Annotated in this window: 48 protein-coding genes, 9 tRNA genes and 1 pseudogene (1 of these 58 running past the window's edge); 19 read left to right on the top strand and 39 right to left on the bottom strand. The window is 55.6% G+C overall.

From position 1 onward, the window contains the following. Window positions 1-40: 40 nt before the first annotated feature. From EQV93_RS00005 to EQV93_RS00025, 5 genes are all read right to left on the bottom strand, one after another. Window positions 41-116: transfer RNA gene (locus tag EQV93_RS00005), tRNA-Glu, on the bottom strand. A gap of 102 nt (window positions 117-218) precedes the next feature. Continuing rightward, a tRNA-Gly gene (locus tag EQV93_RS00010) sits at window positions 219-294 on the bottom strand. A gap of 5 nt (window positions 295-299) precedes the next feature. Beyond that, window positions 300-375 (bottom strand) — tRNA-Glu (locus EQV93_RS00015). Between the two features lie 101 nt (window positions 376-476). Continuing rightward, window positions 477-552: transfer RNA gene (locus EQV93_RS00020), tRNA-Gly, on the bottom strand. Between the two features lie 2 nt (window positions 553-554). Beyond that, a tRNA-Glu gene (locus EQV93_RS00025) sits at window positions 555-630 on the bottom strand. A gap of 390 nt (window positions 631-1,020) precedes the next feature. On the opposite strand from EQV93_RS00025, the gene EQV93_RS00030 reads away from it, so the two are divergent. Next, window positions 1,021-1,776, top strand: coding sequence for a hypothetical protein (locus tag EQV93_RS00030; RefSeq protein WP_240890682.1), 756 nt, complete (start codon window positions 1,021-1,023; stop codon window positions 1,774-1,776). A gap of 144 nt (window positions 1,777-1,920) precedes the next feature. On the opposite strand, the gene EQV93_RS00035 is transcribed toward EQV93_RS00030, so the two are convergent. Continuing rightward, complete coding sequence (locus tag EQV93_RS00035; protein ID WP_146383925.1) at window positions 1,921-2,265, bottom strand: YggL family protein; 345 nt, start codon at window positions 2,263-2,265, stop codon at window positions 1,921-1,923. 232 nt (window positions 2,266-2,497) lie between these two features. Between EQV93_RS00035 and dacB the strand changes: the two genes are divergently transcribed. Continuing rightward, the gene (dacB, locus tag EQV93_RS00040; protein ID WP_122784579.1) at window positions 2,498-3,964 is read left to right on the top strand and encodes a D-alanyl-D-alanine carboxypeptidase/D-alanyl-D-alanine endopeptidase; all 1,467 of its coding nucleotides are present in this window, start codon (window positions 2,498-2,500) and stop codon (window positions 3,962-3,964) included. Between the two features lie 71 nt (window positions 3,965-4,035). On the opposite strand, the gene rlmKL is transcribed toward dacB, so the two are convergent. Beyond that, window positions 4,036-6,306 (bottom strand): bifunctional 23S rRNA (guanine(2069)-N(7))-methyltransferase RlmK/23S rRNA (guanine(2445)-N(2))-methyltransferase RlmL, encoded by a 2,271-nt coding sequence (gene rlmKL, locus EQV93_RS00045; protein WP_122784580.1) that lies wholly within the window; start codon window positions 6,304-6,306, stop codon window positions 4,036-4,038. A gap of 539 nt (window positions 6,307-6,845) precedes the next feature. Between rlmKL and rmf the strand changes: the two genes are divergently transcribed. After that, on the top strand, window positions 6,846-7,061 hold the full coding sequence (rmf, locus tag EQV93_RS00050) for a ribosome modulation factor (protein WP_019827662.1): 216 nt from the start codon (window positions 6,846-6,848) through the stop codon (window positions 7,059-7,061). Between the two features lie 131 nt (window positions 7,062-7,192). On the opposite strand, the gene EQV93_RS00055 is transcribed toward rmf, so the two are convergent. The 10 genes and pseudogenes from EQV93_RS00055 to ppsA form a co-directional block, all read right to left on the bottom strand. After that, window positions 7,193-8,218 carry a quinone-dependent dihydroorotate dehydrogenase gene (locus EQV93_RS00055; RefSeq protein WP_240890888.1) on the bottom strand — a complete coding sequence of 342 codons (1,026 nt, stop codon included), beginning with the start codon at window positions 8,216-8,218 and terminating at the stop codon, window positions 7,193-7,195. Window positions 8,219-8,338: 120 nt separating this feature from the next. Next, on the bottom strand, window positions 8,339-8,782 hold the full coding sequence (locus EQV93_RS22485; RefSeq protein ID WP_425281165.1) for an OmpA family protein: 444 nt from the start codon (window positions 8,780-8,782) through the stop codon (window positions 8,339-8,341). Beyond that, window positions 8,777-9,316 (bottom strand): annotated as a pseudogene (locus EQV93_RS22490) (OmpA family protein); the annotation flags it as partial. The gene EQV93_RS22485 and the pseudogene EQV93_RS22490, both read right to left, overlap by 6 nt. A gap of 106 nt (window positions 9,317-9,422) precedes the next feature. Further along, window positions 9,423-10,013, bottom strand: coding sequence for an RNA polymerase sigma factor SigX (gene sigX / locus EQV93_RS00065; RefSeq protein WP_122784583.1), 591 nt, complete (start codon window positions 10,011-10,013; stop codon window positions 9,423-9,425). A gap of 90 nt (window positions 10,014-10,103) precedes the next feature. Next, a complete protein-coding gene (locus tag EQV93_RS00070) occupies window positions 10,104-10,928 on the bottom strand; it encodes a mechanosensitive ion channel family protein (RefSeq protein WP_122784584.1) in 825 nt (274 codons plus the stop codon). 2 nt (window positions 10,929-10,930) lie between these two features. Beyond that, window positions 10,931-11,176: a CrfX protein gene (locus EQV93_RS00075; protein WP_122784585.1), complete on the bottom strand. Its 246-nt coding sequence runs from the start codon at window positions 11,174-11,176 to the stop codon at window positions 10,931-10,933. Window positions 11,177-11,239: 63 nt separating this feature from the next. Continuing rightward, window positions 11,240-12,235: a CorA family divalent cation transporter gene (locus EQV93_RS00080; protein ID WP_122784586.1), complete on the bottom strand. Its 996-nt coding sequence runs from the start codon at window positions 12,233-12,235 to the stop codon at window positions 11,240-11,242. 24 nt (window positions 12,236-12,259) lie between these two features. Then, window positions 12,260-12,751, bottom strand: coding sequence for a ribonuclease E activity regulator RraA (gene rraA, locus EQV93_RS00085; RefSeq protein ID WP_122784587.1), 492 nt, complete (start codon window positions 12,749-12,751; stop codon window positions 12,260-12,262). Window positions 12,752-13,005: 254 nt separating this feature from the next. Next, window positions 13,006-13,950: an alpha/beta fold hydrolase gene (locus tag EQV93_RS00090; protein ID WP_240890683.1), complete on the bottom strand. Its 945-nt coding sequence runs from the start codon at window positions 13,948-13,950 to the stop codon at window positions 13,006-13,008. 104 nt (window positions 13,951-14,054) lie between these two features. Beyond that, complete coding sequence (gene ppsA, locus EQV93_RS00095; RefSeq protein WP_122784589.1) at window positions 14,055-16,430, bottom strand: phosphoenolpyruvate synthase; 2,376 nt, start codon at window positions 16,428-16,430, stop codon at window positions 14,055-14,057. Between the two features lie 176 nt (window positions 16,431-16,606). Between ppsA and ppsR the strand changes: the two genes are divergently transcribed. Further along, window positions 16,607-17,425 (top strand): posphoenolpyruvate synthetase regulatory kinase/phosphorylase PpsR, encoded by an 819-nt coding sequence (gene ppsR / locus EQV93_RS00100; protein WP_122784590.1) that lies wholly within the window; start codon window positions 16,607-16,609, stop codon window positions 17,423-17,425. An 84-nt stretch (window positions 17,426-17,509) separates the two neighbouring features. Here the strand turns inward: ppsR and prpD are convergent, their stop codons facing one another. The 6 genes from prpD to EQV93_RS00130 form a co-directional block, all read right to left on the bottom strand. Beyond that, window positions 17,510-18,994 carry a 2-methylcitrate dehydratase gene (prpD, locus tag EQV93_RS00105; RefSeq protein WP_240890684.1) on the bottom strand — a complete coding sequence of 495 codons (1,485 nt, stop codon included), beginning with the start codon at window positions 18,992-18,994 and terminating at the stop codon, window positions 17,510-17,512. 285 nt (window positions 18,995-19,279) lie between these two features. Continuing rightward, window positions 19,280-20,470: a 2-methylaconitate cis-trans isomerase PrpF gene (gene prpF, locus EQV93_RS00110; protein ID WP_240890685.1), complete on the bottom strand. Its 1,191-nt coding sequence runs from the start codon at window positions 20,468-20,470 to the stop codon at window positions 19,280-19,282. A gap of 46 nt (window positions 20,471-20,516) precedes the next feature. Continuing rightward, a complete protein-coding gene (gene acnD / locus EQV93_RS00115) occupies window positions 20,517-23,108 on the bottom strand; it encodes a Fe/S-dependent 2-methylisocitrate dehydratase AcnD (RefSeq protein WP_122784593.1) in 2,592 nt (863 codons plus the stop codon). A gap of 70 nt (window positions 23,109-23,178) precedes the next feature. Beyond that, on the bottom strand, window positions 23,179-24,306 hold the full coding sequence (gene prpC, locus EQV93_RS00120) for a bifunctional 2-methylcitrate synthase/citrate synthase (RefSeq protein WP_146383932.1): 1,128 nt from the start codon (window positions 24,304-24,306) through the stop codon (window positions 23,179-23,181). A gap of 211 nt (window positions 24,307-24,517) precedes the next feature. Then, the gene (gene prpB / locus EQV93_RS00125) at window positions 24,518-25,405 is read right to left on the bottom strand and encodes a methylisocitrate lyase (RefSeq protein WP_122784595.1); all 888 of its coding nucleotides are present in this window, start codon (window positions 25,403-25,405) and stop codon (window positions 24,518-24,520) included. After that, on the bottom strand, window positions 25,402-26,124 hold the full coding sequence (locus EQV93_RS00130) for a GntR family transcriptional regulator (protein WP_122784596.1): 723 nt from the start codon (window positions 26,122-26,124) through the stop codon (window positions 25,402-25,404). The genes prpB and EQV93_RS00130 overlap by 4 nt, the downstream gene beginning before the upstream one ends. Before the next feature lie 283 nt (window positions 26,125-26,407). On the opposite strand from EQV93_RS00130, the gene rloA reads away from it, so the two are divergent. The 8 genes from rloA to EQV93_RS00170 all read left to right on the top strand — a co-directional run bounded on the left by rloA (window position 26,408) and on the right by EQV93_RS00170 (window position 35,924). After that, the gene (rloA, locus tag EQV93_RS00135; protein ID WP_122784597.1) at window positions 26,408-26,944 is read left to right on the top strand and encodes a retropepsin-like aspartic peptidase RloA; all 537 of its coding nucleotides are present in this window, start codon (window positions 26,408-26,410) and stop codon (window positions 26,942-26,944) included. A 5-nt stretch (window positions 26,945-26,949) separates the two neighbouring features. Further along, window positions 26,950-28,482, top strand: a complete 1,533-nt coding sequence (rloB, locus tag EQV93_RS00140; RefSeq protein WP_122784598.1) for an osmotic stress tolerance membrane protein RloB — start codon at window positions 26,950-26,952, stop codon at window positions 28,480-28,482. Next, window positions 28,482-29,465, top strand: a complete 984-nt coding sequence (locus EQV93_RS00145) for an alpha-L-glutamate ligase-like protein (protein ID WP_122784599.1) — start codon at window positions 28,482-28,484, stop codon at window positions 29,463-29,465. The genes rloB and EQV93_RS00145 overlap by 1 nt, the downstream gene beginning before the upstream one ends. 210 nt (window positions 29,466-29,675) lie before the next feature. Continuing rightward, window positions 29,676-31,019 (top strand): aminodeoxychorismate synthase component I, encoded by a 1,344-nt coding sequence (gene pabB / locus EQV93_RS00150; protein WP_146426736.1) that lies wholly within the window; start codon window positions 29,676-29,678, stop codon window positions 31,017-31,019. 69 nt (window positions 31,020-31,088) lie between these two features. Then, the gene (locus tag EQV93_RS00155; protein WP_122784600.1) at window positions 31,089-31,823 is read left to right on the top strand and encodes a phosphoadenylyl-sulfate reductase; all 735 of its coding nucleotides are present in this window, start codon (window positions 31,089-31,091) and stop codon (window positions 31,821-31,823) included. 90 nt (window positions 31,824-31,913) lie between these two features. Further along, window positions 31,914-32,432: a sigma-70 family RNA polymerase sigma factor gene (locus EQV93_RS00160; RefSeq protein WP_240890686.1), complete on the top strand. Its 519-nt coding sequence runs from the start codon at window positions 31,914-31,916 to the stop codon at window positions 32,430-32,432. Continuing rightward, on the top strand, window positions 32,432-33,409 hold the full coding sequence (locus tag EQV93_RS00165) for a FecR family protein (RefSeq protein WP_240890687.1): 978 nt from the start codon (window positions 32,432-32,434) through the stop codon (window positions 33,407-33,409). Before EQV93_RS00160 ends, EQV93_RS00165 begins: the two co-directional genes overlap by 1 nt. Window positions 33,410-33,485: 76 nt before the next feature. After that, complete coding sequence (locus EQV93_RS00170; RefSeq protein WP_240890688.1) at window positions 33,486-35,924, top strand: TonB-dependent siderophore receptor; 2,439 nt, start codon at window positions 33,486-33,488, stop codon at window positions 35,922-35,924. A 175-nt stretch (window positions 35,925-36,099) separates the two neighbouring features. On the opposite strand, the gene EQV93_RS00175 is transcribed toward EQV93_RS00170, so the two are convergent. The 4 genes from EQV93_RS00175 to EQV93_RS00190 all read right to left on the bottom strand — a co-directional run bounded on the left by EQV93_RS00175 (window position 36,100) and on the right by EQV93_RS00190 (window position 36,660). Next, window positions 36,100-36,176 (bottom strand) — tRNA-Asp (locus EQV93_RS00175). 19 nt (window positions 36,177-36,195) lie between these two features. Continuing rightward, window positions 36,196-36,271, bottom strand: a tRNA-Val gene (locus EQV93_RS00180). A gap of 217 nt (window positions 36,272-36,488) precedes the next feature. Next, window positions 36,489-36,565: transfer RNA gene (locus EQV93_RS00185), tRNA-Asp, on the bottom strand. Window positions 36,566-36,584: 19 nt separating this feature from the next. Then, window positions 36,585-36,660, bottom strand: a tRNA-Val gene (locus EQV93_RS00190). 160 nt (window positions 36,661-36,820) lie between these two features. Between EQV93_RS00190 and rdgC the strand changes: the two genes are divergently transcribed. The 3 genes from rdgC to sugE all read left to right on the top strand — a co-directional run bounded on the left by rdgC (window position 36,821) and on the right by sugE (window position 39,284). Then, the gene (gene rdgC, locus EQV93_RS00195; protein ID WP_122784604.1) at window positions 36,821-37,741 is read left to right on the top strand and encodes a recombination-associated protein RdgC; all 921 of its coding nucleotides are present in this window, start codon (window positions 36,821-36,823) and stop codon (window positions 37,739-37,741) included. Between the two features lie 146 nt (window positions 37,742-37,887). Further along, window positions 37,888-38,853, top strand: coding sequence for a bile acid:sodium symporter family protein (locus EQV93_RS00200; RefSeq protein ID WP_146426732.1), 966 nt, complete (start codon window positions 37,888-37,890; stop codon window positions 38,851-38,853). A gap of 116 nt (window positions 38,854-38,969) precedes the next feature. Next, window positions 38,970-39,284 (top strand): quaternary ammonium compound efflux SMR transporter SugE, encoded by a 315-nt coding sequence (sugE, locus tag EQV93_RS00205; RefSeq protein ID WP_122784606.1) that lies wholly within the window; start codon window positions 38,970-38,972, stop codon window positions 39,282-39,284. 96 nt (window positions 39,285-39,380) lie between these two features. On the opposite strand, the gene EQV93_RS00210 is transcribed toward sugE, so the two are convergent. The 3 genes from EQV93_RS00210 to EQV93_RS00220 all read right to left on the bottom strand — a co-directional run bounded on the left by EQV93_RS00210 (window position 39,381) and on the right by EQV93_RS00220 (window position 44,712). Next, window positions 39,381-41,255: an MFS transporter gene (locus EQV93_RS00210; protein WP_240890889.1), complete on the bottom strand. Its 1,875-nt coding sequence runs from the start codon at window positions 41,253-41,255 to the stop codon at window positions 39,381-39,383. 133 nt (window positions 41,256-41,388) lie between these two features. Beyond that, window positions 41,389-42,540, bottom strand: a complete 1,152-nt coding sequence (locus tag EQV93_RS00215; RefSeq protein WP_122784607.1) for a TDT family transporter — start codon at window positions 42,538-42,540, stop codon at window positions 41,389-41,391. Window positions 42,541-42,681: 141 nt separating this feature from the next. Then, window positions 42,682-44,712 (bottom strand): membrane-associated oxidoreductase, encoded by a 2,031-nt coding sequence (locus tag EQV93_RS00220; RefSeq protein ID WP_240890689.1) that lies wholly within the window; start codon window positions 44,710-44,712, stop codon window positions 42,682-42,684. 206 nt (window positions 44,713-44,918) lie between these two features. Between EQV93_RS00220 and EQV93_RS00225 the strand changes: the two genes are divergently transcribed. After that, the gene (locus EQV93_RS00225) at window positions 44,919-48,389 is read left to right on the top strand and encodes a hybrid sensor histidine kinase/response regulator (RefSeq protein ID WP_240890690.1); all 3,471 of its coding nucleotides are present in this window, start codon (window positions 44,919-44,921) and stop codon (window positions 48,387-48,389) included. Window positions 48,390-48,450: 61 nt separating this feature from the next. On the opposite strand, the gene rmuC is transcribed toward EQV93_RS00225, so the two are convergent. Further along, window positions 48,451-49,815 carry a DNA recombination protein RmuC gene (gene rmuC / locus EQV93_RS00230; RefSeq protein ID WP_199751011.1) on the bottom strand — a complete coding sequence of 455 codons (1,365 nt, stop codon included), beginning with the start codon at window positions 49,813-49,815 and terminating at the stop codon, window positions 48,451-48,453. Window positions 49,816-49,987: 172 nt separating this feature from the next. Continuing rightward, a complete protein-coding gene (locus tag EQV93_RS00235; RefSeq protein ID WP_122784610.1) occupies window positions 49,988-50,311 on the bottom strand; it encodes a sel1 repeat family protein in 324 nt (107 codons plus the stop codon). 976 nt (window positions 50,312-51,287) lie between these two features. On the opposite strand from EQV93_RS00235, the gene EQV93_RS00240 reads away from it, so the two are divergent. The 3 genes from EQV93_RS00240 to EQV93_RS00250 all read left to right on the top strand — a co-directional run bounded on the left by EQV93_RS00240 (window position 51,288) and on the right by EQV93_RS00250 (window position 53,685). Continuing rightward, window positions 51,288-51,512: a hypothetical protein gene (locus tag EQV93_RS00240; protein ID WP_003214941.1), complete on the top strand. Its 225-nt coding sequence runs from the start codon at window positions 51,288-51,290 to the stop codon at window positions 51,510-51,512. A gap of 266 nt (window positions 51,513-51,778) precedes the next feature. Continuing rightward, the gene (locus EQV93_RS00245) at window positions 51,779-52,258 is read left to right on the top strand and encodes a hypothetical protein (protein ID WP_122784611.1); all 480 of its coding nucleotides are present in this window, start codon (window positions 51,779-51,781) and stop codon (window positions 52,256-52,258) included. A 146-nt stretch (window positions 52,259-52,404) separates the two neighbouring features. After that, window positions 52,405-53,685: an OmpP1/FadL family transporter gene (locus EQV93_RS00250; RefSeq protein ID WP_122784612.1), complete on the top strand. Its 1,281-nt coding sequence runs from the start codon at window positions 52,405-52,407 to the stop codon at window positions 53,683-53,685. An 83-nt stretch (window positions 53,686-53,768) separates the two neighbouring features. Here the strand turns inward: EQV93_RS00250 and EQV93_RS00255 are convergent, their stop codons facing one another. The 7 genes from EQV93_RS00255 to cobT form a co-directional block, all read right to left on the bottom strand. After that, complete coding sequence (locus EQV93_RS00255; RefSeq protein ID WP_240890691.1) at window positions 53,769-54,320, bottom strand: glutathione peroxidase; 552 nt, start codon at window positions 54,318-54,320, stop codon at window positions 53,769-53,771. Between the two features lie 153 nt (window positions 54,321-54,473). Then, window positions 54,474-54,596 carry a hypothetical protein gene (locus EQV93_RS22385; protein WP_267904032.1) on the bottom strand — a complete coding sequence of 41 codons (123 nt, stop codon included), beginning with the start codon at window positions 54,594-54,596 and terminating at the stop codon, window positions 54,474-54,476. After that, on the bottom strand, window positions 54,593-55,801 hold the full coding sequence (locus EQV93_RS00260; RefSeq protein WP_122784614.1) for an MFS transporter: 1,209 nt from the start codon (window positions 55,799-55,801) through the stop codon (window positions 54,593-54,595). The genes EQV93_RS22385 and EQV93_RS00260 overlap by 4 nt, the downstream gene beginning before the upstream one ends. 53 nt (window positions 55,802-55,854) lie before the next feature. Continuing rightward, window positions 55,855-56,268, bottom strand: a complete 414-nt coding sequence (locus tag EQV93_RS00265; RefSeq protein ID WP_122784615.1) for a MarR family winged helix-turn-helix transcriptional regulator — start codon at window positions 56,266-56,268, stop codon at window positions 55,855-55,857. A 58-nt stretch (window positions 56,269-56,326) separates the two neighbouring features. Further along, entirely contained in the window at window positions 56,327-57,055 is a 729-nt protein-coding gene (locus EQV93_RS00270) for an adenosylcobinamide-GDP ribazoletransferase (protein WP_122784616.1), read from the bottom strand. A gap of 1 nt (window position 57,056) precedes the next feature. After that, window positions 57,057-57,632, bottom strand: coding sequence for an alpha-ribazole phosphatase family protein (gene cobC / locus EQV93_RS00275; protein ID WP_240890692.1), 576 nt, complete (start codon window positions 57,630-57,632; stop codon window positions 57,057-57,059). After that, a protein-coding gene (cobT, locus tag EQV93_RS00280; protein ID WP_146383951.1) for a nicotinate-nucleotide--dimethylbenzimidazole phosphoribosyltransferase crosses the window boundary here: on the bottom strand, window positions 57,629-57,671 show its end. Its footprint extends 1,013 nt past the window's final position; the window shows 43 of its 1,056 coding nt (coding positions 1,014-1,056); its start codon lies beyond the right edge, outside the window — the gene reads right to left on this strand; it ends in the stop codon at window positions 57,629-57,631. The genes cobC and cobT overlap by 4 nt, the downstream gene beginning before the upstream one ends.

Consider the following 57,671-nt stretch of genomic DNA (forward strand, 5'->3'; position numbering starts at 1 on the left):
GCAAGGTCGTGCTCTACCAACTGAGCTATTCCCGCAATAATGGCGTCCCCTAGGGGACTCGAACCCCTGTTACCGCCGTGAAAGGGCGGTGTCCTAGGCCACTAGACGAAGGGGACGTTGCCCGAAACATACACTGTACATTTCAGTGCCAGGTCATTAACCGAAGTTAGTAACTTGGCTTTCACTCAACCCCGTCCGAAAACGAAGCTGCTTAAAAATGGAGCGGGAAACGAGACTCGAACTCGCGACCCCGACCTTGGCAAGGTCGTGCTCTACCAACTGAGCTATTCCCGCAATAATGGCGTCCCCTAGGGGACTCGAACCCCTGTTACCGCCGTGAAAGGGCGGTGTCCTAGGCCACTAGACGAAGGGGACGTTGCCCGAAATGTACACGTACATTTCAGTGCCAATCACATAACCTGAGTCAATGATCTGGCTTTCACTCAACCCCGTCCGAAAACGAAGCTGCTTAAAAATGGAGCGGGAAACGAGACTCGAACTCGCGACCCCGACCTTGGCAAGGTCGTGCTCTACCAACTGAGCTATTCCCGCAATGGCGTCCCCTAGGGGACTCGAACCCCTGTTACCGCCGTGAAAGGGCGGTGTCCTAGGCCACTAGACGAAGGGGACACGCTACAACTTCACTGGTTGCTGGCGTTTAGCTATTCGCTTTACGCTGCAATTGGCGCGCATTCTAGGGATGGATTTGAAAGGCGTCAACCCCATTCTGAAAATATATTGAAATCAATGACTTCCCTCTTCTACGCAAGCTTTCCTGCGCAGTACGTCGCTGAACTTGCGACGCGTGTATTCCGTCTCACTCCAAGGGGTTATGATTGCTTGGATTGAGTGATGGCACATTGCAGTCATTGCTCTTCAAGCTCCAGGTAGATAGTCCATAATCGAGAACACACTGCGCTTCCTTAATCTGCATCCAGAATACGTCCAACAGGCAATACTGCCTTGGCCCTGCATTCACCAGCAGACCACTTTGAAGAGGTTTTAACGTTGACTCCTTCCATGATCGCCCTGCTTGTCGTAGCCGGGATCGTACTGTTGATTGTCATTGCCTACCTGAACCATATGGTGGAGAACAACAAGCTGGAAAAAAAACGTCAGAAGGTCGAACTCAATGACCGTATTCGTCGGTGCAGCGAGGTCAACGAGACATTCCCGGGCCAATTGATGTCTGGGGCGCTCAAGCTTTTACTGACTCGTCTTGAGCTCAACGCGACACAACGGTTATTGCAACTGCAAAAAAACAGTGCCGCAACAAAAGCACGGGTTGCCGAACTCACCGCGTTGGTCGGGCAAGGCGAGTCAATTGCGGTCAATAACCCTCCACGCCCTATCCTTGCGGAGGCCACGGCCAAAGATGTTCGCTTTGCGCTGGAAACTCTACACGGCCAAATCACGCGCGCGGCCAAAGATCACGTGCTGAGCAACGGCGAAGCCAAGGAGTGGCTAAAAGAGGTGCATCACCTGCTGGTGGTTCTGCATATCGAGTTCTTCAACAATCTCGGCCAGCTTTCGCTCCAGCAAAACCAGCCTGGTCAAGCACGTCTGGCTTTTGAACGTGGGGTGCAGTACTTGCGCCAACAGCCAGACACACGATACAGCACCCAGCTCGACGCTTTTGAAGTGCAATTGGCTCGCGCGAACACTCTTCTGCTGAACAAGTTTGAACCCGCAAAAGACGAGGCCAATGAGCTGGCCGAAGGGCTCAAAAGTGACGAGGTAGAAGGCGACTGGAAGAAAAAGGCGATTTACGATTAAACGCCGCGCAGCCTTAATGCAGGAGCCGTGCGGGAAATTGCACAGGACATTGCAGGCTATAAAAGCAAAGGTGTGATGAGTACCCAGAACGGGTCAGAGGGCAAAACACAAAAAGGCAGTCCAGGACTGCCTTTTTGTTTGACGTCAGGCTACCGGATTGATTGGCTTTTCCGGGTACCACACGTCCAACAGCGGGCTAACTTCAGCGCTGGTCAGCTCTGGGCGAGCTTTCAACCAGGCTTCAACAGCAGCACGCTGCTCTTCGGTGACCGAACCACGTTTCTGCAGGCAAACAAGACCGAAGTCGTCGCCGCCAACATAGCCAAGGCCGTTAGCTTCCATGGCTTCTTTCAAAAAGGCTTCCAGGAAAGCGTCGACAGCTTCATCCGACAGGTCTTCTTTGAAATCCAGGTTCAGCTCAAAACCCAGCTCCTGAAATTCATCAACGCACAATTTTTTGCGCAGACGCTGGGAACGATTAGTAGCCATTGAACAATCCTCTTAAGTAATAACGGCGGCACTTTACCAGCTTAAGCTCGCGTCTGCCCGGTTCCGTGCGAACGGTTCATCGTTTTCTGCTTATATTAAGCACGTGTCTTTGGCATGCCGATGCACAAGCTCACAAACCTTGGGGCATAATGCCGATACTTTTATGACCATCGAGGGCGTTTTTCGTCGTGCCCTCTTATTTTTCCCCCTCGCGTGCAGGGTTTTACTTCTTATGATCAAATCTTTACGACCACTGCTTCTCGCGGGCCTTTTTTTACCGCTCGCCTTCGGCGCTAACGCCGCCCCCGTCAACACCACGCTTTCGCCTAAAGTTCAGCAAGCGCTCAAAACCAATAAACTGCAAAACGATGCGCTGTCGCTGGTCATGATCCCGCTCAATGGCCCCGGTGTGCCTACCGTGTTCAATGCCGATGTGTCCATGAACCCCGCCTCCACCATGAAACTGGTGACCACGTACGCGGCACTTGAAATGCTCGGCCCGACTCATCAGTGGAAAACTGAGTTCTACACCGACGGCACCCTGAACAACGGCACGCTGCAGGGCAATCTGTACCTCAAGGGCGGCGGTGACCCCAAACTCAACATGGAAAAACTCTGGCTGCTGATGCGTGACCTGCGCGCCAATGGCGTCCAGCATGTCACCGGCGACCTGATACTGGATCGCAGCTTCTTTGAACAACCTCAACTTCCGGCGTTCAACGACGACGGCAACGATAAAAACAAGCCGTTCCTGGTCAAACCCGATGCGCTGATGGTCAACCTCAAGGCGTTGCGCTTTATCGCCCGTAATGATGCGGGCAAGGTGTTGATCTCGGTCGAGCCGCCGATTGCCAGCATCCGGGTCGACAATCAGGTGAAGGCCCTCAACAGCAAGCAATGCACCGGCGATGTCCGCTACAACCCCGTGCAACAAGCCGACGGTACTGTTCTGGTCACGGTCAGCGGCCAGCTGGCCGATGGCTGCAACTCTCAGACCTACCTGTCCCTGCTTGATCACGCGACCTACACCGCAGGCGCCGTACGGGCCATTTGGAAAGAGTTGGGCGGCACCATTCAAGGCCAGGACCGTCAGGCCAGCGTGCCCAAAAATGCCAAATTGCTCGCTCGCGCCTACTCGCCGGACTTGGCCGAGATCATTCGCGACATCAACAAATACAGCAACAACACCATGGCTCAGCAGCTGTTCCTGAGCCTCGGCGCTCAGTTCCGCAATGATGCGGACGGCGACGACGCCAAAGCAGCTCAACGTGTCATTCGCCAGTGGCTGGCCAAAAAAGGCATCACGGCACCGCATCTGATCATGGAAAACGGCTCAGGCCTTTCACGTGCCGAGCGAGTCAGCGCACGTGAGATGGCACAAATGCTTCAGGCAGCCTGGAACAGCCCGTACGCCGCTGAGTTCATCAGCTCCATGCCGATTGCAGGCAAGGACGGCACCATGCGCAAACGCCTCAAAACGACAGCCATGAACGGTCAAGCCCATATCAAAACCGGCACCCTGAACACCGTACGGGCTATTTCCGGCTTTAGCCGTGACAGCAATGGCAACACCTGGGCGGTCGTCGCGATTCTTAACGACCCTCGCCCTTGGGGCGCCTCATCGATTCTCGATCAAGTCCTGCTCGATCTGTATCGCCAGCCAGCGCTGACCAACAACGCAGTCTCCATCGCCCAGTAAGGTTTTACAGACAATAAAAAACGCCCTTGATCTTGCGACCAAGGGCGTTTTTTTATCGCCTTAACCCAGAATCATCGAGCCATGATTTTCCAGGCACGGTGGATTTTGCTGTTGCGGGCAAAGTCCGGATCAATAGTGCTGGCGGTAATTTCTTCAACCGCATAACGCGATTCCAGATGCTCATCCAGGATGAACTTGCGGAAGTTATTCGAGAAATACAGCACGCCGCCCGGCGCCAGACGCGCCATGGCCAGATCCAGCAGTTGCACGTGATCGCGCTGGACATCAAAGATGCCTTCCATGCGCTTGGAGTTCGAGAAGGTCGGTGGATCGATAAAGATCAGGTCGTACTCTTCACGGCAGGCGTCCAGCCACACCATCACATCGCCCTGCTCCAGACGGTTCTTGTCAGAAAAACCATTCAGGGACAAGTTGCGACGCGCCCAGTCCAGATAGGTCTTGGATAAGTCAACGCTGGTGGTGCTGCGAGCCCCGCCTTTAGCCGCATGCACACTGGCCGTCGCGGTGTAGCAATACAGATTGAGGAAGCGCTTGCCACTGGCTTCTTTCTGGATACGCATGCGCATAGGCCGGTGATCGAGAAACAAACCGGTGTCCAGGTAGTCAGTCAAGTTAACCAGCAGCTTCACGCCGCCTTCATTGACCTCGGTGAACTTGCCCTGTGCGCTTTGACGCTCGTACTGCTTGGTGCCGCTCTGGCGCTCACGACGCTTGACGATCACGCGGCTCTTGTCGATGTTCAGCGCTTGAGGAATAGCCGCCAGTGCATCGAACATACGGGCCGAGGCTTTTTCCGGATCAATGGATTTGGGTGCCGCATATTCCTGCACGTGAACCCAATCGTGATACAGGTCGATGGCCATTGAGTATTCAGGCATATCGGCATCGTAAACCCGGTAGCAATCGATGCCTTCACGCTTGACCCACTTGCTCAGCGCCTTGAGGTTCTTTTGCAAGCGGTTGGCAAACATCTGCCCGCCTTCACTCAAGCGCGGCTGTTCGATCACTACCGGAGCGGGCTTGATCGGGTTACCGTTCTTGTTGAACTTCTCGTACTTGGTCGGCGCTTCGATGTTGGACGGCAGGTCGGACTCGGCCTGCTCTCGCTCGGCTTGACGCTGTTCAGGAGTGCGACGCTCGCCTGTGACGAACTGATCCGGCACGACTTTGATCAACAACAGCTTGCACGGTAACGCACCGTTCCAGAACGAATACTGTTTATGGCTGCGAATACCCATGCGCTTGCCCAAATCCGGGGCACCCGTGAAAACCGCTGCCTCCCAGTTCAGACAGGCCTGACGCAGGCGCTCACCCAGATTCTGGTAGAGGTAAAGCAGGCTTGCCTCGTCCCCCAGACGCTCGCCGTACGGAGGGTTACAGATAACCAGACCTTTCTGGTTCTGATCCGGACGCGGCTCAAAAGTGGCCACTTCGCCCTGATAGATTTTGATCCAGTGGCTTAAACCGGCACGTTCAATGTTGTTACGTGCAGGCTGGATAAGACGCGGGTCGGCTTCATAACCACGGATCCACAGAGGCGGTTTGGCCATGCCAATTTCGGCACGCTCGGTGGCCTCTTCGTGGAGTTTTTTCCAGATCGCCGGAATATGCCCCAACCAGGCATCAAAACCCCAATGGATACGGTTGAGGTTGGGCGCCATATCGGCAGCAATCATCGCGCCTTCGACCAGGAATGTACCCACGCCACACATCGGGTCAGCCAACGCAGCGCCTTCAGCTGCCATGCGTGGCCAGCCAGCACGAATCAGGATAGCGGCCGCAAGGTTCTCTTTGAGCGGTGCCGCACCTTGCTGCAGACGGTAGCCACGCTGGTGCAGGCTGCTGCCTGACAGATCCAGGGACAGAATCGCCTCGCCGCGGTCCAGACGCAGGTGAATGCGCAAGTCCGGGCTGAATTTATCAATGGATGGGCGCTCACCGGACGGCGTGCGCAGTTTGTCGACGATGGCATCCTTGACCTTCAACGCACCGAAGTGCGTGTTGTCGATGCCCGAACCGTGGCCACTGAACTCAACAGCCAGCGTACCGTCCGGCACCATATGGTCATGCCATTCAACATCCAGTACGCCGTGATACAGGTCCTCAGCGTCTTTCATAGGGAAGCGCTTGAGCACCAACAAGACACGGTTGGCCAGGCGCGACCAAAGGCAGAGGCGATAGGCGGTTTCCATATCCGCGACACCTCGAATGGCCGAGGTATGCTCGCGGGCTTCCTCAAGACCAAGGCCGGTAGCCTCCTCAAGGAGAAGGCCTTCAAGACCTTTGGGGCAAGTAAGGAAGAGTTCGTAACGATCCGACATGGAATTCCTGAGCTTTAAGCTATCAGTGAGAAGGCAACGCATCGCCTGCTCCGTTTTCAATCAAGCGCTTTTCTTGAAGAGCGCTCGTGTGGCACGAAACTGTGCCGTTCCACCCCGGCGACCACCCGGCCCGAAGGCACAAGGAGTTTAGACGCAGAGACAGTTCATTCATTCAGAAACAATGTGACATGTTCAGACCCTTCGTCGAATAGTACCCGATCATTGTGGGTGGCTATTCACTGCAGAGAATGACACGCATCCTCTTTGCAAGGGCTCGCCCTGTCAGGCTTTAGTCGCTTTTGGGCCAGCAAAACAGGCCTTTCTTATGGCCTTAACACCATTATCGTTACGTCCTTATGACAAAACGATCATTCACACACCTTGGCTCATTGGTTAGAAATGAACACAGGTTGTCACCGCACAGGCGGCAACAAAATGCTCGCCACGCCGGCAGCGAGCACACCAACGGCAGAACACTCTGCCCCGACCTCTGGTAGGTCGACGCTATACAAACAGTCAACAAGTGAGGGCAACACCCTATGAGAAGACTTAAGCGTGATCCGTTGGAAAAAGCATTTTTACGCGGATATCAATATGGCGTTCATGGAAAATCCCGTGAGCTTTGCCCTTTTACTCTACCGTCGGTACGCCAAGCCTGGATTAACGGCTGGCGAGAAGGACGCGGCGACAACTGGGACGGTATGACAGGCACTGCGGGCATCCACAGACTTAACGAACTTCACGCCGTCGGCTAACTCTGGGCACACTCCGACATCACCTTTAAGACGCACCGACTTAACCATGCCGTCCTATCCAGGCGGCGGGCTGCGGCCCAAGGGCTCCTTGATGGAGCCCTTTTTATTGCCCGACTATAGGGTCTGGTCGATTACTTGCGGGCAAGTGCCGTAATAGCGTCGACAGATTCTCTGATCAGGGCCGGGCCTTTATAAATAAAGCCAGAGTAGATTTGCACAAGACTGGCACCAGCAGCGATTTTCTCAGCTGCGTGCTTGCCTTCAGTAATACCGCCCGCAGCGATGATAGGCATACGACCAGCCAGCTCGGCTGCCAGTACTTTAACCGTGTGGGTGCTCTTTTCACGCACGGGCGCACCCGATAAACCACCGGCTTCATCACCGTGCTCCATGCCTTCAACACCCACGCGGCTTAACGTCGTGTTGGTGGCGATTACGGCGTCCATACCCGTTTCAAGCAATGCCTGAGCCACGAGAACGGTCTCTTCATCAGTCATGTCCGGCGCGATTTTAATGGCCAGCGGTACACGCTTGCCGTGTCGCTCGGTCAGTTCTTTCTGACGGATTTGCAAGGCTTCAAGTAACTGCTTGAGCGAATCACCAAACTGCAAACTGCGCAGCCCGGGGGTATTCGGCGAGCTGACGTTGACGGTCACGTAGCTGGCGTGGGTATACACTTTGTCCAGGCAGATCAAATAGTCATCGACTGCGCGCTCAACCGGCGTGTCAAAATTTTTGCCGATATTAATGCCCAAAATGCCGTTGTATTTAGCCGCTTGAACCCGCGCCAGCAGATGATCAACCCCAAGGTTGTTGAACCCCATACGGTTGATGATGGCTTGCGCTTGCGGCAACCGGAAGATGCGTGGCTTGGGGTTTCCTGGCTGAGGGCGTGGCGTCACGGTGCCCACCTCTACAAAACCGAAACCCAATTGAGCAAAGCCATCGATGGCCGAGCCGTTTTTGTCCAGACCCGCAGCCAGGCCGACCGGGTTTGGAAAGTCGAGCCCCATTACATTAACCGGCAGTCTGGCCGGGGCCTTGCACAACAAACCATTAAGCCCCAGCCGGCCACCCGCACCGATCAAGTCCAGAGACAGGTCGTGAGAGGTTTCGGGGGACAGTTTGAAGAGCAACTGGCGGGCCAGGTTATACATGGGTTCAATGGTCTCGAGGCTGACAGAAAGAGGGCGCAATTATAGCTGCGCTGTACGGCAAATCACAGGCAAAGAAAAACCCGGCCTGAGCCGGGTTTTTCTGAACAGCCTAGCTAAAAATTACTTAGCTTCAGCTTGAACGGTAGCTTCTACGCGACGGTTCAGAGCACGGCCTTCAGCAGTTGCGTTAGTAGCAACTGGGTTTGCTTTACCGTGACCAACAGCGTCTACACGGTTAGAAGCAACACCTTGGTTAACCAGAGCTGTACGAACGGCGTCTGCACGACGTTGCGACAGTTTCAGGTTGTAGGCATCGGTACCAACGCTGTCGGTGTAACCAGCAACAGTCGTGGTGGTCGATGGGTACTGCTTCATGAAATCAGCAACGTTGTTGATGTCAGGCATGTACTGCGACTTAACGTTAGCCTTGTCGAAGTCGAATTTCACGTCCAGTTCAACGCGAACAACTTCAGCAATCGGAGCTTCTGGTTCTGGCTCAGCGATTGGTGCTGGAGCTGGAACTGGAGCCGGTGCAACTTTACCGCCGTTGCCGCCGAAGTTCACACCCAGGCCAACGGTAGGAGCGTAGTCCCACTTGCCGTTGTCCAGTTTGTAGTCAGCTTCAACGCCTGCACGAGCGAAGATGTTGTTAGTGATGTACCACTTAACACCAGCGCCAGCAGTCAGGAAAGTCGACTTGTCACGACCGCTGTGACCGTCATCTTCTACGTTGGTCATGCTCTTGTGAGCAACACCACCGGAAACGTATGGACGCAGAGCGTCGCCAACGTCACGGAAGTGGTACTGAGCGTTCAGACCAAAGTTGTCGCCTTTGATTTTCTGGTGGCCAGTGCCGTCATTCGAACGGGTGTGGTTGGTCTTGTCGTAGGTCAGGTTCAACGAGACGTCGTCGGTAATGAAGTAACCGATCGATGCGCCTGGGTTGTAACCGTCTTCAACGTGGTCGACGCTGTCGTTGTACTGTTTTTTGTAGAACAGTTCACCCTCGACCGCGCCTTGGCCTTGTGCCAGGGCACCGAACGAAGTTGCGGCTACAAAGGAACCAATGGCAATGCCCAAGGTGTTTTTCAGTTTCATCCGTTAAATCCCCATCTGGTGATTGTAAAGCAGTCCCACATACCGGGGGACAACTCGGCGACAAGTCTATCAGACCTTGCCTACACGTAGATCCATTTGCACTGAACTAAGTTTCAGCATTATCCGCAAATTTCTCACGTAATTTGTCAAGAGCACGCTTGTACCGCATCTTCGTCGCGCTCAAACCCATATGCATTATGTCTGCGATTTCCTGAAATTCCAGTTCTGCGACGAAACGCAGCACTAAAATTTCGCGATCAATCGGATTCACGTGCACCAGCCAGCGATCAAGTCCGCCCTTTTCCTCAGGTTTCGGCGCCTTTTCTTCAGACGCTTCCTCGAGGGGATCAATACTTAATGCGTCCATCAAGCGACGCTTTCGCCGTTCCTTTCGATACTGTGTAATGCATTCGTTGTAAGTGATGCTATAGAGCCATGTCTTGAATTTCGATTTGCCTTCGAAATTCTTTAGACCATACAGCACCTTGAGCATGACTTCCTGACAGACATCATCTGCGTCTCTATCGTTCCCTAAATACCTTGAACATACGTTGAACAAAGTGCGTTGATAACGCCGCATCAGCTCTTCGTAGGCCCGCGTGACGTGGAACAACTCATCATGCGCGCGCGCCACCAACTCCTCATCAGAGAGCTCGCGGGGATCGTAGCGCATGGACAGCGGTTGTGCTTTATTCAAAACGAGTCGTGCCGACAGTCAGGTCAATGTCCGCCGCAGCCTGACAAGCAGGCAGTAACGCGGCGGCATACAGTATCAGGGTTTACCGCATTAGCGGCGCGTCACGTGCTGCTCAAGCAAAGTCCGATTAGAGAGGGAGACTAGCTCACCCTCATCAGTCAGCAACGTGGTTTTAACCGTACCGATTTCCTCTATCTGACCTTCAACCGCCCCCACTCGAATGTCCTGCCCAACCTGATACAGCTCACGCACATAGATCCCGGCAAGAATCTGCCCGGCAATTTCTCGACTACCCAGCCCCATGGCCAATGCAACTGCCAGGCCTACCGTGATCAATACAATCACAATCACGTGGTTCAGAAGGTCGGTTTTGACCTCCAACTGACTGATCGCCACCGAAATACTGATGATGATCACAAGCCCTTGGGCAACCCGCCCCAAGCCTGCAGCGTAATCAAAACCGACACTCTCGGCAGCGCCGCGTACCAGGCCATTAAGCAGTTGCGCCAACAATACGCCAGCCAGCAACACTAAAATGGCACCGAATACTTTTGGCAAATACAGCGTAAAGATATCCAGCGTAGCTGAAACTCGTTCGAGCCCCAGAGACTGAGCCGCCGAAACAAGAAATATCAGAAGTATGAACCAGTAGACAATTTTGCCAATCAAAGTGGAAATAGGCACTTTGATACCGGCACGGCCGAGAATTTTAGTCAGTCCTGTTCCGCCCATCAAGCGATCAAGACCCAACTTGGCAAGCAATTTGGACAACAGGGCATCAAGCAGTTTGGCAACCACGAAACCCAGCAGTACGACCACCAACGCCCCGAAAAGGTTCGGAATAAAGTTGGCAATTTTGGTCCACAAGGCAGTCATTGCCGTGACCAGGCTCTGGGTCCAGAGATCAAGTTCCATGTTCAATCAGCCTTATCAGCAGGGCGAGCAGCAGGTTTGCGCCGCGAAACGGGCGCAATATGAGCTGAACCGCTATTCAAAGCAATCATCAGTGCCTGTACCCAACGCCCCAGCAAGCTGAAAAGATCACCCGCACCGACCTGGCGGTTAGCGGTTTTCAGTACTCGACCCAGGCAAGCGTCATCGTCACGGGTAGACGCCGGCGCCTTGAGCATGTCACGTAGCGATTGTTCAAACGGATCGTGCATAAGCACCTCTCGATATGTCAGTAAAAGACGCGAGCAACTTTGACGGCGTCACATTTGCCCCGCTCATAGCCACTGCAACCGACGGTAAAACCACCATTGGCCCACACCAATCACCAGCATTAACAGACAGGTCACCGCGAACCCGTAGGAATCATTTGAGAACGGCACCCCGCCCACGTTAATGCCCAGCAAACCGGTGATAAAGGTGATCGGCAAGAAGATTCCGGTCAGCACGCCAAAGCGGTACATGATGCGACTCATGCGCACATTCAAGCGCCGGTCCTCGGCCTCCAGAACCAGCCCCACGCGCTCGCGCGTGAGTTCCAGCTCCTCAAGATAGCGGGTGAGGCTGTTGTTCAGTTCGTTCCAGTAATCGGCATCATCCGGACTGAACCACGGTAATTTGGTACGGGTCAGCTGGCCGAAAATATCCCGTTGCGGAGCTAGAAATCGACGCAAGGCAGCCGCCCTGCGACGGATCTGCAAAATGGAGCCGTGCTCAGGCGTATACCGTTCGTCGGCATCTATTTTATCTTCTTCGTCATCGACGATTTCTGATAGCTCGCCGATCAAGTCCTGCACTTTTAATGTCAGGTGCTGGGCCAGATAAAGAATCAATTCAGAGGGATTATTCGGCCCTTCACCCTGGGAAAACTCCCCGAGCAGTTCATCGGTGGCGCGTAACGGACGCATACGCAGCGATATAACCCGCTGCGCACTGCCAAAAATACGCAGCGAGACCATGTCTTCAGGTTCTGCACCGGGGTTCAGATTGACCCCGCGCAAAAACAACAGGAATTCGTTGTTGGGCAGCGTCAACAACCGAGGACGGGTATTTTCCTCGAGGAGCAAATCACAGCTGAAATCGCTAAGGCCGCTGGAATCGCGCAACCAGCTCTGGGTCTGCGGGTGGCTGCGATCCCAATGCAACCAGATACTCTCGTGAGGTTGCAGTTGCAGATCGTCCAGCTCGGTGCGGGCAATAGAGCGCGCCCCACCTTCACCGTCCAGCACCAGGGCGTGCACCAGGCCCCATTGCGCGTTTTCGTCCTCGAACATCCGTGATCCTTAGTGGAAATGCGTTTAGCCCGGCATCTTCAAGGCTGATGGCGAAACGATAATGCCATTGTTATCGGCATAAATGAATTCACCGGGGCGAAATGTAACGCCCGCAAAGGTCACGACCACATTCAAATCACCGATGCCGCGCTTGTCGGTTTTCATAGGGTGGCTAGCCAATGCCTGCACGCCTAGATCGGTTTGGGCAATCACATCCACGTCGCGAATACAGCCGTAGATCACCATCCCTTCCCAACCATTTTTCGCCGCTTTCTCTGCGATCATGTCGCCCAATAACGCCCTGCGTAGTGAGCCGCCACCATCTACTACCAATACTTTCCCTGCGCCATTGAGCTCAGCCTGCTCTTTGACCAGGGAATTATCTTCAAAGCATTTGACGGTTACGATCTCTCCGCCGAAAGAATCATGACCGCCAAAGTTGCTGAACATGGGCTCAAGTACTTGCACCAGCTCAGGGTAGGCATCACACAGATCGGGAGTGCAATAGTGATTCACGGGAAAGCTCCTGTTGGGAAGGACAGCAAGCAACACACTAGGGTTAAGGTATAGACGGTCTGGTGAAGACAGGTTTTACCCGTCGCGGCTATTCCTTGTCGAGAACTCATTAACCCCTTGCACGCTGAAAATGACCAAAAGCGCGCGCCGCGTCACATCCTAGCCACTAATGCGTACTTTGAAGGCAGCCCATATTGCACCTGTAGCCGCTGTCGAGGTACGAGGTTGCGATGGGCTGCGCGCAGGCCCAGCTTTTAGCAATCACGCAACCAATCGCGCACCAGCGGCCACACCTCTTTTTGAGCAGGCTGACTGACGAGCATTTCAACGTGACTGAAATCGGTACTAAAACCGTGCTCGCGCCCCAGCGCCACGAAGGTGCGCTGCGAGGAGCCCAACTGATCGTAGAGTTTTCGGCACGCCCACTCGGGCGTCAGCTTGTCACCTGTCGCGGCGACCGCCAGCACCGGCACCTGAACTTCGGCCAGGCCTGCCCACCAGTCACGCTCGGTGTCCTTGAAACGCCCCAAAAAGCCATTCCAGCGCAAGGCTTCCAGCGCGATACTGACAGGCTCATCCTCTGGCCCGCGATTTAGACGCACGCCCGACAGATACCTGAAGCGCTTGAGCAGCAAATAAGCACACCACTGCACCGGCGGGATTTTCAGCCAGCCGTAACGGCGATTGATCTGGGTACCAAAAAACGCCGCCGATGCCACCAGGTCATCGTTGAGATACTGACCGCCAAGCGCTGCCGCAAGGCTGATGCCACCCTGAGAATGGCCGATCCAGTGTGGCGTTTGCCCACTTATCTCTCTGACAAAAGCACCTATTGCGGGCAAATCGTAACGGGCATAGTCAGTCACACGGTTCTTGTTCCAGTGAATATTGCGAGCCGACAAACCATGACCGCGCATCTCGGGTAGCCACACATCAAAACCGGCACGCGCCAAAAAAGCGCCAAGCCCCACCCCTTTGGGCGAATACCAGAAGCGTCGGTTGGAAAAACCGCCATGCAACAAAATGACCGGTACGCCGCGCGCGCTATCGCCGTCTGCCAGCCCAAGACGCGTGGCCACCAGCTCAACGGAAATATCGGGGCTGTTGGCGGGTTTCAAGCGATAAACGTCTTCGCTCAGATCGCCCCGACGCTCAGCGCTGATCAGGGCAACGGGAAAAAGATGACTGCTGCTTTGCATAATGCTCTTGCACAAAAAAGGGCGACTCCACACAGGAACTCGCCCTAGAACTGCTTATAAAGAGCAGGGAACGCCATCAGCGCCCCCGCCCTTCTCTCAACGACTCAAGCTTGCGCCTGACCTTCTGCCAGGAAGAACCAGGTTTCCAGCACGGTATCGGGGTTCAACGACACGCTTTCAATGCCCTGATCCATCAGCCAGCGCGCCAGATCCGGGTGATCGGAAGGGCCCTGACCGCAAATACCGATGTACTTGCCAGCTTTGTTGCACGCCTGAATAGCATTGGACAGCAGCTTTTTAACCGCTGGGTTACGCTCATCAAACAAGTGCGCAATCACACCGGAGTCACGATCCAGGCCTAGCGTCAGCTGAGTCAGGTCGTTGGAGCCGATGGAGAAACCGTCGAAGAACTCCAGGAACTCTTCGGCCAGAATCGCGTTGGACGGCAGTTCACACATCATGATGATGCGCAGACCATTCTCGCCGCGCTTGAGGCCGTTTTCGGCCAGCAAGTCGATCACCTGGCTCGCCTCACCCAACGTGCGCACGAACGGCACCATGATCTCGACGTTGGTGAAGCCCATCTCTTCACGCACGCGCTTGAGCGCGCGGCATTCAAGTTCGAAGCAATCACGGAAGTTTTCGCTGATGTAACGCGAAGCACCGCGGAAGCCCAACATCGGGTTTTCCTCTTCCGGCTCGTACAACTTGCCGCCGATCAAGTTGGCGTACTCGTTGGACTTGAAGTCCGACAGGCGCACGATCACTTTTTTCGGGGTAAACGCAGCCGCCAGAGTGCTGATGCCTTCAACCAGTTTTTCGACGTAGAAACCAACCGGATCGTCGTAGCCCGCGATACGTTTGTCGACGCTGTTCTTGATTTCCGGCGGCAGACCGTCGTAGTTCAGCAGCGCTTTAGGGTGCACACCGATCATGCGGTTGATGATGAATTCCAGACGAGCCAGGCCCACACCCGCGTTCGGTAGCTGCGCGAAGTCAAAGGCACGGTCTGGGTTGCCAACGTTCATCATGATTTTGAACGGCAGTTCCGGCATGGCGTCGACGGAGTTTTTCTTGATATCGAAGCCCAGTTCGCCTTCGAAGATAAACCCGGTGTCGCCTTCAGCGCAGGACACAGTCACACCCTGACCGTCTTTCAACAGTTGGGTGGCGTTGCCGCAACCGACAACGGCCGGAATACCCAGTTCACGGGCGATGATCGCCGCATGACAAGTACGCCCGCCACGGTTGGTGACAATGGCACTGGCGCGCTTCATCACCGGTTCCCAGTCCGGGTCGGTCATGTCGGAAACCAGTACATCGCCCGGCTGCACTTTGTCCATTTCGGACACGTCTTTAATGATGCGCACTTTGCCCGCACCAATACGCTGGCCAATGGCGCGACCTTCAACCAGCACAGTGCCGGTTTCTTTGAGCAGGTAGCGCTCCATCACATTGCCGGCACTGCGGCTTTTCACGGTTTCAGGGCGCGCTTGAACGATGTACAGCTTGCCGTCATCGCCATCTTTGGCCCACTCGATGTCCATCGGGCACTTGTAGTGCTTTTCGATGATCATGGCTTGCTTGGCCAGTTCGCTGACTTCGGCGTCAGTGAGGCAGAAGCGCGCACGATCGGCCTGATCAACGTCGATCACCTTGACTGACTTGCCGGCGCTGGCTTCGGCGCCGTAAATCATCTTGATCGCTTTGCTGCCCAGGTTGCGGCGCAAAATGGCAGGACGACCCGCTTCCAGGGTTTGCTTGTGAACGTAGAACTCGTCCGGGTTTACCGCGCCTTGTACGACGGTTTCGCCCAGTCCGTAGGCGCCGGTGATGAACACTACATCACGAAAGCCCGACTCGGTGTCCAGGGTGAACATTACGCCGGCGGTGCCGGTTTCGGAGCGCACCATGCGCTGCACACCCGCCGACAGGGCGACCAGTTTGTGGTCAAAGCCCTGATGCACACGGTAGGAAATCGCCCGATCGTTGAACAAGGAGGCAAACACCTCTTTGGTCGCACGAATCACGTTTTCAACGCCACGGATGTTCAGAAAGGTTTCTTGCTGACCGGCGAAGGACGCGTCCGGCAAGTCTTCGGCCGTTGCCGACGAGCGTACAGCCACCGCCATATCAGGGTTGCCGTTGGACAAGGTAGCGAACGCCGTACGAATGGCTTCGTTAAGTTGCTCGGGGAACTCGGCTTCCATGATCCATTGACGGATCTGCGCGCCGGTTTTGGCCAATGCGTTGACGTCATCGACATCCAGCGCGTCGAGCGCCGCATGGATCTGATCGTTCAAGCCGCTCAGTTCAAGAAAATCACGGTAGGCCTGGGAGGTTGTGGCAAAACCACCGGGAACCGAAACACCAGCGCCTGCAAGATTGCTGATCATCTCGCCGAGGGATGCGTTCTTGCCCCCTACGTGCTCTACGTCATGGGCGCCGAGCTTATCGAGGGAAACTACGTACTCTACCAAGGTGATCTCTCCACTAACTGTGTTGGAAAAGCTCAGGGCGCTGAATACTCATCTAGGGAGCATCGCAGCGATTGTGGCCTGGACCTGGAAAATAAGTGAAACTGCCTGTTATGTAGTGCAACAAAATCTTACCTATCATATCCAAGATTCGTCACCAGCTTAAGGCCCAAGCGCAAATGAAACGATCTGCTTTCTTTATCTCCGATGGAACCGGCATTACCGCCGAGACCTTGGGCCAGAGTTTGTTGGCACAATTCGAAAATGTGACCTTCAGCAAGTTCACCCGTCCGTACATCGACAACGCTGAAAAAGCGCGGGCAATGGTACAACAAATCAACAATGCCGCCGAAAAAGACGGGCTTCGGCCTATCATTTTCGACACGATCGTCAATCAGGACATCCGTGAGATCCTCGCAACTTCCAATGGTTTCATGATTGATATTTTCTCCAGCTTCCTTGCCCCGCTGGAGCAAGAACTGGCAGAACATTCTTCCTATTCAGTAGGCAAATCGCACTCCATCGGCCATAACTCCAACTACATGGAGCGTATCGAGGCGGTTAACTTTGCCCTCGACAATGACGACGGGGCACGTACGCATAAATACGACAAGGCCGATCTGATCCTGGTAGGTGTCTCACGCTGCGGTAAAACGCCAACCTGCCTTTATATGGCCATGCAATTCGGTATACGCGCGGCCAACTATCCGCTGACTGATGACGATATGGAAAGTCTCAAGCTTCCTCCGGCATTAAAGGCGCACAAGCACAAGTTGTTTGGCCTGACCATCGACCCTGATCGCTTGACCGCCATTCGCAACGAGCGCAAGCCCAATAGCCAATACTCCAGCTACGCCCAGTGCGAGTTTGAAGTGCGCGAAGTTGAGCGCTTGTTCCAGCGTGAAAACATCCCGCATATCAACTCCACTCATTTCTCGGTCGAAGAAATCTCGGCCAAGATTCTGGTCGAAAAAGGTGTAGAGCGGCGTTTCAAATAAAGCGAGCTGCCAGCTTTTAGCCACAAGTTGGCAGTTGAAAACCAGATTGCGCACGCCTGTTTGACGTGTCGCTTGCCGCTGTTTTCACTGCTCAAAGAGCCCGACAAACGTATGAACAGGCATCGCCTCAAGCCTTGCCTGATCCTTGCACAGCTCAAAAATCTCGGTGCAACGCTGCCCGACAAATCGTGTCGCCAGGTTGGCCTTGAACTTGTCCTCCAGCAATGGAATGCCTTGTGCCCGACGACGGCGATGGCCTATTGGGTATTGCACGACTACTTGCCCGGTGCAGGTGCCATCGGTGAAAAACACCTGAATGGCGTTGGCTATCGAGCGTTTATCCGCCTCCAGGTATTCACGGGTAAACCGCGGGTCTTCAACGATCTCCATCTTCTCGCGCAGCTCATCAATGATTGGATGTGCCGCATGAAACTCATCTTCGTAGTGTTCCGCCACCAGATTGCCAAACGCCAGTGGCACGGCAGCCATGTATTGAAGACAGTGATCACGGTCTGCCGCGTTGGCCAATTTGCCTTGCTTGGAAATGATTCGAATCGCTGATTCGTGGGTTGTAATTACGATTTTGGCGATTTCGTGCAGGCGATCCTTGACCTCCGGATGTAAGGTCACGGCCGCCTCGCAGGCAGTTTGCGCATGAAACTCGGCCGGGAAGCTGATCTTGAACAGCACGTTTTCCATTACATAGGTGCCGTAAGGCTGCGACAAACTGAAGTGGCGCTGGTTTTCAGGCTTGAGCGCCAAATCCTTGTTGGTGTGACTGAACAGCACATCGTAAAAGCCCCACTGCGGTGCGGTGAGCACACCCGGCACGCCCATTTCGCCACGCATGGCAATGTCTGCCAGGCGCACGCCACGACTTGAAGCATCCCCTGCTGCCCAGGATTTACGCGACCCCGCATTCGGCGCATGGCGGTAGGTGCGCAGGGCTTGGCCATCAACAAATGCATGGGACAACGCCGACAATAACTGCTCGCGGTTCGCGCCCATCAACTTGGCACAGACCGCGGTGGACGCGACTTTGACCAACAGCACATGATCAAGGCCTACACGGTTGAAAGAGTTTTCGAGGGCAATTACCCCCTGAATCTCATGGGCCATGATCATCGCGTCAAGGACTGTCCGCACGGTCAGTGGTTTTTCGCCATTCGCCACACGTTTTTGTGACAGGTGATCGGCCACCGCCAAAATACCGCCCAGATTGTCCGAGGGATGGCCCCACTCCGCCGCCAGCCACGTGTCGTTGTAATCCAGCCAGCGCACGATGCAGCCGATGTCCCACGCGGCTTTGACCGGGTCGAGGCGAAAGGAGGTACCGGGGACACGCGCCCCGAACGGCACCACGGTATCTGCCACAATGGGCCCCAAGTGCTTGGTGCATTCAGGAAAACGTAGCGCCAGCAAACCGCATCCCAATGTATCCATCAGGCAGTTACGGGCGGTGTCGAGGGCTTCGGGGGAAGTGATGGTGTAAGTCAGAACATAGTCGGCAATGTCCTGCAAAACCTGGTCATAGTCAGGACGGTTGTTAAGGTCGACGTTGGCGCTCATGGGGCAGTCTCCAGCAAGCATTATTGAAACGTGGGTTAATCCTCAGGCAGGTCGTTAGCAGGCGGGTCTGGAGTGCCCGCTTAATATCAGTGTTGAAGCATTCCCTCACCCTAGCCCTCTCCCAGAGGGAGAGGGGACTAAAGGCAAAAGCAAATCGGCGCAAAACCACCAAGCAATCCCCTCTCCTTCTGGGAGAGGGGACTAAAGGCAAGAGCGAATCGGCGCAACACCACCCATCAGCCCCCTCTCCCTTTGGGAGAGGGTTGGGGTGAGGGTTTTACGCCATCAAAACGAATCGCCAGGCACCCGCACCCAACCTTCCATCAAGACCCGCGCACTGCGGCTCATGATCGCTTTAGTGACCGTCCATTCATCGTTCACACGCTGCGCTTGTGCACCCACGCGCAATGTTCCTGACGGATGCCCGAAACGCACGGCGCTGCGCGGTTCACCGCCCGCAGCAAGGTTGACCAGCGTGCCGGGAATCGCCGCCGCCGTACCAATGGCCACCGCCGCCGTGCCCATCATCGCGTGGTGCAACTTGCCCATCGACAATGCACGCACCAACAGGTCAATACTCTGCGCACTGACTGGCTTGCCGCTGGATGACACGTAATCCAAAGGCCCGGCAACAAACGCCACTTTCGGGGTGTGCTGACGCTTGGCGGCATCTTCAAGCCGGTCAATCAAACCCATGCGCAACGCACCGTGGGCGCGAATGGTTTCGAACATGGCCAGCGCTTTCGGGTCGCTGTTGATGTCGTTTTGCAGTTCAGCTCCGGTGTACCCCACATCCCGTGCATTGACGAAGATGGTTGGAATACCCGCATTGATCAGGGTCACGTTCAGGGTGCCCACGCCTGGCACTTCGAGGTCATCCACCAGATTGCCGGTCGGAAACATCGAACCGCCTGCCCCCTCTTCGTCCGCCGCCGGATTCAGAAACTCAAGCTGCACTTCAGCGGCCGGAAAAGTCACGCCATCAAGCTCAAAGTCACCGGTTTCCTGAACCGCGCCATCGGTAATCGGCACATGAGCAATAATGGTTTTACTGATGTTGGCTTGCCAGATTCGCACCACAGCCGTGCCGTTATGCGGGATACGCGCCGGGTCCACCAGACCGCTGCTAATGGCAAACGAACCGACCGCTGCCGAGAGGTTTCCGCAGTTGCCGCTCCAGTCCACAAATGGCTTGTCGATGGCGACCTGGCCAAACAGGTAGTCCACATCGTGATCCGCATGGGCACTTTTGCTAACGATCACGGTTTTGCTGGTGCTGGAGGTCGCCGCACCCATGCCGTCGATCTGCTTTTCATACGGGTCAGGGCTGCCGATGACGCGCATCAGCAAGGCATCGCGGGCGGCACCCGGCACCTGAGCAACAGCCGGCAAATCGAGCAGGCTGAAAAAAACGCCTTTGCTGGTGCCGCCACGCATATAGGTGGCGGGGATTTTAATTTGTGCTGCGTAGGCCATAAAAAAAATCCTTTATAGGCCGGGGCACTTGGCCCCGGCACTGCAATTAAGCCGTGGCCGATTCCAGGAAGTCCTGAGCAAAGCGTTGCAACACGCCACCGGCTTCATAGATCGACACTTCTTCAGCTGTATCCAGGCGGCACGTCACCGGCACCTCGACGCGTTCACCGTTTTTACGGGTAATCACCAGCGTCAGCGTGGCACGTGGCGTGCGCTCACCAATAACATCGTAGGTTTCGCTGCCGTCTATTTGCAGCGTTTTACGGTCAGTGCCCGGCATGAACTCCAGCGGCAACACACCCATGCCCACCAGGTTGGTGCGGTGAATGCGCTCGAAACCTTCGGCCGCGATAGCTTCCACACCGGCCAGTCGCACGCCTTTGGCTGCCCAGTCGCGGGACGAGCCTTGCCCATAGTCGGCACCGGCAATGATGATCAGCGGCTGCTTGCGATCCATGTAGGTCTCGATGGCCTCCCACATACGCACCACTTGGCCTTCCGGCTCCAGGCGGGTCAGAGAACCCTGCTTGACCTTGCCGTCTTCGATGACCATTTCATTGAACAACTTGGGGTTGGCAAAGGTCGCACGCTGGGCCGTCAGGTGATCGCCCCGATGCGTCGCGTATGAGTTGAAGTCGACCTCGGGCAGGCCCATTTTCGCCAGGTACTCACCTGCCGCACTGTCGAGCATGATCGCGTTGGACGGCGACAAATGGTCAGTGGTGATGTTGTCCGGCAACACCGCCAGCGGGCGCATGCCTTTGAGCGGACGCGCACCGGCCAAGGCGCCTTCCCAATAAGGCGGACGACGGATATAGGTACTTTGTGGGCGCCAGTCGTACAGCGGCTCAACTTTGGGGCCGGTGTCTTCGTGAATCGCGAACATCGGGATATAGACCTGACGGAACTGCTCAGGCTTAACGGCTGCCTTAACCACGGCGTCGATTTCTTCGTCGCTCGGCCAGATGTCCTTCAGACGGATTTCATTGCCATGAGCATCGAGTCCCAACACGTCTTTTTCGATATCGAAACGGATGGTGCCGGCAATCGCATAGGCCACGACCAATGGCGGCGAAGCCAAAAAGGCTTGTTTGGCATAAGGGTGGATACGGCCGTCAAAGTTGCGATTACCCGACAGCACCGCAGTGGCGTAAAGGTCGCGGTCGATGATTTCCTGCTGAATCTTCGGGTCCAGTGCCCCCGACATGCCATTGCAAGTGGTGCAGGCAAACCCGACGACACCAAAGCCTAACTGCTCCAGTTCATCGGTCAGCCCCGCCTCGTCCAGGTACAGGGCCACGGTTTTCGAACCCGGCGCCAGCGACGATTTAACCCACGGCTTGCGGGCTAACCCCAGTTTGTTGGCGTTACGGGCGATCAAACCGGCGGCAATCACGTTACGCGGGTTACTGGTGTTGGTGCAGCTGGTGATGGCCGCGATGATCACGGCGCCATCCGGCATTTGCCCCGGCACATTGTCCCACTGACCGGCAATGCCCTTGGCTGCCAGATCGCTGGTGGCTACACGGGCGTGCGGGTTGCTCGGACCGGCCATGTTGCGCACCACGGATGACAGATCAAAGCTCAGGTTGCGCTCGTATTGCGCGCCCTTGAGGCTGTCGCCCCACAGGCCGCTGACCTTGGCATAATTTTCGACCAGTTGAACTTGCTGGTCTTCGCGGCCCGTGAGCTTGAGGTAATCGATGGTTTGCTGGTCGATATAGAACATTGCCGCTGTGGCGCCGTATTCCGGGGCCATGTTGGAAATGGTCGCACGGTCGCCCAATGTCAGGGCCGCAGCGCCTTCGCCATAGAACTCGAGCCAGGCACCGACAACTTTTTGTTTGCGCAGAAACTCGGTCAGCGCCAGGACCATGTCCGTCGCGGTAATACCCGGTTGCAGCTTGCCTGTCAGCTCTACGCCAACAATTTCTGGCAGGCGCATCCATGAGGCCCGACCGAGCATCACGCTTTCGGCCTCAAGACCACCGACGCCAATGGCGATCACACCCAGCGAATCGACGTGGGGGGTGTGACTGTCGGTGCCCACGCAGGTGTCGGGGAAGGCCACACCGTCACGCACTTGAATCACCGGGGACATTTTCTCTAGGTTGATCTGGTGCATTATGCCGTTGCCGGGCGGGATCACGTCGACGTTTTTAAAGGCCTTTTTGGTCCACTCGATAAAGTGAAAGCGGTCTTCGTTGCGACGGTCTTCGATGGCGCGGTTTTTTTCAAACGCCTCGGGATCATTGCCGCCACATTCCACAGCCAGCGAGTGATCGACGATCAGTTGGGTCGGTACCACCGGGTTCACTTGTGCCGGGTCGCCGCCTTGCTGCGCGATGGCATCGCGCAGACCCGCGAGGTCAACCAGCGCGGTTTGCCCAAGAATGTCGTGACACACCACGCGGGCCGGAAACCACGGAAAGTCGAGGTCGCGCTTGCGTTCAATCAACTGGCTCAACGAGGCATTCAGGGTCGCGGGGTCACAGCGCCGCACCAGGTTTTCGGCCAGCACGCGGGAGGTATAAGGAAGCGTGTCATAAGCCCCGGGCTTGATCGCATCGACTGCCGCGCGGGTGTCGAAATAATCCAGGCGGGTGCCCGGTAGTGTTTTGCGAAATTCAGTGTTCATGGCGTAGGGCTCGATCACGGTTAGGTCTGAGGGCGCACCGCCGTTGAGGCGTGACGAGGCGCCCTGCTGGTCAGCGACGTTCGATTAGTACGAACTTGCGCTGTTCGACGCCGGTGTATTCGGCGCTCGGGCGGATGATGCGATTGTTGGCTCGTTGCTCGAACACGTGGGCAGCCCAACCTGTCAGGCGTGAGCACACGAATATAGGGGTGAACAACTTGGTCGGAATGCCCATGAAGTGGTACGCCGAGGCATGGTAGAAGTCGGCATTCGGGAACAATTTTTTCTGTTCCCACATGGTTTTATCAATGGCCTCGGACACCGGAAACAACACCGTGTCACCGACTTGATCAGCCAGCTTTTTCGACCATTGCTTGATCACTTCATTACGCGGGTCACTGTCCTTATAGATGGCATGACCAAAGCCCATGATCTTGTCTTTGCGCGCCAGCATGCCGAGGGTGCCCTGAACGGCGTCTTCTGCCGAACCGAAACGCTCGATCATTTCCATCGCCGCTTCGTTGGCACCACCATGCAGCGGGCCGCGCAGCGAGCCGATCGCCGCCGTAATGCATGAGTACAGGTCAGACAGGGTCGAAGCACAGACACGCGCAGTGAACGTGGAGGCGTTGAACTCATGCTCTGCATAAAGGATGAGTGACACGTTCATCACTTTGACGTGCAACTCACTCGGCTTTTTACCGTGCAGCAAGTGCAGGAAGTGGCCACCAATCGAGTCTTCGTCGCTCAAGCAGCTAATGCGCTTGCCATCGTGGCTGAAGCGATACCAGTAGCACATGATCGCCGGGAAGGTAGCCAGCAGGCGGTTGGTCTTGTCCAGTTGCTCGGAGAAGTCTTTCTCTGGCTCCAGGTTGCCCAGGAACGAACAACCGGTACGCATCACATCCATCGGATGCGCGTCAGCAGGAATGCGCTCCAGTACTTCTTTCAACGCCTGGGGCAAATCACGCAGGGTTTTGAGCTTGGCCGTGTAGTCAGCCAGCTCGGCCTTGGTAGGCAGTTCGCCGTACAGCAGCAGGTAAGCCACTTCTTCAAACTGGGCATCGGCTGCCAGCTCACGGACGTCATACCCTCGATAAGTGAGCCCGGCGCCTTCCTGACCTACGGTCGACAGCGCCGTTTGACCGGCCACCTGGCCGCGTAATCCGGCACCACTCAATACTTTTGCTTCGGCCATTGCGCTCTCCAATCTTGAATTTGTTAGGGATAAGGCAAATTTTTGTAGCCGCTGTCGAGCGAAGCGAAGGCTGCGATCGGCTGCGAAGCGGCCGCACACCAAGCGACTCAACCGTTCAGACAGACCACACCTTGCGATCTTGCGACCGCTTCGCGCTCGAACGCAGCCTTCGCTTCGCTCGACAGCGGCTACAGGTATTACGGGCGTTTAATTATTTCTTCCCGGCAAATACCGCGTCGAGCTTCTGCTCGAAAGCGTGGTAGTTGATGGCGTCGTACAGTTCCATGCGGGTTTGCATGGTGTCGATGACGTTTTGCTGAGTGCCGTCGCGTCGGATCGCGCCGTAGACGTTTTCCGCCGCTTTGTTCATGGCACGGAACGCCGACAACGGGTACAGCGCCAACGATACGTCGGCGCTGGCCAATTGCTCGGTGGTGTACAACGGCGTCGCGCCGAACTCGGTGATATTGGCCAGAATTGGCGCCTTCACCCGGTTGGCGAACAGTTTGTACATCTCAAGCTCAGTGATGGCTTCAGGGAACACCATGTCTGCGCCCGCTTCCACACACGCCGCCGCACGCTCAAGCGCCGACTCCAGACCTTCCACCGCCAGCGCATCGGTGCGCGCCATGATCACAAAGCTGTCATCAGTGCGTGCATCCACCGCAGCCTTGATGCGGTCGACCATTTCTTGCAGCGAGACGATTTCTTTATTCGGACGATGACCGCAGCGCTTGGCGCCCACCTGGTCTTCAATGTGAATCGCCGCCGCACCGAACTTGATCATCGATTTGACGGTGCGCGACACGTTGAAAAACGAGGAGCCAAAACCAGTGTCCACGTCGACCAGCAGTGGCAGGTCGCACACGTCGGTAATGCGTCGAACATCGGTCAATACATCATCAAGACCGGTGATGCCCAGATCCGGCACGCCCAAAGACCCCGCCGCCACCCCGCCACCCGACAGGTAAATCGCCTTGAAGCCGGCGCGCTTGGCTAACAGCGCATGGTTGGCGTTGATCGCGCCGACCACTTGAAGGGGATGTTCACTGGCGACTGCATCACGGAAACGTTGGCCTGGACTGTTTTTATTACTCATGACTCACCTCGTGGAGTGGCTGTCTGCTGGGCGCTGTCTTGGTAATGACGCGCAATATTGCGTTTAGAAGCACCTATGTGGCGGCGCATCAATAACTCGGCCAGTTCACCGTCGCGATCGGCAATGGCATCGAGAATGCGGTGATGCTCGGCAAACGCCTGATGCGGGCGGTTGGGCGTGGTCGAGAACTGGATGCGGTACATGCGCACCAGTTGATACAACTCGCCGCAGAGCATTTGGGTCAGCGTGCGGTTGCCGCTGCCTTGAATAATCTTGTAATGAAAATCGAAGTCGCCTTCCTGCTGGTAGTAACCGACACCCGCTCGAAACGCCTCATCGCGCTCATGGGTTTCGAGCACGCGGCGCAACTCGGCAATGTCTTCGTCGCTCATGCGCTCGGCGGCCAGGCGGCACGCCATGCCTTCAAGGGACTCACGGATTTCGTACAGTTCTATCAGCTCGGCGTGGCTCAAGGACACGACTCGCGCGCCAACGTGGGGGACGCGAACCAGCAGGCGCTGCCCTTCTAGCCGGTGAATGGCTTCGCGTAGCGGGCCTCGGCTGATGCCATAGGTACGCGCCAGTTCGGGTTCTGAGATTTTGCTGCCGGGGGCAATTTCGCCTTTGACAATAGCGGCCTGAATACGCCGAAAGACGTTCTCGGAGAGGGTTTCCGAATCGTCCTGAACGTTCAGCTCAGAATCCAGTGCTTGCAGCATATTGTCGACACCTTGAAAATCAATAACGCCAAAACTAGCGATTAAGGCGGTAATAGTCAAAGCATAAATAGATATTGTCGACAATCCGATTGTTCGACCTTAGTTGTATCGACAAGCCACACGTGCCCCGCAAGCCGCCTCAACGCTGGCGCCATAAAACCATCATGCTAGAATGCCGGCCGCATCCGCCCTGACCTTCTTTATAGAGGGCAGCCGCACGAGGACACTTGCGCTCCTGCCAGTCGCCTTGAACTGAAGATTGCAAGAGACCACGCCCCGATTTATGAAATTTCTCACCCTGCCGACCCTTCTTTCCCTGCTGTGCGTATCGGGCTTGAGCCTAGGTGGCGAAAAGACCGTATACGGCCTCAACGAATACGCCGAACTGGCGGGCATCGACCTGCAAGTAGCCGCCAAACTCGACACAGGCGCTAAAACCGCCTCACTCAGCGCACGCGACATCAAACGCTTCAAGCGCGATGGCGAGAGCTGGGTACGCTTTTATCTGGCCATCGATGACGCCCACTCGCACCCCATAGAACGCCCGCTGGCCCGCGTCAGCAAGATCAAGCGCCGCTCAGGTGACTATGACCCGCAAGCCGACAAAAACTACACGTCGCGCCCTGTGATCAATCTGGAAATTTGTATGGGCAAAGCTTTACGTACGATAGAAGTGAACTTGACTGACAGAAGTGCGTTCCAATACCCGCTGCTGATCGGCTCCGAGGCGCTTAAACGCTTTGATGCGCTGGTCGACCCAAGTCTTAAATATGCTGCTGGCAAACCTGCCTGTGTCGCCAACGCTCAAACCGCAGAGTAATTGAAATGCGTGCGCTAACCCTTCACTTGAAAATCTTGATCACCATCCTGGTGGTACTCGGGATTTCGATCACTGCTTACCAGATTTTCGCCCTCGGCATTCCTGTGACCGAAGACGCTACCGACGACCTGTGGAACATCGATGCCAAGGTCGAGTTCGTCGCCAGCTCAAAAGATCCGGTCAAGGTTCAAATGTTCGTGCCGCCGCTTAACCGCGACTATGTGAGCCTCAATGAAAGCTTCATCTCCAATAATTACGGAGTGAGCGTTAACCGGGTAGATGGCAACCGCAAAGTCACCTGGTCCGCTCGCCGGGTCAGCGGCAAGCAAACCCTGTATTACCGCTTGGTGCTGACTAAGCGCTACTCGGGCGACAAAACCAAGGTCAAAGGTCCCGTCTTCCGTGACAGCATCGCTGTCGAGGGGCCTGAAAAAATCGCCGCCGAAGCGTTGTTGGCACCGATTCGCCAACACTCGGCCGATGTTGAAACCTTTATCAGCGAGACCATCAAACGGGTCAACAACCCCAGCGATGACAACGTAAAACTGCTGCTGGCGGGCGACCCTTCCACCGCACATAAAGCTCAAGTCATTGAGTTGCTGCTGTCGATTGCCCACGTGCCGATGGAAAAAGTGCACACCATCCGCCTGGTCGCCGATCAGCCTCAAACCCCAGAGCTGTGGCTGCGCAGCTTCAACGGTAACGACTGGCTGTATTTCAACCCGGAAACCGGCGAACAAGGCCTGCCGGCTGACCGCTTGCTGTGGTGGACAGGCGATGAGCCAATGGTCACTGTGGATGGCGGCAAGAAAGCCAACGTGACGTTCAGCCTGAGCAACAGCGAAATGAACGCCATTCGCCTGGCCAAGCTGACCGACGAGAACACGGACGCCAACTTCCTTGAATACTCGCTGTATGGCTTGCCGCTGCAAACCCAGCAAACATTCATGATCATGGTCATGATCCCGATCGGCGTGTTGGTGATTCTGGTGTTGCGTAACCTGATCGGCCTGCAAACCCTGGGCACCTTCACCCCGGTGCTGATTGCATTGGCGTTCCGCGAAACCCAACTGGAGTTTGGCATCATCCTGTTTACGGTGATAACGGCGCTCGGGTTGATGTTGCGGTCTTATCTTGAGCACTTGAAGCTGCAGATGCTGCCTCGACTTTCAGTCGTGCTGACCTTCGTGGTGATACTGATCGCCGCCATCAGCCTGTTCAGCCACAAGCTGGGCCTTGAACGCGGGCTCTCTGTCGCTCTGTTCCCAATGGTGATTTTGACCATGACCATTGAGCGTCTGTCGATCACGTGGGAAGAGCGCGGTGGCGGACACGCCATGAAAGTCGCCATCGGCACCCTGTTTGCCGCCACCTTGGCGTATCTGGTCATGAGCATCCCGGAACTGGTGTACTTCGTGTTCACGTTCCCGGCCGTGCTGCTTATTCTCGTGGGCTTTATGTTGGCCATGGGTCGTTATCGCGGCTACCGCCTGACCGAGCTGGTGCGCTTCAAAGCCTTTCTGAAGGCTGACTCCTGATGTTTGGCCTCTGGAAGACATGGAAGGCCCTGGAAGCCCGGGGCATCATGGGCATCAACCGGCGCAATGCGGACTACGTACTCAAGTACAACAAACGCAGTCTGTACCCGATTGTGGATGACAAGATCATCACCAAAGAACGCGCCCTCGAAGCCGGCATTCACGTGCCGGAGATGTACGGCGTGATCTCCACCGAGAAAGGCATCGAGAAACTCGACGACATCATCGGAGGCCGGACCGACTTCGTGATCAAGCCGGCGCAAGGCGCTGGCGGCGACGGCATTCTGGTCATTGCCGATCGATTCGAAGACCGCTTTCGAACGGTGTCGGGCAAGATCATCAGCCACGAAGAAATCGAACATCAAATTTCGAGCATTTTGACCGGCCTCTATTCCTTGGGCGGCCACCGTGACCGTGCGCTGATCGAGTACCGGGTGATTCCGGACCAGATCTTCAAAAGCATCAGCTACGAAGGCGTGCCGGATATTCGCATCATTGTGCTGATGGGCTACCCGGTGATGGCCATGTTGCGCTTGCCCACCCGCCAATCGGGCGGCAAAGCCAATTTGCACCAGGGCGCAATCGGTGTGGGCGTCGACCTGGCCACAGGCCTGACCCTGCGCGGTACATGGCTGAACAACATCATCAGCAAGCACCCTGACACCACCAACGCAGTAGACGGCGTGCAACTGCCCAACTGGGACGGCTTCATGAAGCTGGCGGCGGGCTGCTATGAATTGTGCGGTCTTGGCTATATTGGCGTAGACATGGTGCTCGATCAGGAGAAAGGCCCGCTGATTCTGGAACTCAACGCGCGTCCCGGCCTGAACATCCAGATTGCCAACGACTGTGGCCTGACGCTGCGCACTCACGCCGTCGAAGCCCACCTTGAAGAACTGGCTGCAAAAGGCATCAAGGAAACCCCGGAAGAGCGCGTGCGCTTTGCTCAGGAGTTGTTTGGGCATATCCACCCGAAAGACTGACACTAAAAACCGTAGCAGCTGCCGAAGGCTGCGTCCGACGACGCAGTCGTCGCAAAATCAGATGCGGCGGTGTATCAGTTAAACTCTGCTCTCAGGTTTTACGATCGCTTCGCAATCGAACGCCGCCTTCGGCAGCTGCTACGGGATTAGCGTTGCCTTGGCACTCAGGACTACAATCCGCCCCCCGCTCCGATGGCTGATCTGCCTCACATGTTGACCTGCTCCGTACACCCGCTGCCCTACTGCGCAAACCCTGCCGATTATTTTGCAGCCATTCGCCATGCACCCGGCGCTGTGCTGCTGGACAGCGGCCGGCCCACTGCCGACCGTGGCCGTTATGACCTGATGAGTGCCTGGCCGCTCGAAGAACTGGCCGTACGCCCGCAGGAGTCAGGGCGCGATTTTCTGCAACGCTTGCGCGACAGCCTCAAGCACCTCGGCAATGCCACGCTGCCGACCGGGCTCGAACTGCCCTTTGCGGGCGGCTTGATCGGCTACCTGAGCTACGATTTCGGCCGTCAACTGGAGCAGTTGCCCGCGCACTCACATGACGATGTGCACCTGCCCGACGCACAACTGGGCCTATATGCCTGGGCACTGATCAGCGACCATCACGCGGCCACCAGCCAATTGGTATTTCACCCCAGCGTTGAGATGACTGAGCGCGAACGCCTGACGCTCCTGTTCAGCCAGCCAGCAGCCGCGCACCACCGCCCTTTTTCATTGAAACAACCCATGCAGGCCGATATCAGTGCTCACCACTACGAGCAAGCGCTGACGCAGATCCATCACTACATCAAGGCGGGCGACTGCTACCAAGTCAACTACACCCAGCGCTTCAGCGCCCCCTGCGAGGGTGACGCATGGGCGGCATACCGTGCTCTGCGCAAGGCATGCCCGACGCCGTTTTCCGGGTTTATAAGCCTGACTGGCGACGACGCGATCTTGAGCCTGTCGCCTGAGCGCTTTGTTCGTGTCAGCCACAATCAAGTTGAAACCCGCCCGATCAAAGGCACCCGCCCGCGAGGCAAAGACAGCGCCGAAGATGCTGCCAACGCAGCCGAACTTCTGGCTAGTCCCAAGGATCGTGCGGAAAACTTAATGATTGTTGATTTGCTGCGCAATGATCTGGGACGCACCTGCCGTACGGGCTCAGTCAAAGTGCCAGAGTTATTTAACCTCGAAAGCTATCCCAACGTTCATCACTTGGTGAGCAGCGTTACCGGGGAACTGGCGGACGGCAAGGATGCTCTGGACCTGATCGGCGACAGCTTTCCCGGTGGCTCGATTACCGGTGCCCCGAAAATCCGCGCCATGCAGATCATCGACGAACTGGAACCCACACGGCGCAGCATCTACTGCGGCTCCTTGCTGTATCTGGATGTGCGCGGCGAAATGGACAGCTCTATCGCTATCCGTACCGTGCTGGTCAAGGATGGCCATGCACGCTGCTGGGGCGGCGGCGGCATTGTGGCCGACTCCCACTGGCAAGACGAATATCAGGAATCCATCACCAAGGTGAAGGTATTGCTCGATACGCTGCGAACCCTGTAGTCCGCGGTTTTTGCTAACATCTCGCCCACTAGAGAGCGCCCAGCGCCATTCACTGTAGGAAGCCGCCTGATGAGCCATCCGTTCGACGTCGCACAGACCGCCGCGACATACGCCAGCAAATCACCGCAAGACATTCTTAAACTCGCCTTTGAACACTTCGGCGACGAACTCTGGATCTCCTTTAGCGGCGCCGAAGATGTGGTGCTGGTGGACATGGCCTGGAAGATCAATAAAAACGTCAAGGTGTTCAGCCTCGACACCGGTCGCCTGCACCCTGAGACCTATCGTTTTATTGACCAAGTGCGCGAGCACTACAACATCCAGATTGAGCTGATCTCACCGGATCACACCAAACTGGAACCGTTCGTCAAAGAAAAAGGCCTGTTCAGCTTCTACAAGGACGGTCACGGCGAGTGCTGCGGCATCCGCAAAATCGAACCGCTGCGTCGCAAGTTGTCGACGGTCAAAGCCTGGGCAACCGGCCAGCGTCGCGACCAGAGCCCAGGCACTCGCAGCCAGGTCGCCGCACTGGAAATCGACGGCGCATTCTCCACACCCGAGCGCCCCCTGTACAAATTCAACCCACTGGCTCAAATGACCAGCGAGGAAGTTTGGGGTTACATCCGCATGCTGGAACTGCCTTATAACAGCCTGCACGAACGGGGATTCATCAGCATTGGCTGCGAACCTTGCACCCGGCCGGTATTGCCCAACCAGCACGAGCGCGAGGGCCGTTGGTGGTGGGAAGAAGCCACGCAAAAGGAATGCGGGCTGCACGCTGGCAACCTGATCGCCAAAAACTAGTAGCCAGCATCCCGCTCGCACGGCTTGCGTTTACGTGACACTTTCGTTGAGAATTGGTAATTATTCTCAATAACGTTTGAGTCACACCTTATGTCCTCGGGCGAACCTGCGTTTCAGTCTGCCATTTCAGCGCTCTACAGCGAGCACCACAGCTGGCTGTTTGGCTGGCTGCGACGCAAGCTGGGCTGCGCACACAATGCCGCCGATCTGGCACAAGACACCTTCGCCCGGATACTTAATGCTCGCGAATCAGTCGCGACCCTGCGTGAACCCCGCGCATTTTTGAGCACCACCGCGCGGCGCTTGATCATCGATCAGTCTCGACGCAAAAAAATTGAAAACGCCTACCTTCAAGAGCTGGCACTTACAGCCCAAGCCCTTGAAGGCTTTCAGTCTCCCGAGCAAATTCTGACCACCCTCGAAGCACTCGAACAGATCGCGTTTATTCTCGAAGGGATGCACGAAAAGGCACGAGAGGCTTTCGTGCTGTATTACCTGGACGGCATGACCCAGTGCGAGATCGCCCGCCAACTGGGCCTTTCTGACCGTACAGTGCGCAAGTATCTGATTCAGGCCTTGTTGCATTGCAGCCACAGCCTGGACACGTAATGCCCTCTTCACAGCCAACCATTGATGAAGAAGCTGCAGAGTGGATCCTTCGTCTGCACGAAGAAGGTTTCAGCGAACCATTGCGTCTTGAGTTCGACCGCTGGCAGCAACAAAGCCCTAAGCATCAGGCTGCCGCCTTGCGCATGCAGCATGTGATCAACCGTTTACAGGCGCTGCGCGGGCAGTCAGCACCAGCCAAGGCGGCACTGAACGCAGCGTTCAGCACCAAGAAACCCTATAAGTACACACTGAGGGCACTTCTATTAGCGTTTGCACTGGCATTACCGCTGACCCTGCTGATGCGCAGCCACTACCCCGAGCAGTGGATGGCCGACATCAGCACCGGCCCCAATGACTGGAAAACCTTGCGCTTGCCTGACAACTCCACGATTACCCTCAGCGGCACCAGCGCAGTCAATCTGCACTTCGACAGCACCTTGCGACGCATCGACTTGTTGCAGGGCGAAATACTGATTGAAGTGGCGCACGACAACACCCGGCCTTTTATCGTGCACACCGAACAGGGCAGCATGCGCGCTCTAGGCACACGCTTTGTGGTCAAACACTTGCCGGACACTACTGTGCTAAGCATGCTGCAATCGCGTGTCGCGGCACAAAGCGCCGACGAACAACGCACATTGGAAGTAGGCGCAGGCTCACAAGCGCTTATCCGCCGCAACACTGTCGAACTCGCGGGCAACATCGACCCGGCCAGCATTAACAAGGCCTGGCTGCACCACCAACTGGTGGTGGAAAACCAGCCGCTGCCACACGTTCTGGATGAGATTTCACGCCATCGACGTGGCCATATTCAGTTTGATCGTGCCGCACTTTCCGACTTGCGTGTGTCCGCCGTATTACCGCTGGACGATACCGACAGAGCCCTGCAACTGGTCGCAGACACCCTGTCGTTGACTATTCATACCTACACACCGTGGCTCACTGTGGTCAGCCAAAAGTCGCCACCTAAAAAATAATAATTCGCATTCGTTCCGCTTTTTTCGCGTCAGCCGTCAAGGAAGGTACAAAGACCCATAAAGGATTGCGCTCTTCATGTTGACCTCCCCCCTCCTCCGCAGACGCTTTAATCCCGGCTCCTGCAAACCACTGACCCTGGTCATTCACATGGCTATTGTTTCGACTGCCAGTGTACTGAGCCCTGCATACGCCCAGGCACAATCCAGCATGGCCGTGCAAACCTATGACATTCCTGCCGGGCCTTTGAGCAGCGCGATCAACCGCTTTGCGCAACAGGCCGGGGTCGCCATTATCGTGCCGTCCAACACCCTGCAAAATCTGACGACGCCCGGCCTGCATGGCACCTACAGCGAGCAAGGCGGCTTCGAAGCACTGTTGCGCGGTACCGGTTTTACCGCTGTCAACACGCCCAATGGCTACCGGCTCGATCCATTGCCTGTGGCCGGCGCATTGGAATTAGGCGCAACCGAGGTCAGCGCCAATCAGTTGGGGACAATTACCGAAGGTACAGGCTCCTACACACCCGGCAGTATCGCCACGGCGACGCGGATGGTGCTGACACCGCGCGAAACCCCGCAGTCCATCTCGGTGGTCACGCGCCAGGCAATGGACGACTTCGGCCTCAACTCGATTGATGATGTGATGCGCCACACCCCCGGGATTACCGTAGCCACCTATGACAGCGACCGCACCAGCTACTATTCCCGTGGTTTTGCGATCAAAAACTTCCAATACGATGGCATCCCGATACTGCAAGACGCGCAATATTCTGCCGGGCACACCCTGACCGACACTGCGATTTATGACCGGGTTGAAGTTATCAAGGGTGCCACAGGCTTGCTCACTGGCGCGGGTGGGCCGGGCGGGACGATCAATATGGTGCGCAAAAAACCGACCCGCGAGTTCAAGGCTCACGTGGATCTTGGGGCCGGTTCCTGGGACAACTACCGCTCGGAAATCGATGTCAGCGGCCCGCTGACAGAAAGTGGCAATGTGCGCGGCCGCGCGGTTGCGGCGTATCAGGACAAGCACTCGTTCATGGATCACTACTCGCGCGACAGCGAGGTTTACTACGGCATTCTTGAGGTCGACCTGACCCCCGACACGCTGCTGACCCTGGGCGCCGACTATCAGGACAACAACCCCAAAGGTTCCAGCTGGTCAGGCAGCGCCTCGTTGTTCAACTCCGCAGGTGAACGCATCAGCACCCCGCGCTCCTTCAATAACGGCACTAAATGGAGCAGCTGGAAACAATACACGCGCACCGTGTTCTCCACCCTGGAACACAACTTCGAAAACGGCTGGGTCGTCAAAGGCCAGTACAACCATCAAATCAATGGCTATAACGCCCCCTTGGGGGCCTTGCTCGACCCAGATGTAACCACCGGCCTGGCCCCTATTCTCGCCCGCAAATATACCGGCGAATACGTCAGCGACAGCGGCGATCTGTTTGCCACGGGGCCGTTCAGCTTGCTGGGACGTGAACATGAATTAGTGATTGGCGCTTCGGTGGCCAAATCTCACTGGACGGGCAAGGATTACACCAACGCCAAGATGGTCGACAACGCCTATGACTACTACAACTGGAAAGGCGACGCGCTTGAGCCAGACTGGGGCGCAGTCACGTCTTACAACGATGAAACCACGCGCCAGACCGGCACCTATATGACCGGGCGCTTTAGCCTGACAGACGACTTGACCCTATTGCTGGGAACCCGGGTTGCCGATTACACCCTGACCGGCACCAGCCAGGCCAAAGACACCGGCAAAGTGCTGCCTTATGCCGGGGTTATTTATGATCTCACCGAGAATATTTCTGCCTACGCCAGCTATACGGAAATTTTCCTGCCGCAATCCTATTACCGTGATCGCGACAACAAGATGCTTGAGCCCGATGAAGGCACGAACTATGAGCTGGGTTTAAAAGGTGAATTCTATGACGGTCGTCTGAATTCAAGCCTTGCGTACTTTGAAGTACACCAAGATAACCGACCAGAGGCAGACACTTCTTACAACGGCAACCCGACCAACCCCGACATTGAATACGCCTACAAAGGCATCAAAGCCACAACCAAGGGCTACGAAGCTGAAATATCGGGTGAGCTCCTGCCCGGCTGGCAGCTGCAAGCGGGCTATACACACAAAGTCAGCCGTGATCAAAGCGGCAAAAAGGTCTCGACCTGGGAGCCCGAGGATCAAATCAATCTGTACACGAGCTACAAATTGACGGGTGATCTCGACAAATTGACCTTGGGCGGCGGCGTGCGCTGGCAGAGCACAGGCTGGCAAGTGCTGACCAACTGGAACAAAGGTGGCACCCAAGAAAAGTTTTCCCAAGATCCCTACTGGCTGGTTGATTTGATGGCGCGCTACCAGATTTCGAAAAACCTGTCGGCCACCGTCAACCTTAACAACGTGTTCGACAAGTCGTATTACACCAATATCGGTTTTTACAACTCGTCGTACTACGGTGATCCACGCAATGTGATGGTGAGCACACGCTGGGATTTCTGAAAATTCACCTGGAGACGCTGCCGAAGGCTTCAAAGCAGTCGTCGGCGCTCTCCGGGAGCAACCCTTCGCAGCGACGACAGACTGCCTACATACAAAACACACGCGCACAAAAAAGCCTGCACAAGGCAGGCTTTATTGCGTGTCACAAGCGTTCAAGGGGCTTGTGACTCTAATATGGCGCAGCGGACGGGACTCGAACCCGCGACCCCCGGCGTGACAGGCCGGTATTCTAACCGACTGAACTACCGCTGCGCGTAACATTGAAAGCGAATGGTGGGTGATGACGGGATCGAACCGCCGACCCTCTGCTTGTAAGGCAGATGCTCTCCCAGCTGAGCTAATCACCCTTTCACTTCACTCTCGATGCGGGGCGCATTCTCTCACACTTTTTGTGTAAGTGGTTGTTTTATTTGAGTTTTTTTCAAAACTCTCTAAAACTACCGTTTCCAACGCCCCACTCTTTGATTCCGCAGCGAACTGCAGAATCGAAGCCTTTCAGGAAAAAGCCTGCATTCAGCGGGCTTCCCCAACCACAAGCGTTCAAGGGGCTTGTGGTAACAAAAATGGCGCAGCGGACGGGACTCGAACCCGCGACCCCCGGCGTGACAGGCCGGTATTCTAACCGACTGAACTACCGCTGCGCGTAACACTGTGAGCGAATGGTGGGTGATGACGGGATCGAACCGCCGACCCTCTGCTTGTAAGGCAGATGCTCTCCCAGCTGAGCTAATCACCCTTTCACTCTCGGTGTGGCGCGCATTCTACGTAGCGACCTATAGTCTGGCAAGCACTTTTTAAAATAATTTTTCTAACGATGACAAAGGCTTAGCGCAGGGTTGGCCTATTAAGGCTATCAAGCGAATAATGCACCTTTGTATATAGGAGTGATTCACCCCATGTGGTTCAAAAACCTGCTTATCTATCGCCTGACCCAAGATCTGCCTTTTGATGCGCAGGTGCTGGAAACGGCACTGGCCACCAAACCGGCCCGCCCGTGTTCAAGCCAGGAAGTAGCCACCTATGGCTTCGTTGCTCCGTTCGGTAAAGGCGAAGACGCACCGCTGGTTCACGTCAGCCAGGACTTCCTGCTGATCGCCGCCCGCAAAGAAGAACGCATCCTGCCAGGCAGCGTTGTACGTGATGCCTTAAAGGAGAAGGTCGAAGAGATCGAAGCCGAACAAATGCGCAAGGTCTATAAGAAGGAGCGTGATCAGCTCAAGGATGAAATTATCCAAGCCTTCTTGCCACGCGCCTTTATTCGTCGCTCCGCAACCTTTGCCGCCATTGCACCGAAACAAGGTCTGATTCTGGTTAACGCCTCCAGCCCGAAACGCGCAGAAGACTTGCTGTCGACGCTGCGTGAAGTGATCGGCTCCTTGCCGGTTCGTCCGCTGGCGGTGAAAACTGCGCCGAGCGCGGTGATGACCGAATGGGTCAAGACGCAAAAAGCCGCCGACAACTTCTTCGTTCTCGACGAATGCGAACTGCGCGACACCCACGAAGATGGCGGCATCATTCGCTGCAAACGTCAGGACCTGACCAGTGACGAAATCCAGTTGCACTTGAGCACTGGCAAAGTCGTGACTCAACTGTCCCTGGCTTGGCAAGACAAGTTGTCTTTCGTGCTGGACGACAAGCTGGTGGTCAAACGCCTCAAGTTTGAAGACCTGCTGCAAGATCAGGCTGAACAGGACGGCGGCGACGACGATCTGGGCCAGCAGGATGCCAGCTTCACGCTGATGATGCTGACCTTCGGCGAATTCTTGCCGCAGCTGTTTGAAGCGCTGGGCGGCGAAGAAACCCCGCAAGGGATCTAACGGCTCACGCTGTTGTAGCCGTTGCCGCAGGCTGCGATAAGGTCCGCAGGGCCTTCGCTTCTTTTTCGGCCGCAAGGGGCCTTCCCCATCCCCTTCGCAGCCTGCGGCAGCCGCTACACCCACAATAATCACAATAAAGGACCACCATGCGCGCACTGGCCGCTCTAAGCCGCTTTGTCGGCAATACCTTCGCTTACTGGGTACTGATTTTCGCGGTGTTGGCGTTTTTCGAACCCGGTTGGTTCGTCGGCCTTAAAGGCTACATCGTCCCGCTACTGGGTTTGGTGATGTTCGGCATGGGCCTGACCCTCAAACTCGAAGACTTCGCCGAAGTCGCCCGTCATCCATGGCGAGTGGCACTGGGCGTGGTTGCTCATTTCGTGATCATGCCCGGCGTGGCGTGGTTACTCTGCCAAGTGTTTCACCTGCCCCCGGAAATCGCGGTGGGCGTGATACTCGTCGGCTGCTGCCCTAGCGGCACCTCATCCAACGTCATGACCTGGCTGGCCCGTGGCGATCTTGCCCTGTCGGTGGCCATTGCCGCAGTTACCACCCTACTCGCCCCGCTACTGACGCCAGCTCTGATCTGGCTACTGGCGTCGGCCTGGTTGCCGGTTTCATTTATGGATCTGTTCTGGTCGATCTTGCAGGTTGTGTTGCTGCCTATCGTGCTCGGGGTACTGGCCCAGCGCCTGCTCGGTGCGCGTGTGCGTTTCGCGGTCGATGTACTGCCACTGGTCTCGGTCGTCAGCATTGTGATTATCGTGGCTGCCGTGGTGGCCGCCAGCCAGGCACAGATCGCCGAGTCGGGTTTACTGATCATGGCCGTGGTGATGCTGCATAACAGCTTTGGCTATTTGCTGGGGTTCTTTACGGGCCGCCTGTTCAAGCTGCCACTGGCCCAGCGCAAGTCACTGGCACTGGAAGTTGGCATGCAGAACTCAGGCTTGGGCGCCGCACTCGCCAGCGCACACTTTTCACCCTTGGCCGCTGTTCCCAGCGCCCTGTTCAGCGTGTGGCACAACATTTCGGGTGCACTGCTGTCGACGTATTTCCGTCGCATGAGTGAAAAGGAAGATCGCCTGGTAGCGGAACGCCGGGCTGCCGAATGAAAGTCCGAGGTTGTCTGTCAGATTAATTACGGGCATATTTTGCCCACTGCGAGGACGACCTCGCGACTCATCGAGTGATTATTCTGGGGACGACCCCATCAATTGATGGAGGCACCATGTCTTGGATTATTCTGTTTTTCGCCGGCCTGTTTGAAGTTGGCTGGGCCGTCGGCCTGAAATACACCGATGGCTTCAGCCGGCCGCTACCGACCGCTCTGACGATCGCCGCCATGGCCGTCAGCCTTGGTTTGCTCGGGCTGGCGATGAAAGAGCTGCCGCTGGGCACGGCCTACGCGATCTGGACCGGCGTCGGTGCCGTCGGCACAGTAATCGCCGGGATCATCCTGTTTGGCGAGTCGATGGCGCTGTTTCGTCTGGCCAGTGTTGCCCTCATCATTGCCGGCTTGATCGGCCTCAAGATGAGCGCGTAAACAAAGGGCTTTAGTCGCTGCCAAAGGTTGCGAAAGGGTGCAAAGCGATCTGCTGTCTCAAGAGCGCCTCACACCCTTCGCAGCCTGCGGCAACAACTACAGGCTCTGCCCCCGCAGCTCAATCACCCGTTCACGCAATACTTTTTGCGTAGCTTCTTCTGGCGTCAGTGGCGCACCCGCGACCAACGTCACCCGCGACCACAACCGTCGAAACACGCCCTTGTTCGGGTCGCGACTGAAGAAGCTCCCCCACAACCCCCGCAACGCCATGGGTATCACCGGCACAGGGGTGCGTTCCAGGATCAGCCTTACTCCGGCCTTGAACTCGTTGATCTGACCATCGGTGGTCAACTTGCCTTCCGGGAAGATACACACCAGCTCCCCCTCATTGAGGTACTTGGCAATCTTGCTGAAGGCCTGCTCGTAAATCGCTTCATCTTCAGCACGCCCGGCAATCGGAATGGTTCCGGCGGTGCGGAAGATAAAGTTGAGTACCGGCAAATTGTAGATCTTGTAATACATCACAAAGCGAATGGGTCGCCGCACAGCCCCGCCAATCAAGAGCGCATCCACAAACGACACGTGATTACACACCAATAACGCAGCTCCCTCATCGGGTATCGAGTCCAACCCTTTGTGTTCGACCCGGTACAAGGAGTGACTCAGCAGCCAAATCAAAAAGCGCATGCTGAATTCAGGCACGATTTTGAAGATGTAAGCATTGACCGCAATGTTCATCAGCGACACCACGAGGAACAACTCGGGAATCGTCAACTTGGCGACACTGAGCAACACAATGGTGACGATGGCTGACACCACCATAAACAGGGCGTTGAGAATGTTGTTGGCGGCAATCACCCGCGCACGTTCGTTTTCAGCCGTGCGCGATTGAATCAACGCATACAGCGGCACGATGTAAAACCCGCCAAACACGCCCAGCCCGAGAATATCCAGCAGCACCCACCACGCCTGGCTAAAACCCAGCACACCCAGCCAGTCATTGGCCTGGATACTCTGTGGCATCTGCCCTGAATGCCACCACAGCAGAAGACCAAAAACAGTCAGGCCAAAGGAGCCAAAGGGCACCAGCCCGATTTCGACCTTACGCCCCGACAGTTTCTCGCACAGCATGGATCCCAAGGCGATCCCCACCGAAAACACGGTAAGAATCAAGGTGACTACGGTTTCATCACCGTAGAGCCAGTCTTTGGCGTAAGCCGGAATCTGCGTCAGGTAAATCGCACCGACAAACCAGAACCATGAGTTACCCACTACTGAGCGTGATACCGCCGGCGTCTGATTCAGCCCCATGCGCAAGGTTGCCCATGACGCACTGAAAATGTTCCAGTTCAGACGTATGTGCGGCGTATCGGCAGGTGCCGACGGGATCGAGCGGCTGGCCAGATAACCCAACACCGCGACACTGACAATCACCACTGAAACCACCGCGGTGTAATTGCTCGACGAGAGCATGATGCCAGCACCGATGGTTCCCGCCAGAATTGACAAAAAGGTGCCCGTTTCAACCAGGCCGTTCCCCCCTACCAGCTCATCCTCATGCAAGGTTTGCGGCAGGATCGAATACTTGACGGGTCCAAAGAGTGCCGAATGTGTGCCCATTGCAAACAATGCCACCAGCATCAACGCGAGATGATCAAAAGCGAAGCCAATGGCACCCACCACCATAATGGCGATTTCACCCAGCTTGATCAGGCGAATCAATCGGTCCTTCGCGTATTTTTCGCCAAACTGCCCGGCCAGCGCCGAGAACAGAAAGAAAGGCACTATAAACAGCAGCGCGCACAGATTGACCCAAATGCCACGATCACCTTCGATGCTCAACTTATAAAGAATGGCGAGAATCAGCGACTGCTTGAACAAGTTGTCATTGAGTGCACCCAAGGACTGGGTGACGAAAAACGGCAGGAAGCGACGCTTCTTTAGCAAACTGAACTGCGAGGGGTGACTCATCATCCATGTACTCACGTTGCGCCGAAGGCTTTCTCTTTGGAGTGCTGTTGTAACACTCAAGGCACAACCTTACTCAGGTTCTGCGCGCAAAATGCCACGTTAGGCACTTTCATACAGAACCTGAGCATACGTCCTACTTTTTAAGCCCAGCAATGCAGGGCGAAACAAACAACTCTCCGCGATAAGCCCCGACCAGCGTGCGCTTGCCCACCACCAGCCACATCAGTGCCAGCGCCAGCACCAGCACACACCCGGCGACATTGAAGAAGGTCAGGTGCAGAACGCTGCCCAGGCGCAAAGTGGCCAGTGAATACACACCCAGCGGGAAGGTGAAGCCCCACCACCCGAGGTTGAACGGGATACCTGAGCGGAAGTAGCGCACGGTGATCATCGCGGCCATCACGATCCACCACAAACCCACACCCCACAAAATCACGCCTGAAATAAGCCCCAGGCCTTCGACAATTTCACCAATGCCCGCCAAGCCATTGGCGGCAAAAATCGCCGGTGCATCAGCCCCCAGCAGCAGCAAGCCCAGTGCTCCTGTACCGATGGGCCCCAGGGCCAGCCAGCTTGAAGCGGCCATGCTTTCATGGGGCAACTTATGCAATGCCATACGCAGAATCAGAATGGTCAAAATACTGAAGGCTACCGGTACCGAAAACGCCCACAACACATAGCTGGTAATCAGCACGTGGAACTGCATGACGGTGTCTGTCAGGTAGGGTGCCAACAGTCCGCCACTGGCCGCCGCCACCTCTGCCGCCACGACCGGCAACAGCCACACAGCGGTCATCTGATCAATCGTATGGTCCTGACGGGTGAACATCAGGTAGGGAATGATTACCCCAAATCCCAGCGCCATCGCCACATCGATCCACCACAGCACCTCGGCCACCTGCACCATGGCGTCACCCCAACGCGGTACACCGAACACCAAAAAACCATTGATGATGGTCGCCAGCCCCATCGGAATGGTGCCGAAAAACATCGATACCGTGGAGTGGCCGAAAATGCGCCTCGCCTCATCAAAAAAAAGCACCCAGCGCGCGCCATACAGCGCACTGAACAGAACGAACAAACCTATATTGAAGAGCCATAACCCTTCGGCAAACATGCGCACACCCGGTAGCTGCACAGGCAGTTGAGCCAATGCCAGCGCCAAAACCCCCGTACCCATGGTGGCGGCGAACCAGTTCGGAGTGAACTGACGGATCACCTCACGTGGGTGCTGCAGTTGGCTAAATGGCCGCAACACTGTTTTGGCTTTGTTTGGGTAAGTCATGGGTTCCTCCTGTTCCTCGTATGAGGTGCCGTAAGACTAGAACCAAATCGAATATCTATAAAACGGGTAATCTCTCTAACTGTTATCTATTTTGCAGATATTGAGATGGGCTGGTTTTTTCAAGCAGCGCATAAGCCCGGGTTACTTTTCTTTGGCCCGCGCCAACCCAGAGACAATGACAACGAACAATAGACTGAATCCCCATCCTGCGAGGATTTCAAACCACATCACGAATCTCACCGCCCGCTTGAGACTGAAGAATCCCAGCAACTCATCTTTTACGTTCGCCTTGGGTGTTTCGATCAGGGGCGCCCAATCCTTCTCTTGGTGAAGGTCAACCAGCGGCAGCAGCAAATCCAGTGAAAAGGCGATGGGGCTAAAACCCGTGTATTCCTGTGGAAGTGCATCACACAGGTACCAGTTTCCCGTTCCCGGCGCAGACGGCCCTTCAACAGGGGGTCGGCACGACGTATAAGCCTGATTCTGAAATATCAGAGGATCGCTGGGGGCGAATACAGCCCCTTGATTCGCTGCATACCAGTAGAAAGCGGTGGTGAAAAACCATACGCCCAAAAACCAGAGCAGTAACAAAATAGGGCGATAGCCGTAGCCAATCAAAATGCCGTATAGACCGTGCAAGGTCCTAGCGACAATCCGGTTGATTATTTTACTGACGATATTCCAACTTTGCGGAGCCAATCCGATTTGCCCGCACTTAGAACGATGGCGCTCATACTCGATGCCAATTTCGCGGGCATCTTCAGCGCGGCCCATACTCTCTAGAACAGTCTTAAGTTGTTGCCAGGGCTGAGGGACAAACGCGGGCGACTCGTCTTTCATCTTTTCATTATTTTTTGAAGAGCGTACGTATTGCTTTTTCAACCAATTGACACGTTCGTTAACCGTCATCGTGTTGAGCACATCTATAAAATCGTACACAAAACCATTAAGCACCAAATGATTACCCCACGAAGCAGCATCATCATTAAGAACAGCTGCATAGGTACCGGCCAGCGAAACTTTATTTATACGATGCTTAATATCAACCATATTCAAGGCGCCTTTGATGCAAGCACGAACAGCCAGCAGTTTTCCAATACGCTCCGCACCTGTAAAATTCAAATCACTCTCAAATCTAGCACCATTAAAACTAACCGTTCCTTTAGCGGAAAAACCGCCACCCAAGTTTGCCACGCCTGTAAGATGCAAATTATTTGCTAACAAAGCCTGTTCAGACCCCGTGAAAACGGCACCTGAACAATTTAACTGTCCCTCCACTACAGCCCCACACAGAGAGACACGCCCTTCAGAGGTAAAGCCTTTATCAAAATAAATATTACCGTTTAATCGAAGGCGATCCGCGGTGAGTGTTACGCCATGCTTACATGACAGGGTGGCATCTTTTGCACTAATTTGGCCGTTCACGGACGCCGCAATAAATAACATTTCACCGTAAGACTTAAATCCTCCCTGGAGAAAAACACCTCGCCCTGCTTTAATACTTGTCGCATCCAAAGCAACCTCTTCGTTCAAAAATGTGCCTGCACGACAATTAAACTGCCCGCCCACCTCTGCACCAACTACTTTGACCAACCCATCCGCTGTAAAACCGTCCGTGAGAAAGAAACCGCCTTTTATTACTGCATCCGTTCCAGACAGAGAAATAGTGGAACCCGTCTTAAGTTGTGCGCCTGAAAAACTCACATTCCCATAAACCGACACCGCACTGATATTAACAGAGTGAGTGGTGTGGATCTTTTTAGCGATAAAGTCACCACGCACCGACATCCCGTATGCTTTGAGCCCTTTAAGATGGGATCCATACAAGCTCACCGTCTGCTTGAACTGCGCGCCCGAAAAAGCCGTGATTCTCGTCAGCGTGCATGAGCGAAGAGTAAATGCGTAAGCCACTGTCGCACTTCTTAAATCGAGGGCACCTACTATAAAAGCCTTGCCAAGCTGAATCCCATTTTCATGTATAGCAATTCCGTCTTCAGCGCCCAACAATAAAAAACGTATAAATCCCGCACGGACTTTATTCTGGCTGGTCGCGTGCTCAGGGCACTCAACGTCTCCTTGGGCGACGTCTCCTTTTTGACACGCCGCAAGCAATTGCTTTTCCAATTCAAACAGCGATCCAAAATCGCTCAACGAACGTCCAAATGCTCTCACACCCTCTCCTTTGCGGTAGGCTCCTTACGCTGAGTGCGTAAGGTTTTCTTATGATGGACGCCATACTAAATTAGAGGCCTTTAGCCATCAAATGCTGCCACATTGATGACTAACCTGCGACCCCACGCCACGCTCAGACCTTGGTCGACGCTGACGTTAATCAAGCATCATGCGAGACTAGGGGTCTATTACTTTCAGGAGTGTCCATGTCGTTGTCCAGCGGGCTCATCGCCGCCGTTGCTCTGGCCTATATGGCCATCATGTTCGCCATTGCCTTTTATGGTGACCGGCGCAGCAAACCGCTGCCGCCGCGGGTTCGCGCATGGGTGTATAGCTTGTCGCTGGCGGTGTATTGCACCAGTTGGACATTCTTCGGCGCCGTCGGGCAGGCCGCCGAGCAATTGTGGGCGTTTTTACCCATCTATCTAGGCCCGGTGCTTTTATTAGTGTGCGCACCCTGGGTGCTGCAAAAGATGGTGATGATCAGCAAACAGGAGAACATCACCTCTATTGCCGACTTTATTGCAGCCCGCTACGGCAAATCCCAGTCGCTGGCGATTGTGGTGGCGTTGATCTGCCTGGTGGGCGTGCTGCCCTATATCGCCCTGCAACTCAAAGGCATTGTGCTGGGGGTCAACCTGTTGATTGGCGCCGGCGCAGACGCTACCGGCACTCGCGCTCAGGACACGGCACTTATCGTGTCGCTGGTGCTGGCGCTGTTTACCATCGTCTTCGGTACTCGCAATCTCGACTCAACCGAGCACCACCGGGGCATGGTGCTGGCGATAGCCTTTGAGGCACTGGTCAAATTGTTCGCTTTTCTCGCCGTGGGTGCCTTTGTGACCTATGGCTTGTATGACGGCTTTGAGGACTTGTTCGATCAAGCCATGCTGGCACCCCGCCTTGAGGAGTATTGGAAAGAAACCATCAACTGGCCATCAATGGTAGTGCAAACGGGTGTGGCGATGATGGCGATCATCTGCCTGCCGCGCCAATTCCATGTGACCGTGGTCGAAAACATCGAGCCGCAGGACCTGCGTCTGGCCAAGTGGGTGTTCCCCGCTTATCTGATTCTGGCCGCACTGTTCGTTGTGCCTATCGCACTGGCCGGGCAAATGCTCTTGCCCAGTTCGGTTTTGCCCGACTCATTCGTGATCAGCCTGCCTTTGGCGCAAGCACACCCTGCACTTGCCATGCTGGCCTTTATCGGCGGCGCTTCTGCTGCTACCGGCATGGTGATTGTGGCCAGCGTGGCGCTGTCGACCATGGTGTCCAATGACATGCTGCTGCCCTGGTTGTTGCGCCATAAAAATGCCGAGCGCCCTTTTGAAGTTTTCCGCCACTGGATGCTCTCGGTGCGTCGCGTGTCGATTCTGGTGATCTTGCTGCTGGCTTATGTCAGTTACCGTTTATTGGGATCAACAGCAAGTCTGGCCACCATCGGGCAAATTTCCTTTGCCGCCGTGACTCAACTGGCACCCGCCATGCTGGGCGCGCTCTACTGGAAACAAGCTAACCGCCGAGGCGTCTTCGCCGGGCTCGCAGCGGGAACCTTTATCTGGTTCTACACCTTGGTGCTACCGCTGATTGCCCACAGCCTGGGCTGGCACCTGAGTCATTTCCCCGGGCTGGCGTGGCTGCACGGCAACCCTCTTGGCTTGCCGATCACTCCGCTGACCCAGGGCGTGGTGCTGTCACTGGCCGGCAACTTCACACTGTTTGCCTGGGTGTCCGTGCTGTCGCGCACCCGCGTCTCGGAACACTGGCAGGCCGGTCGTTTTATCGGCCAGGAAATCAGCAGCCATCCCAGCGGGCGTTCGATGCTGTCAGTGCAGATCAATGACTTGCTGACATTGGCTGCGCGTTTTGTAGGCGAAGAACGGGCGCGCCAGAGCTTTATCCGCTTCGCCTATCGTCAGGGCAAAGGCTTTAACCCCAATCAAAATGCTGACGGTGAGTGGATCGCTCATACCGAACGGTTACTGGCCGGGGTCTTGGGTGCGTCATCTACCCGTGCGGTGGTCAAGGCGGCCATTGAAGGCCGGGAGATGCAGCTTGAGGATGTTGTGCGAATTGCGGACGAAGCCTCGGAAGTCTTGCAGTTCAACCGCGCCCTGCTACAGGGCGCCATTGAAAACATCACTCAAGGCATCAGTGTGGTCGATCAGTCACTGCGACTGGTGGCGTGGAACCGTCGCTACCTTGAGCTTTTCAACTATCCCGAAGGACTGATCAGTGTCGGCCGCCCGATTGCCGACATCATTAGGCACAATGCCGAACGCGGTTTGTGCGGCCCCGGCGAAGCCGAAGTACACGTGGCCCGGCGCCTGCATTGGATGCGTCAAGGGCGGGCACACACTTCCGAGCGGTTGTTCCCCAATGGCAGGGTGATCGAACTGATCGGCAACCCCATGCCAGGCGGCGGCTTCGTGATGAGTTTTACCGACATCACCGCGTTCCGCGAGGCCGAACAAGCCCTTACCGAAGCCAATGAAGGGCTTGAACAGCGGGTCGCTGAGCGTACCCATGAGCTGTCACAACTCAATCAGGCGCTGACCGAAGCCAAAGGCGTAGCGGAAGCGGCCAACCAGTCAAAAACCCGCTTCCTTGCAGCCGTCAGCCATGACCTGATGCAGCCGATGAATGCCGCCCGGCTCTTCTCTTCAGCGCTCTCTCACCAGGAAGAGGAACTGAGCCCGGAGGCGAAGAAGCTGGTGCAACATCTGGACAGTTCATTACGCTCTGCCGAAGACTTGATCAGTGACTTGCTGGATATTTCACGTCTGGAAAACGGAAAAATCACCCCCGACATCAAGCCTTTCGCCATCAATGACCTGTTCGACACTCTGGGGAACGAGTTCACGGCGCACGCTAAGGAACAAGGCTTGAGTTTCAGAGTGCGAGGCAGTCGACTGCGCGTGAACAGCGACATCAAATTGTTGCGCCGTATCTTGCAGAACTTTCTGACCAATGCCTTCCGCTATGCCAAAGGGCCGGTGCTATTGGGGGTGCGTCGACGCGGTAATGAGCTTTCTCTTGAAGTGTGGGACCGAGGGCCCGGAATTCCCGAGGACAAACTCAAGGTCATTTTTGAAGAATTCAAACGCCTGGACAGTCACCAGACCCGGGCAGAGAAAGGCCTGGGGCTTGGCTTGGCCATTGCGGACGGCTTGTGCCAAGTGCTCGGGCATAGCCTGGAAGTGCGCTCATGGCAGGGAAAAGGCAGTGTATTCAGCGTGCGAGTGCCACTTGCCAAAAGCCAGACAGCACCGCAACCGAACGTTCCCGAGCAAAACGGCCAAACCGCAAAAGGCGCTCAAATACTGTGTGTCGACAACGAAGACAGCATTCTGATCGGCATGCAGAGTTTGCTGACGCGATGGGGCTGCCGAGTTTGGACCGCGCGCAATCGCGAGGAATGCGCCGCACTGCTTAATGAAGGGGTTCGTCCGCAGTTGGTGCTGGTGGACTACCACCTGGATGAGGGTGAAGTAGGCACCGACCTGATGCGCTGGTTACGAGCCGAGCTGGGCGAACCTGTGCCAGGCGTTGTCATCAGCGCTGACGGTAGGCCTGAGATGATTGCTCAGGTTCATGCGGCAGGGCTTGAGTACCTGCCCAAGCCGGTCAAGCCGGCGGCGCTCCGAGCGCTGCTGAGCCGGCATGTGCCGCTGTAGAAACGCCGTCCCTCCTGATAGTCGCTGACGAGGGACGAAGGCTCCTACGGTCAACCATGCTTTACTCGGCGGGGTGAGCGACGCCATCAACATCAGCCATCGCGCGTTCCAGCAATTCCGTCGGCAAACTTTTGCTGGCTCGCGCCCCCAACAATTTCAACTGCTCACTGCGGCTGACCAGATTGCCGCGCCCGTCTGTCAATTTGTTGCGAGCCGCTGCATAGGCTTTATCCAGTTGTTGCAGCCGATTGCCGACCTCATCCAGATCCTGAATAAAGAGCACGAACTTGTCATACAGCCAACCCGCACGCTCAGCGATTTCTCGAGCATTCTGGCTCTGACGCTCCTGCTTCCAGAGACTGTCGATCACCCGCAAGGTCGCCAGCAAGGTGGTTGGACTGACAATCACAATGTTGCGATCGAAGGCTTCCTGAAACAGATTAGGCTCAGCTTGCAGGGCAGCTGAAAAAGCCGCTTCGATGGGTACAAACAACAGGACGAAGTCCAGGCTGTGCAGCCCCTCAAGACGCTTATAGTCTTTACCGGCCAAGCCCTTCACATGATTACGCAGTGACAGTACATGCTGTTTAAGCGCGGCCTGCCCGATCACGTCGTCATCGGCACTGACATATTGTTGATACGCCGTCAGGCTCACCTTGGAGTCGACCACCACTTGCTTGTCACCCGGCAGCATGATCAACACGTCAGGCTGAAAGCGCTCGCCATCGGGCCCTTTGAGGCTGACCTGAGTTTGATACTCGCGCCCCTTCTCCAGCCCGGCATGCTCCAGTACGCGCTCAAGAATCAGCTCGCCCCAGTTGCCTTGGGTTTTCTGCCCTTTAAGGGCCCGAGTCAGGTTGGTGGCTTCATCGCTCAGGCGCAAATTGAGCTGCTGCAAACGCTCAAGCTCTTTGGCCAGGGAGAATCGTTCACGCGCTTCTTGCTGGTAGCTTTCTTCTACCCGCTTCTCGAATGATTGGATGCGCTCTTTCAGCGGATCAAGCAACTGACCCAGGCGTTCATTGCTGGTCTCGGCGAAACGCTGCTCGCGCTCATCGAAAATTTTGCCCGCCAGCTCAGCAAATTGCGCCCGCAACTCATCGCGTGAACCTTGCAGGTCATTGAGTCGTTGCTGATGGCTGTCTTGCTGTTCGCGCAATTCGGCGGCCAGCGCGGCGGCGTGAGCGTCCAGGCGGCGCAACTCAGTTTCCTTGAGGCTGCGTTCGACACTCCAGGCATGAGCAGCATCACGTGAGTTATCGCGCTCCACCTGCGACAGCTCAACCTCTCGACGCAGCGCGGCAAGCTCGGCTTGCTTGGCAGAGTTGGCCTGCCCCAGATCACTGATCTCATCACGGCCGGCATCCAGCTGAGCGCTAAGCCCCTCTTGCGCCAACAGCGCCAAATTCAGGCGTTCATTAAGCATTGCCAATTCAGCGGGATGAGCACTGTAACGGCGCTGTAACTGCCAGAGGAGCGCCAACAGCGGCACACCTGACACCAAAAGGCCCAGCAAAAAGCTGTTCAAGTCCAGGGTCATAACCCCTCCGCACGCGCTAAAAGAGCAAGGTTAACCAAGCTGCAAGGCCGAAGACAGCTCAGCCTTCGTTTTTGCTCAGTTCTTGCTGCGCTACGCGGTCTCCAGCACGTGCGGCCTGACGCAAAAGCTCGTGGCCGATTCGCCGGTCGCGGGCGCTTCCACAGTCACGGCACATCAATTGCCCTAAACGGCTTTGCGCCAATACCACACCTTGGCGGGCAGGTTGTTTCAGCAAGTGGCCTGCAACATGCTTGACGCTGGGGTTAGCGCCCAGACGAGGGTTATCCAGCAGCCAGATAGCAACCCGCAGCGAAAAGCGCTTGGGGGCATCAGAGGGCGTGGTCGGGCGAGCTGCGGAAGCAGTAGTTGTGCGAAACTTCATAAAATACTGTAGGGCAGAACAGAAGGCGCGCCACTCTACTCCTTTTTTCATCTTGGTAAAGCCCAAAAAGGTCTATACCCGCGATCTAGAGCAAGCGCACGGGACAATCCACAGATCCTGTGGATAAGTCAGTGGACAACCCTACTGAAACCCTCGCAAACGCCCACCCCATGCGGCCTAGGGTCAAACTGACGATTTTTTCACCAACTATAAAAAACGATGTTTTTCATTGACTTAAATTTGCCAAACAGGCTAGGCGAGCCCGCACCCTTGCCTGCCAAGCCATTTTTCGCGCCGCGCCATTAATGTGCACAAGTCCATTTGCGCTGCACAAACCGGGGCAAAAAAAAGCTCAATCTTGTAGGCAACGCTCTGGCGTGGACCGCAGTCAGGCCGCCCTTTCAAATGACTACAGTCCATTAAGCCACTACCGCAACTACGCTAAAAATGGACTAAAGCCCCCCAAAATTCTCCCTAAGGCAATCAATCCTAATCGACCCCCTACAGAAAGTATTTTTACTAGCACACTTGCATTTAAATTTTCAACTGGTTACTATCCGCAGCGTTAGTACCAAGCTGAAAGTCAATTCGGGCCGAACAAATCCTTACGCCATCTTCCATAAAGTCGAAGAAACGCTGAAAAACAGGATCGACCCCCTCGATGGTTTCCAGGTAAATCTTGTGACGCTACGGCCTTTGAAAACCAAAGGGTAGCGCGAAGCACTTTATTCTGACCGAACCAACCTGCAAATTGATCAGGATCTTCACCCCGAGCATGGAACCTTAGCTCCCGTTGTGATTGCCTGCCCTCCTAAGTACCTACCTGCCAGCCCAAGCGCCACATAATTTATGCGCTACAACTGGCGGCTTTGTTCCAGTCAGGTTCTTCGTCAAGCCAAAGATAGCTCGACGTTACTGGAACGTTTTAACGCAGCACGGATCATATCCGTGTCATTTGTAGGAACACCTAATAACTATGTCGACTCAAATCCATACTCAGGATGCCATTCGCACCCTAACCAACGCCTTTGCCCCAATGAACTGCCTGATTATGGCCGCTCGCAAAGGATGCTTTAGCTTCACTCTGGTCAACGAACACGGTATCGCCCGTCACAGCGAACGCCTGTACCCCGATCAATATTCCAGCGCAGAACCCCTGCAAGCTGTGATCGACCGTACTCGTCAGGCGCTGGTCGCCTGAAAACCTGAGCGTCACTCCAAAAGCCCTGCCCTATCAGCGGGGCTTTTTATTGCCTGCCATTTAAGAAATATCCGGTAGCGCTTAAGTACTTGCAGATATATAGCGAACCCCTCGATGCTGTAAATGTTTTAAAAACAGTCCTTTACAGCTGATATATGACACTAGACTTCAAGTTAAGCGGTATCACCCGCTTCCGGCGACCCCTTCCGACTCATTGCTGCCAAGCCCTTGTGGGTCGCCGGCCATTTACAGGCGTCGAGGACATTATGGGTATCGCTGCCAAAGAGTTGAGTCTGTACGTCATAAGACCCACGCTTGCGTATCTGGGTCAGAACAATCCAAATGCAGAAACCTTGTTACTGGGTATTGCCGCCAGCCAGTCAAATTTAGGGGCTGCCCTGCACGACCGTCGGGGCCATGGCCTGTACTGTATTCGCGAACCTCGGCATGCCGCGCTTTGGGATAACTACCTTGCCCAAACGCCTGACCTGGCGAGCCTGGTTCGCGGACTGGCCAGTCAGCATGCCTTTTTAGGCAACCCTCACCTCGAACTCACCGTTAATTTACGGTACGCCACGGCTATTGCCTGGCTGCTGATAGAACAGCTTCATGTGTCGATCCCAGCCGCGGATGACATACAAGGCATGGCAAGAGTCTGGCGCCAAGCCTTTGAACCACAAGGACGTTTGCGCGATTTTGCTAATGCATGGCGCAGCTGTGTTACACCCCTCAACCAAGTGGCTTAAATTTTCAACCACGCACACTATTATAAAAAAGATCTAAAACCGTACGGATTGTCCTACAAAACAACGTTAACTTCTGCGAATTAGCCTATAGCGCTTAATTAAAAATGTTGGTAGCTTTCGTCCGGTGATCAAAAGGAGTTCTAATAATGAAAAAAGTAATGCTCAAGACCACACTTAGCCTCGCCGTCACTTTGGCTTCCAGTCAGATTTTCGCAAGTGGCTTCGCACTTAACGAACAAAGCATTAGCGGCATGGGGACCGGTTTCGCAGGTCGCTCGTCTATTGCCGACGATGCAAGTACCGTGTTTGGCAACCCTGCCGGTATGTCCCGCCTTAGCGGCCAGCAAATTACTGGCGGCATCGCTGTAATTGACGCGTCGACCGACATTAAAGATGCTTCAGGTAGATACCCTGGTACCAATAAAGGTGACATGGTTCCCTTTACTGGCGTCCCGATGGGTTTTTATACCAACAAACTGAATGACCAATGGGCGGTCGGTTTTGGGGTATACGCACCTTTCGGCCTGGTGACCGATTATGAAAGCGGTTTCCAGGGTCGCGCGTTCGGCAAGAAGAGCGAAGTCAAAGTTATAACGCTCCAGCCGACTGTCAGTTATGCCTTCAATGATCGCGTGTCGGTGGGTTTCGGCCCGACCATTAACCACATTTCCGGCACGCTCGAATCTGACCTTACCCTCAACCCGGCGTTTGGTGACACCAACGTAGAAATCAAGGGCACCGATACCGCTCTGGGTTTCAACATCGGCGTGCTGGTTCAGGCAACCGACACAACTCGCGTCGGCCTGACTTATCACTCCAAGGTCAGTTACGATCTTGATGGGCATACCAAAGTTTCCGCTGCAGCCGGCACCCCGGCACAGTTGATGAAGAGCAATCGTTACGACGCTTCGCTGTCGATTGATACCCCAGAATCCTATGACCTTTCCGTCACTCAAGAACTGAGTGATGCATGGAGAGTCTATGCGGGTACTACCTGGACGCGCTGGAGTCGCCTGAAAGATATCACCGTGAAAAACGACGGTGTCAGCCCGGTTAACTCAGGTGGTATCGGTGCTGCACTATTGGGCACCATCAAGGAAGAACAGAACTGGCATGATACCTGGGCATACGCTATTGGTACGTCCTACCAGTTGAACAAACAGTGGATCCTGCGCACCGGCCTGTCATGGGATCAGTCGCCGACCAATAACGAAAACCGTTCGCCGCGCATTCCTACTGGCGACCGTACGATTTTCAGCTTGGGTGCCGGTTATGCCGTCAATGAAAACCTGACCATCGACGCCGCGTATTCGTACCTGAAAGAAGAATCGGTGAAAGTTCATGACTCGAACCAACTCAACTCTTACAGCGCCAAGTATGAAAACAGTGCTAACGGTTTCGCAGTAGGTGCAACCTACAAGTTCTAATTCACTGCGCGCATGATTCATTGCCCACTGAGTTAAAAAAGCCCCGCTCTCTTTTAGAGGCGGGGCTTTTCAATGGAGAACGGTCAGGACTTAGAAGCGATGGCTTTATTGATCGCCTCAATCAGTTCTGGATCATCCGGTTTGGTCAGACTTGAAAAATTGGCAATGACATTGCCTTTTCGATCAACGACATACTTGTAGAAGTTCCACTTTGGTGCACTGCTCTGTTCTGCCAACACTTTAAACATATGCGTTGCATCATCTCCTCGCACTTTTTGCGGATCGATCATGGTGAACGTGACGCCATAATTGACATAGCAGACCTTGGCGGTCTCTTCGCCGTCCTTGGCTTCTTGTTTAAAGTCATCCGAAGGCACTCCAATCAACTCAAGGCCTTTCGAATTAAATCGCTTGTTCAGCGCTTCCAACCCTTTGAATTGCGGAGCAAAACCGCAAAAACTCGCAGTATTGACGATCAATAAAGGCTTGCCGGCAAATCGCTCACACAGGTCGATTGATTCCTTTGCCCGTAACTTGGGCAGCGAGCCCTCCAGCAGTGGTGGACAGTCAGCGGCCCAGACCGAACCGGCACAGGCCAACAGCAATACAGGCATCGCAACCCAGCGCTTAAACATTATGGTTTTCCTTAATCAAGAAGCTTAGGGTCTGTACGAAATGTTTTCGCGCGAAGGTTAAGCAAAGCGAAAACAGGCGAGGAACAGCCGGACTCCCGCACGAGCCTGTTTTCAACGACGCATAACCGAGCGCAGATTGATTTCGTAGAGCGCCTAGCAAGTGCCCATCCCCAATTGCATCATAGCCAGCCCACCTTGGTGCCAACCCCACCACGTCAGTGCCAGCAAGACAAAACCGGCACTCACAGCAACCACCCCTAACCATGTCCTATTCATGCCAGACTCCCTTGGGCTTGCAACCGTGCCACTGGACGCTCGCGCACTGGCCAGTTCAAGGCTGCTGCCAGCAGGCTCAATACAATCGAGACCTGCCAGATGATGTCGTAGCTGCCGGTCTGATCATAGACCACGCCGCCCAGCCAACCTCCGAGGAAAGCGCCCAACTGATGAAAGAGAAACACGATTCCGCCCAGCATGGACAGATTACGCACCCCGAACATGGTAGCGACGGTGCCATTGGTCAACGGCACAGTGGAGAGCCACAAGAAGCCCATGGCCATACCAAACAGATACGCGCTGATGTGTGTTACCGGCGCCCAAAGAAACAATACGATCACCACCGCCCGCGCCAGATATAACCCGGTCAGCAAACGAGGTTTGGACATACGCCCACCGAGCCATCCCGCCGTATAGGTGCCAAATATGTTGAACAGGCCAATCAGCGCCAACACCGTTGTGCCGACCGTGGCAGGCAAATGCTGGTCCACCAGATAAGCCGGCAGATGAATACCGATAAAGACGACCTGAAAGCCGCAGACAAAAAATCCGAAGGCCAACAACCAGAACCCCGAGTGCGAGCAGGCTTCACTGAGTGCTTGTTTAAGCGTTTGCTCACCCCCCAGGTTGGGCATGGGCCGGTCTTTGAGCAGGGAGACCAGCGGTATGATCAGCGCCACCAGCAGCCCCAGCACCAGCAAGGCAGATGACCAGCCTAACCAGCCAATAAGGCCCAGGGTTCCTGGCAACATCGCAAACTGACCGAAAGACCCTGCAGCACTGGCAATACCCATGCCCATGCTGCGTTTTTCAGGAGGCAAGGCGCGCCCCACGACGCCCAAAATCACCGAAAAAGACGTGCCTGAAAGTCCGATGCCAATCAACAAGCCGGCACTTAGCGACAACGACAGCAGCGAGTCCGACAACCCCATCAACACAAGGCCAACGGCGTACAGAACACCGCCAATAATGACCACTTTGGCCGCGCCAAACCGATCAGCCAACGCGCCGGTAAAAGGCTGCGCCAAACCCCAGATCAGATTCTGCAAGGCAATGGCAAACGCGAACACCTCGCGCCCCCAGCCAAATTGCGCACTCATGGGTGGCAAGAACAGCCCGAAGCCGTGCCTCACCCCCAAGGACAGTGCCAAAATCAACGCACTGCCCAAGAGCACCCAGGCACTGTTACGCCACACCGTTGTCATTATTATTCTCCAAGCGCGGGTATATACCCATGTTCAGTCGTGTAACAGGCGCCTCATTCGGAACCCGCCAATTCATCCAACAGCTGCAACAATTGTTCGCGACGCTCTTCACCCAGACGGTCGACAAGACGCTGCTGCGCGGCTTCCCATGCAGGCGTGGCTGCCGTGAGACGCCTCTCTCCCTCTTCGGTCAGGCACACCAGCCGGTTGCGTTGATCTTCGCCCTCTGCCAGCTTCACCAGGCCGACACCTTCGAGTACGCGCAAATTGCGTCCCAAAGTGCTGCGGTCCAACCCCATCGCTTCAGCCAGACTGGAAATGCTCGGCTGGTCGAGGCGCTTGAGGTTAGTCATCAAGGAAAACTGCGCAACGTTGATCCCAAAGCCATCAAGGGCGCCGTCGTAATGCCTGCTGATGCCTCGCGAGGCACGCCGCAGGTTGGTGCATAAACACTGGGTTGGTAACATATTGTATGTATATACCCGCAATAATGGAGAATCAAGATTTAAGCGTCACAAATACCCTTTATAACGCCAACCCTACCAACACCAACACTTCAAGCAACTCCAGCAACGCTCCGGCTGTATCGCCCGTGGTGCCTGCCAGACGGCGCATCATCACGTGGCGCAACCAGACGAATCCCAGAGTTGCCAGCGCTAGAGCCCACAGCCCTGCATACCCGGCCAACGCCACGCACACTAACGCACTTCCCGCCAATACCCACCACCCCGCCTTGCGTGGCAAATGATCCGCCAGTGCTTGGCCCAAACCGCCTGCCCGCACATAAGGTGTTGTCAGAAACACACCCAGCAAAGCGCTGCGACCAATCACGGGCACAATCACCAAAATCATCGCCTGATGGTGCTCGATCAACGCCAGCAAGGCACAGAACTTCAACAGCAGCACCAACACCAAGACAACCACGGCAATCGGACCACTACGCGGGTCTTTCATGATGGTCAACGTGCGCTCACGATCACCAAAACCGCCTAGCCAGGCATCGGCACTGTCAGCCAGCCCATCCAGATGAAGCCCGCCACTGAGCAGCACCCAAACAGTCAGCAGCAAGGCTGCGTGCAACATCAGCGGTATACCCGCCAACAGCGCGCTGACGCCCCATAACACCCCGCCGAAGAGCACGCCCACCAACGGGTAAAACAGCAGCGAACGTCCCAGCTCTTGAGGTTTTGGCATGCCCGGCAAAGTAATGGGCAAACTGCTCAAGAACTGTAAGGCGATCCAGAAAGGCAACATGTCAGCCTGCCTCGCTCAACAAGCCGCCAGCGCGAACGTGCAATGAAAACAGAGCGCCATTGACCACTGGTATCTGCAACAGCTGTTCACGGGGCAAACCACGTGCCTGCGCCAACAGCAACTTCATGACACCACCGTGGCAGATGACCAACACCCGCTCACCCTCATAGCGCTGCTGCAAACGCCCGGCGGCGGTCAGTACTCGAGTGGCAAACGCTATGACTGGCTCAGCACCTGGCGGAGTAAATGCGTAAGGATCTGACCAGAACCGGCCCAGCGCCTCAGCGTCTGTTTCCATCAGCGCAGCCGCGGTGCGCCCTTCCCACTCGCCAAAATGCAGTTCTTGCAGGTCTTTCTCGAAGGTCAACGGCACGTCCAGTTGTTCTGCCAGCTCGCGGGCGAATAACGCACACCGCTGCAGCGGTGAACTGACTATGCGCTGCCATGGGCCTTGACCTTTGACGGCTGCTCGCATTTGCTCCCAACCCCGGGCTGTCAGCGCATCGTCAAGACTGCCACGCAAGCCACCACCCAGTTCAGTTTCACCGTGACGAAGCAAATCCAGCTGCACCGTCATGCTGGGCGATCCGCCACAGCCGCTTCAGCGAAGGTCGCC

This window comes from Pseudomonas sp. TMW22091 (assembly GCF_022496705.1).
GTDB lineage: Bacteria > Pseudomonadota > Gammaproteobacteria > Pseudomonadales > Pseudomonadaceae > Aquipseudomonas > Aquipseudomonas saxonica.

Excerpts from the sequence above, each read along its gene's own strand:
- EQV93_RS00030 (WP_240890682.1), top strand. The coding sequence starts at position 1,021 with ATGATCGCCCTGCTTGTCGTAGCCGGGATCGTACTGTTGATTGTCATT.
- EQV93_RS00035 (WP_146383925.1), bottom strand. The coding sequence starts at position 2,265 with ATGGCTACTAATCGTTCCCAGCGTCTGCGCAAAAAATTGTGCGTTGAT.
- dacB (WP_122784579.1), top strand. The coding sequence starts at position 2,498 with ATGATCAAATCTTTACGACCACTGCTTCTCGCGGGCCTTTTTTTACCG.
- rlmKL (WP_122784580.1), bottom strand. The coding sequence starts at position 6,306 with ATGTCGGATCGTTACGAACTCTTCCTTACTTGCCCCAAAGGTCTTGAA.
- rmf (WP_019827662.1), top strand. The coding sequence starts at position 6,846 with ATGAGAAGACTTAAGCGTGATCCGTTGGAAAAAGCATTTTTACGCGGA.
- EQV93_RS00055 (WP_240890888.1), bottom strand. The coding sequence starts at position 8,218 with ATGTATAACCTGGCCCGCCAGTTGCTCTTCAAACTGTCCCCCGAAACC.
- EQV93_RS00070 (WP_122784584.1), bottom strand. The coding sequence starts at position 10,928 with ATGGAACTTGATCTCTGGACCCAGAGCCTGGTCACGGCAATGACTGCC.
- EQV93_RS00075 (WP_122784585.1), bottom strand. The coding sequence starts at position 11,176 with ATGCACGATCCGTTTGAACAATCGCTACGTGACATGCTCAAGGCGCCG.
- EQV93_RS00080 (WP_122784586.1), bottom strand. The coding sequence starts at position 12,235 with ATGTTCGAGGACGAAAACGCGCAATGGGGCCTGGTGCACGCCCTGGTG.
- EQV93_RS00090 (WP_240890683.1), bottom strand. The coding sequence starts at position 13,950 with ATGCAAAGCAGCAGTCATCTTTTTCCCGTTGCCCTGATCAGCGCTGAG.
- ppsR (WP_122784590.1), top strand. The coding sequence starts at position 16,607 with ATGAAACGATCTGCTTTCTTTATCTCCGATGGAACCGGCATTACCGCC.
- prpD (WP_240890684.1), bottom strand. The coding sequence starts at position 18,994 with ATGAGCGCCAACGTCGACCTTAACAACCGTCCTGACTATGACCAGGTT.
- prpF (WP_240890685.1), bottom strand. The coding sequence starts at position 20,470 with ATGGCCTACGCAGCACAAATTAAAATCCCCGCCACCTATATGCGTGGC.
- acnD (WP_122784593.1), bottom strand. The coding sequence starts at position 23,108 with ATGAACACTGAATTTCGCAAAACACTACCGGGCACCCGCCTGGATTAT.
- prpC (WP_146383932.1), bottom strand. The coding sequence starts at position 24,306 with ATGGCCGAAGCAAAAGTATTGAGTGGTGCCGGATTACGCGGCCAGGTG.
- prpB (WP_122784595.1), bottom strand. The coding sequence starts at position 25,405 with ATGAGTAATAAAAACAGTCCAGGCCAACGTTTCCGTGATGCAGTCGCC.
- EQV93_RS00130 (WP_122784596.1), bottom strand. The coding sequence starts at position 26,124 with ATGCTGCAAGCACTGGATTCTGAGCTGAACGTTCAGGACGATTCGGAA.
- rloA (WP_122784597.1), top strand. The coding sequence starts at position 26,408 with ATGAAATTTCTCACCCTGCCGACCCTTCTTTCCCTGCTGTGCGTATCG.
- rloB (WP_122784598.1), top strand. The coding sequence starts at position 26,950 with ATGCGTGCGCTAACCCTTCACTTGAAAATCTTGATCACCATCCTGGTG.
- EQV93_RS00145 (WP_122784599.1), top strand. The coding sequence starts at position 28,482 with ATGTTTGGCCTCTGGAAGACATGGAAGGCCCTGGAAGCCCGGGGCATC.
- pabB (WP_146426736.1), top strand. The coding sequence starts at position 29,676 with ATGTTGACCTGCTCCGTACACCCGCTGCCCTACTGCGCAAACCCTGCC.
- EQV93_RS00155 (WP_122784600.1), top strand. The coding sequence starts at position 31,089 with ATGAGCCATCCGTTCGACGTCGCACAGACCGCCGCGACATACGCCAGC.
- EQV93_RS00160 (WP_240890686.1), top strand. The coding sequence starts at position 31,914 with ATGTCCTCGGGCGAACCTGCGTTTCAGTCTGCCATTTCAGCGCTCTAC.
- EQV93_RS00165 (WP_240890687.1), top strand. The coding sequence starts at position 32,432 with ATGCCCTCTTCACAGCCAACCATTGATGAAGAAGCTGCAGAGTGGATC.
- EQV93_RS00170 (WP_240890688.1), top strand. The coding sequence starts at position 33,486 with ATGTTGACCTCCCCCCTCCTCCGCAGACGCTTTAATCCCGGCTCCTGC.
- rdgC (WP_122784604.1), top strand. The coding sequence starts at position 36,821 with ATGTGGTTCAAAAACCTGCTTATCTATCGCCTGACCCAAGATCTGCCT.
- EQV93_RS00200 (WP_146426732.1), top strand. The coding sequence starts at position 37,888 with ATGCGCGCACTGGCCGCTCTAAGCCGCTTTGTCGGCAATACCTTCGCT.
- sugE (WP_122784606.1), top strand. The coding sequence starts at position 38,970 with ATGTCTTGGATTATTCTGTTTTTCGCCGGCCTGTTTGAAGTTGGCTGG.
- EQV93_RS00210 (WP_240890889.1), bottom strand. The coding sequence starts at position 41,255 with ATGAGTCACCCCTCGCAGTTCAGTTTGCTAAAGAAGCGTCGCTTCCTG.
- EQV93_RS00215 (WP_122784607.1), bottom strand. The coding sequence starts at position 42,540 with ATGACTTACCCAAACAAAGCCAAAACAGTGTTGCGGCCATTTAGCCAA.
- EQV93_RS00225 (WP_240890690.1), top strand. The coding sequence starts at position 44,919 with ATGTCGTTGTCCAGCGGGCTCATCGCCGCCGTTGCTCTGGCCTATATG.
- rmuC (WP_199751011.1), bottom strand. The coding sequence starts at position 49,815 with ATGCTTAATGAACGCCTGAATTTGGCGCTGTTGGCGCAAGAGGGGCTT.
- EQV93_RS00235 (WP_122784610.1), bottom strand. The coding sequence starts at position 50,311 with ATGAAGTTTCGCACAACTACTGCTTCCGCAGCTCGCCCGACCACGCCC.
- EQV93_RS00240 (WP_003214941.1), top strand. The coding sequence starts at position 51,288 with ATGTCGACTCAAATCCATACTCAGGATGCCATTCGCACCCTAACCAAC.
- EQV93_RS00245 (WP_122784611.1), top strand. The coding sequence starts at position 51,779 with ATGGGTATCGCTGCCAAAGAGTTGAGTCTGTACGTCATAAGACCCACG.
- EQV93_RS00250 (WP_122784612.1), top strand. The coding sequence starts at position 52,405 with ATGAAAAAAGTAATGCTCAAGACCACACTTAGCCTCGCCGTCACTTTG.
- EQV93_RS00255 (WP_240890691.1), bottom strand. The coding sequence starts at position 54,320 with ATGTTTAAGCGCTGGGTTGCGATGCCTGTATTGCTGTTGGCCTGTGCC.
- EQV93_RS22385 (WP_267904032.1), bottom strand. The coding sequence starts at position 54,596 with ATGAATAGGACATGGTTAGGGGTGGTTGCTGTGAGTGCCGGTTTTGTC.
- EQV93_RS00260 (WP_122784614.1), bottom strand. The coding sequence starts at position 55,801 with ATGACAACGGTGTGGCGTAACAGTGCCTGGGTGCTCTTGGGCAGTGCG.
- EQV93_RS00265 (WP_122784615.1), bottom strand. The coding sequence starts at position 56,268 with ATGTTACCAACCCAGTGTTTATGCACCAACCTGCGGCGTGCCTCGCGA.
- EQV93_RS00270 (WP_122784616.1), bottom strand. The coding sequence starts at position 57,055 with ATGTTGCCTTTCTGGATCGCCTTACAGTTCTTGAGCAGTTTGCCCATT.
- cobC (WP_240890692.1), bottom strand. The coding sequence starts at position 57,632 with ATGACGGTGCAGCTGGATTTGCTTCGTCACGGTGAAACTGAACTGGGT.